Source organism: Streptomyces aureocirculatus (genome assembly GCF_000720475.1).
Classification (GTDB): Bacteria; Actinomycetota; Actinomycetes; order Streptomycetales; family Streptomycetaceae; genus Streptomyces; species Streptomyces aureocirculatus.
The window spans coordinates 229,331-281,143 of the sequence record NZ_JOAP01000003.1; the positions used below are offsets into that span (position 1 = coordinate 229,331).

The window sequence follows — 51,813 nt, forward strand, 5'->3', positions numbered from 1 at the left end:
GATCAGGCACTGGTGCGAGGCGATGGGGGACGCGCACGCCGCGTACGCCGGAGCGGACGCCGTCGCGCCGCCGACCATGCTCCAGGTGTGGACGATGGGCGGTCTCTCCGGGCACACCGACCGCTCGGAGGCGTACGACGAACTGTTCGCGCTCCTCGACGACGCCGGTTACGCCTCCGTGGTGGCGACCGACTGCGAACAGGAGTATCTGCGGCCGCTGCACCCCGGCGACGCGATCACCTTCGACGCGGTGATCGAGTCGGTCTCGGAGCGCAAGACGACCAAGCTCGGCACGGGGTACTTCGTGACCACGCGGATGGACGTCCGCGCGAACGGCGAGCCCGCGGGGACCCATCGCTTCCGGATCCTCAAGTACGCGCCCGCGCGCAGGCCGCCGAAGAGGGCGGAGCCCCCGGCCGCCGGGAGTCGGCGACCACGTCCCGTGATCAACAGGGACAACGCGGGATTCTGGGACGGAGTGGCCCGGCACGAGCTGCTCATCCAGCGCTGCGCCGCCTGCGCCCGACTGCGCTTCCCCTGGCTGCCCGGCTGCAACGGCTGTGGCGCGCCGGAGTGGGACACGGTCGCGGCAAGCGGTGCCGGCACGGTCTATTCGTACGTCGTGATGCACCACCCCCCGTTCCCTGCCTTCGACCCGCCGTACGCGGTGGTGCTCGTCGAACTCGCGGAGGGGGTGCGGATCATCAGCGAGGTGGTGGGGGCGGCACCCGACGAGGTGCGCATCGGGATGCCGGTGCGCCTGGAGTTCCGGCGGGTCGACGGCGAGGAGTGGGAGCTGCCGGTGTTCCGGCCGGTCGATCCGGACGCGGGCGGGGCCGGGGCGGCGGACGGGCCCGTACCGCCGAAGAGGCCCGTACCGCCGCGGGAGCCCGTACCGCCGAAGAGGCCCGTACCGCCGCGGGAGCCCGTACCGCCGAAGGAGGGCGAATGACCAGGTCAGGTACCACCCTCCCGCCGCGGGAGATACCGATCACCCGCACGTTGATCGTCGCCGGGGCCATCGCCTCGCGGGACTACCAGGACGTGCACCACGACGCGGAGCTGGCGCGTGAGAAGGGCTCCCCCGACATCTTCATGAACATCCTCACGACGAACGGCCTGGTGGGCCGCTACATCACGGACTGCCTCGGCCCGGAAGCCGTACTGCGCAAGGTGGCCATCCGCCTTGGCGCGCCCAACTACCCGGGCGACACGATGGTGTTGACGGGGAGGGTCGAGCAGGAGTCGGTCGGGCGGGAAGCACGGGGCGGCGGCGCGGAAGCCACCCTCACCGTCCGCGTCGTGGGCGCCAACAGCATCGGCAAGCACGTGACGGGCACGGTCACGGTGACGGTCCCCGTGCCCTTGGGGGGTGCGGCATGAGCGTACGGAACAAGGACGGCCTCGGCGGCAGGGCGGCGATCGCCGGGATCGGCGCCACGGAGTTCTCCAAGGACTCCGGGCGCAGCGAGCTGAAGCTGGCCGTGGAGGCGGTGCGGTCCGCGCTCGACGACGCGGGACTGCGGCCGTCCGACGTCGACGGCCTTGTCACGTTCACGATGGACACCAGTCCGGAGATCACGGTGGCGCAGGCCGCGGGCATGGGGGAGCTGTCGTTCTTCTCCCGGGTGCACTACGGCGGCGGCGCGGCCTGCGCGACCGTGCAGCAGGCGGCGCTCGCGGTGGCGAGCGGGGTGGCCGAAGTGGTCGTCTGCTATCGGGCGTTCAACGAGCGCTCCGGGCGTCGCTTCGGCTCCGGGGTGCAGCACCGGGAACCGTCGGCGGAGGGCGCGGCGCTCGGCTGGTCGCTGCCGTTCGGCCTGCTCACGCCCGCGTCATGGGTGGCGATGGCGGCGCAGCGCTATCTGCACGCGTACGACCTGACTCCGGAGGTGTTCGGCCGTGTGGCGGTGGTCGGCCGGAAGTACGCGGCGACGAACCCGGCGGCGTACTTCTACGGCAGGCCCATCACGGCCGCGGACCACGCGGCGTCGCGGTGGATCGTCGAGCCGCTGCGCCTCCTCGACTGCTGCCAGGAGACGGACGGCGGGCAGGCCCTCGTCGTGACGAGCGTCGAGCGCGCCCGTGACCTGCCGCATCCACCGGCGGTGATCGCCGCCGCGGCGCAGGGCGCGGGCCGGGCACAGGAGCAGATGACCAGCTTCTACCGCGACGACCTGACCGGCCTGCCCGAGACGGGCGTGGTGGCGCGGCAGTTGTGGCGCGCGGCCGGTCTTTCGCCGCGGGAGGTGGACGTGGGGATCCTGTACGACCACTTCACTCCGTTCGTCCTGATGCAACTGGAGGAGTTCGGGTTCTGCGGTCCTGGTGAGGCGGCGGAGTTCGTGGCGGCGGAGCGGTTGCCGCTGAACACCCACGGCGGGCAGCTCGGGGAGGCGTATCTGCACGGGATGAACGGTGTGGCCGAGGCTGTCCGGCAGGTGCGGGGCACGGCGGTGAACCAGATACGTGATGCCGCGCGCGTCCTGGTGACGGCAGGCACCGGTGTCCCCACATCGGGGCTGATTCTCGCGGCGGACGGCTGAACCGGCGCGTGTCCCGCGCTCGGCGGCGGGCCCGCCCCGTTCACTCGCCGTATGCGCCACCGAAAGATGCTCTTGGGAACAGTCCTCGCCCTGGCCGCGGGGACGCTGGCCATGGACACGACCACACCAGCCGACGCCGACGCCGACGCGGTCGTCGTCGGGGCGGCCGCTGCCGGATCAACCGGTGCCGGTGCCGGTGCCGACGCCGGGCTGCGGCCGGGTGCCGCCGCAGGGAGGACCCTCGGCGCCCCCGACACCTTCTACGGCCGGGCCTTCGACACCTGCCAGGCACCGGCCGTCGACACCATGAGGCGCTGGCTTGCGTCCGACTACGGCGCGGTGGGGGTGTACTTCGGGGGCCGCGGCCGGGCCTGCGCCAAGCAGAAGCACCTGAGCCGGGAGTGGCTGAGCTCGGTGGACGACATGGGCTGGCGGGTCCTTCCGCTGTACGTCGGCTCCCAGTCCCCGTGCGTCGTGGCGAAGAACAAGCAGCACGTCCGCATCGGCAGCAAACCCTGGGAACAGGGCACCCGCGAGGGCACGGACGCGGTCAACAGGGCCAAGGAGATGGGCATCGAACCGGAGAGCCCGCTCTACCTGGACATGGAGGCGTACCGGCACAAGCAGCGGGACTGCGCCAAGGCCACGCTCTCCTTCGTCCGCGCCTGGAACCGCGAAGTACGCAGCCACAACTACGTACCGGGCTTCTACAGCAGCGCCAATTCCGGCGTAACGCACATGGACGAGGCGCGGCGCGACGGCGTACGGGACCTGCCGTCGGTGATGTGGTTCGCGCGCTGGCACACAGCCCCCGACCTGAACGGCGAGCCCGCGCTCGGCCGCGACGCCTGGCAGCCCCGCAGCCGGATCCACCAGTACGCGGGCAATGTCACGGAGCGCCACGGCGGGCGCACCATCACCATCGACCGCAACCTCGTGGACGCACCGGTGGCCACCCTGGGCTAGATTTCGACGGGCGCCGTGTGCGCCGGAACCGCGCCCCCCGCGCGGGCGTTCGCGTACACCTCAGGGTTGAACCCGCAGGGGTCCGCTCCACCTCCTCCACCTTCAGGAGGTGGGGCAGGCTCCCCTCGTACAACCTGAGGCGGACAAGGCTTCGGGACCTGCGGCCGATCCGCTGATGTAGGGGTCGCTTCTAGCGTGGAGCCATGACCGCATCCATGGTGACCGTGTGCACCAGTGCATCGAAGGCCGCGACGCGGACCACGAGTCCTTCCGCCTACCCGTCGTTCGCCTCTTACGTCCGGGCGCGTCAGCCGGTGCTGCTTCGCACCGCCCGCTCGCTGACGGCGAACCCGAGCGATGCCGAGGACCTGCTGCAGACGGCACTGACGAAGACGTATGTGGCCTGGGACCGGATCGAGGACCACCGGGCGCTCGACGGCTATGTCCGCCGGGCGTTGCTGAACACGCGCACCTCGCAGTGGCGCAAGCGCAAGGTCGACGAGTTCGCCTGCGACGAGCTGCCCGAGCCCGAGACCGTGCCGGCCGGTGACCCGGCCGAGCAGCAGGCGCTGCACGACGCGATGTGGCGCGCGATCATGAAGCTGCCGGCGCGGCAGCGGGCGATGGTCGTCCTGCGGTATTACGAGGACCTGAGCGAGGCCCAGACGGCCGAGGTGCTCGGGGTCTCCATCGGCACGGTGAAGAGCGCGGTGTCCCGTGCGCTCGGCAAGCTCCGCGAGGACCCGGAGCTCACTCCGGTCCGCTGAGAGCGGTACGCGAGGCCGGTTCGCTGCGGCCGGTGTGCCGACGCGTCCGGCCGCACGCGGTGATTTTTCCCTTCATGTGCTCCCGCGGTAGTGACATACCGCGCGGTATGCGGCAAGAATCTGGGGCTACTGCCAGGCAGAGCGCCGGGAACGCCCGGTTGCCCGTGCCACGCCTCCGGGAGGACGCCGTGCTGAGCACCATGCAGGACGTACCGCTGACTGTGACCCGCATCCTCAACCATGGAACGGTCATACACGGGGATTCGCAGGTCATCACCTGGACCGGCGACGGCGCCCCGCAGCGCCGCAGCTTCCGCGACATCGGTGCCCGCGCCGCTCAGCTCGCCCACGCCCTGCGCGAGGACCTCGGCGTGGAGGACGACGAGCGCGTGGCGACGTTCATGTGGAACAACGCCGAGCACGTCGAGGCCTACTTCGCCGTCCCCTGCATGGGGGCCGTCCTGCACACGCTCAACCTGCGGCTCCCCGCCGAACAGCTCACCTGGATCGTCGGTCACGCCGCGGACCGCGTGATCATCGTCAACGGCTCGCTGCTCGGCCTCCTCGCACCGCTGCTCGACCGGATGACGACCGTCGAGCACGTGATCGTCTCCGGGCCCGGCGACCGCACCCTCCTCGAAGGCGGCCGGGCCCGCGTCCACGAATACGAGGAACTCGTCGCGGGCAAGCCCACCGCCTACGACTGGCCCGAGCTCGACGAACGCCGCGCCGCCGCCATGTGCTACACCTCCGGCACCACCGGCGACCCCAAGGGCGTCGTCTACTCCCACCGCTCCATCTATCTGCACTCCATGCAGGTCAACATGGCCCAGTCCATGGGCCTGACGGACGCCGACCTCAGCCTCGTCGTCGTGCCGCAGTTCCACGTCAACGCCTGGGGCCTGCCGCACGCCACCTTCATGACCGGCGTCGGCATGCTGATGCCGGACCGCTTCCTGCAACCCGCGCCGCTGGCCGAGATGATCGAGTCCGAGCGGCCCACGCACGCCGCCGCCGTGCCCACCATCTGGCAGGGCCTGCTCGCCGAGCTCACCGCCAAGCCCCGCGACGTCAGCAGCCTCACCCAGGTCACCATCGGCGGCTCGGCCTGTCCGCCCTCCCTGATGGAGGCCTTCGACACGCTCGGCATGCGCGTCTGCCACGCCTGGGGCATGACCGAGACCTCTCCGCTCGGCACCGTGGCCCGTCCGCCCGCCCATGCCCTCGGCACCGCGGAGGAGTTCGGCTACCGGCTCACCCAGGGCCGCTTCCCCGCCGGGGTCGAGGCCCGGCTCACCGGCCCCGACGGCTCCCACCTGCCCTGGGACGGCACGTCCGCGGGCGAGCTCGAAGTACGCGGCAACTGGATCGCCGGTGCCTACTACGGCGGCGCGGGCGGCGAGGTCATCAAGCCCGAGGACAGGTTCAGCCCCGACGGCTGGCTGAAGACCGGTGACGTCGGCGTCATCAGCCCCGACGGCTTCCTCACCCTCACCGACCGCGCCAAGGACGTCATCAAGTCCGGCGGCGAGTGGATCTCGTCCGTGGAGTTGGAGAACGCGCTGATGTCCCACCCGGACGTCGCCGAGGCCGCGGTCGTCGCCGTCCCGGACGAGAAGTGGGGCGAGCGCCCTCTCGCCACCGTCGTCCTCAAGGAGGACGCCACCACCGACTTCGCCGGCCTCCAGGCGTTCCTGGCCACCCGCGTCGCCAAGTGGCAGGTCCCCGAGCGCTGGGCGCTCGTTCCGGCGGTCCCCAAGACCAGCGTCGGCAAGTTCGACAAGAAGGTACTGCGCAGGCAGTACGCGGCGGGCGAGCTGGACGTGACCCGGCTCTGAAGCGGGGGCGGCGCCGCGTACCCCCGGGGGCGGCGCCGCGTACCCGTACGGGGTCGGCGTCGTGTTCCGACGCAGGTTCGGCGCCGGTGCTCCGTGGGCGTGCCCCGCGTGGCACCGGTGGTCGCGCGGGGCCCCGGTGTGTCGTCCCGTCGGCTCCTACTTGCGTATGCGCAGCGATGTCGCCCCCCAGCCCACCGCCAGGCAGCCCGCGGCCACCGCGCACACCCCGGACCAGTCCCAGTGGGCGAACGCCGTGCCCGCGAGGGCGGAGGCGAGGGCGCCGCCCGCGAAACCGGCCACCACATAGGCGGTGTTGGCGACCGCCGGGGTGGAGGTGGTGGTCAGGGCCAGGGTCTGATTGGCGACATGGCTCGCGACCAGCGCCGCGTGCACGAGGACCGCCGCCGCGCACAGCGCCCAGAGGCGCTCGCCGCCCAGCCAGAACAGCGGCACCGAAACCGCCGCGAGGCTGTAGGCCGACGCCACCACCTTGGCCGCGCCGAAACGGTCCACGAATCCGCCCGCGATCGGCGCCACCACGCTGGCCGCGAGTCCGAAGAGGCCGAAGAGCCCGGCCGCGCCGGTCGTCATGCCGTACCCGTCGCCCTCGTTCGTGAGGAGGAGCGCGAGGGAGGTCCACAGCGCGCTCCACGCGCCGTACATTCCGCCCTGGCGTATGCAGGCGCGGCGCAGCTCGGGTGAGCTCCGCACCACGGCGGGGAGTTGGGCGAGGCCGCCGAACAGCGGGCCCGTGCGGCGGCGGGTCTCCTTGGGCAGGGCGGCCGCGGAGGCCAGGCCGAGCACCGCCGTGAGCGCGGCCGCGCCGAGGAAGACCCAGCGCCAGCCGAAGGCCTGCCCGGCGAGCCCGCCGAGGACCCGGGCCGCCACGACGCCGGTGAAGAGCCCGGCTATGACGGCCGCGACATGGCTGGCCCGCCGGTCGGCCGGGGCGCGCTCGGCCACCAGCGGCACCAGCAACTGCGGGACGACCGTCGCCGTGGAGGCGATCAGGACGGCGGCGGCGAGCACGGTGGTGCCGGACGCCATCGCGCCGAGGACCAGCGCGGCGGTCGTCGCCAGGGACAGGGCGGCGACCAGGCGCCGGCGGTTGACCCGGTCGCCGAGCGGGGCGAAGAACAGCAGCCCCGCCGCATACCCGAACTGGGCCACCGACGCGATCCATGCCACGCCCGACGGGGTCGAGCCGAAGTCCTTGGCTATGAGGGGGAGCAGCGGCGCGGCGACGTAGATGTTCGCCGCGGTGACCGCCGTGCAGACGGCGATGAGGACGAGAAAAGCGCGGGGCGGCAGCCCGGCCGCCGGGGTCGTACCCGAGGTCGTGTGCGGTGCCGTGGCCGGACGAGGCTCCGCGAGCTCCGCCGTCAGGGCGCCCGGCGGGGACGGCGTGGCTGAAGTCATGGGCGACGGGCTCCTCTGTGCGTGGGGGCGGCCGTAGTGTGGACACGCTCATAACCAACTGGTTGGTTGCAAGTCTGCGCCCGTGTTCCGAAAACTGTCAAGCAACCAAACGGTTGGTTAGCGGTGAAGTTCGCTTACGCTGGTCCCATGGGAGTGAGAGACCCCGAGGCCACGCGGGCCCGGATCTTCGACGCGGCGGTCACGGAGTTCGCGCGGTACGGCATCGCCGGAGCCCGCGTCGACCGCATCGCGAGCGAGGCGAAGGCCAACAAACAACTCATCTACGCCTATTACGGCAACAAGGCGGAGCTCTTCGCGCAGGTCCTCGAGAAGCAAATGCTCGATCTGGCCGTCAGCGTGCCGCCGGACCCCGACGACATGGACGGCTGGATGGACCGGCTCATGGACTATCACGCCACCCACCCCGAGGTGTTGCGCCTGCTCTTCTGGGAGGGCATCGAGTACGGCGGCACCGAGGAGCTGCCGCACGAGTACGAGCGCCAGGCGCACTACGACAGCAAGGTCGCCACCTTCGAGGAAGGCCAGGCGCGCGGGGTCATCACGGACGCCATCCCGGCACGCGACCTGCTGTTCATGCTGGTCGCGCTGGCCGGCTGGGCCTCCGCGGTGCCGCAGATGCGGCGCGTCCTCGTGGGCGCTGAGGACGAGGACAAGGCGCGCCTGCGGGCCTCGATCCGCGCGGCGGCGCGCCGCGTCACGGAGCCGTCCGACTGACTTCGAGGCCTCCCGCTCTGGCCCCCGGGTTCCTGCTCGGGCCTGCGGGTTCCTGCTCGGGCCCCCGGGTTCCTGCTCGGGCCCCCGGGTTCCTGCCCGGGTCCGTGGCCTCCTGGCCCGAGCCCGTGGCCTCCCGGCCTCTGGGCTCAGTTCGTACCGATCTTCGCGAGCAGATCCACGATCCGGCTCTGCACCTCGCCGCTCGTGGACCGCTCGGCCAGGAACAGCACGGTCTCGCCCGCGGCCAGCTTCGGCAGGTCGGTCTCGTCGACGGCGGCCGTGTAGACGACCAGCGGGGTGCGGTTCAACTGGCCGTTCGCGCGCAGCCAGTCGATGATCCCGGCACGCCGGCGGCGTACCTGGAGCAGATCCATGACCACCAGGTTCGGCCGCATCTGCGCGGCGAGCGTGACCGCGTCCGCGTCGCTCTCGGCCCGCGCCACCTGCATCCCGCGCCGCTCAAGCGTCGCGGTCAGGGCCAGCGCGATCTCCTCGTGCTCCTCGATGAGCAGCACGCGCGGCGGATGCTGTTCGCTGTCGCGCGGCGCGAGCGCCTTCAGGAGTACGGCGGGGTCGGCGCCGTACGCCGCCTCGCGCGAGGCCTGCCCGAGCCCCGCCGTGACCAGGACGGGCACCTCGGCGGCGACCGCGGCCTGGCGCAGCGACTGCAGCGCGGTACGCGTGATCGGCCCGGTCAGCGGGTCCACGAACAGGGCGGCAGGGAACGCGGCGATCTGCGCGTCGACCTCCTCGCGCGAGTGCACGATGACAGGACGGTAGCCACGGTCGCTGAGCGCCTGCTGGGTGGTGACGTCGGGTGCGGGCCACACCAGGAGACGGCGCGGGTTGTCCAGCGGCTCGGGCGGCAACTCGTCGTCCATGGGCTGCGGCTGCGGCCGGTTGGACACCTCCACGGCGCCTCCGGGACCGTCCAGAAGCTCAGGGCCCTCGTCGGCGTCCTGGTCCGGGGCGCCGATCGCGTAGGCACGACCGGTGCCTTCGGTGGTCGGCGAGAGCCGGGGCTGCGGCTGCACCCTGGCCTGCTGGGCCGAGGCCTGCGGGGCAGCGGCCTGCTGGGCCTGGGGCTGGGCCTGAGGCTGGGCTTGGGCTTGCTGGCGGGCCGCGTCCTGGCGCTCGTCGGTCGCAGGCTCAGGCGGTGTGGACAGCCGACGCCGACGTCCCGAGCCTCCCGCGGAGGGCTGTGCCGGAGTCTGCGCCGGGTCCGGCTGCGCGGGCTGTGGCTGCGGCAACGGCTGTGCGTGCGGGGCCTGCTGGGGCTGTGGGGGCTGTGGGGCCCCCTGAGTGTGGGGCTGGGGCTGCGGGGCCGGTGCTGCCTGGCGAGTGCGTCCCGGCCGGTCGGGAGGAGCCTGACGCCCGAACGGCACACCCTGGCCGAGCGTGCGCACGCTGATGGCGCGCCCCTGCGTCGAGTTCGGGTCGACGGGAGCGGTCTCGGCGGGCAGCGGCTGGGCGGCACGCGCGCGTGGGTCACGTTCCGGCGGCAGCGCGGCGCCGGGCGGGGGTGTGGGGGTGCCCCCGGCGGGCGTATCGCTCGGCGGGGTGCCATGTACCGGCATGCCCTGAACCGGCATGCCCTGTGCGGGTGTCGACGGTACGGACTCGGCGGGCGGGGTCTGCCGGGCGCGGCGGCGGCCGGTGGGGTTCTGCTGCTGCGGAACCGGGGCGGGGCCGGGCGTGGCCGGACCGCTGGTGGCGCCCTGCGCGGGGGTGCCCGGCGCGGGGGTGCCCTGGGCCGTGCCCTGGGCCGTGCCCTGGGCCGGGGTGCCCGGTGCGGCCACCGGACCGCGCGGCACGCCCTGTGCGTGGGGAGCCGCCGGACCGTACGGCATCGGGGCCTGCGCCGGGTGCGGCTCCAGGGGTGTGTGGTCCTCGGCCGGGTCGTGGAGGGCGGCGGAGTGCTGCCCGGGGGTGTCCTGGCGGGCAGGGTTCACGGCGCCGGTGGGGCTTACGGAACCGGTGGGGTTCATGGCGCCGGTGGGGTTCACGGCACCCGTGGGACTCACGGCACCCGCGGCGCCCGTCTCGGGCATGACTCCCGGAGCCGCCCCGGGCGCGACACCCGGAGCCCGCGCGGGCGCGCCCACCGGCACGCCCCCCTGCGCTCCCGAGGCCGCACCGCGCCGCGCACCGGCGACACGGGCGCCCCGCGCTCCCGCTGCCGGGGCACCGTGTGCTGCCGCGGCCATGTCGTCCTGGACCTGCGCGGACCCCTCGGGCGCCCCACCCTGCGCGGGCACCGCGGGCACACCGCCCGGCATGGGCACACCACTCGGCATGGGCACAGCGCTCTGCGCGGGCGCGCCACCCTGCACGGGCACACCACCCCGAGTACGCGCCTGAAGTCCTGCCTGCACACCGGCCGGTACGTTAACCGAGGCACCGACCTGCGCGGCAGCGCCGTGACCGGCACCCACCTGCCCGGCACCCACCTGCCCGGCACCCTGCGCCACGCCCACCTGCCCGGCCACGCCCACCTGCTCCGCCACGCCGGCCGCACCGCTGCCCGCCTCGCGGTCGGCCTCGGCAGGCGGCAGCGCGAACACGCGCCCGCTGGTGGTCTCTTCCGCGGCGGCACGCTCGCGGGCGGCGGCCAGCGCACGCCGGGCCCGTCGGCCACCGGGGCGCGGCGCGTCCCCGCCGTCTGCCCCGGCAGGACCACCGGCTTCCGGACCACTGGCTTCCGGACCCCAGGCGGGCTGTCCCGTACCCGAAGGCAACGCCAACGCCTGCTGCTCACCACCGCGCCGGGCTCGCCGCCCTGACGCCACGGCGATCTCCGCCGACCCGTGGCCGCCGTGCGCCGGGCCACCCTGTGACGGCACTCCCTGGGGCGGCACGGTCTCGCCGAGGGCAGCCGCTCCGGCAGCGTGCTCGGCGGCGGTCTTCACGGCGCCCTCGGCCGGACTCGGCCGCCCGCGCCGTCGACCCGTACCGCCGGAAGCGCCCGAAGCGCCCCCCGACGTGTCACCGGCACCTGCCCCGACGCCCCCGGCAGCCCCGGAATCGGCACCACCGGCGCCCGCCACCGCCTCAGGACCGGCACTCGCAGGACCCTCGGCCACGGCCCGCCGCCTGCGCCGCCCGGTCCCACCGGAGCCGTCGCCGCCCGCACCCGCATCGGTGTCGCCGGAAACGGCACCGTCCAGGAAGGAGTCCACAGAGGACCGCCGGGCCCGTCGGCGCCCGCCTCCGGTGCTGCCGGAGTCCCCGGAGCCGCCCGCCCCCTGCGCGGGCACCAAGGCGCCCGAACCAGCAGTCTCCGTAGAACCGGAGGAACCGGAGGAACCGGAGGAACCGGAGGAACCGGAGGAACCAACGGAGGCACTGGAGGCACCGGCGGCACCGGAGGATGGCCCACCGGCGGACACATCCCCCATGGGCACCTCAAGAACGAACGCACTGCCGTTCGTGCCCGGCACCTCGTGCGTCTGGAGCACGCCTCCGTGTGCCTCGACGACGCCCCGGACGACGGGCTCGTGCACCGGGTCACCCCCGGAGTACGGCCCGCGCACCTCGATGCGGACGACCTCGCCGCGCTGTGCGGCGGCCACGACCACGGTCGAGTCGACGTACGCCCCCGCTCCCGCGCGCGTGTTGCCGGTGGCGTCGATTCCGGCGACGTCGGCGATCAGATGGGCGAGGGCCGTGGCGAGGCGGCGCGCGTCCACCACGACCTCGATCGGCGGCGCGTGCACGGCGAACTGGGCCCTGCCGGGGCCGATCAGCTCGACGGCACCGTCGACTCCGGCGGCGACGACGGCGTCGAGCAGCACGGGCGTGCGCGCCAACTGCTCGGTACCGGCTTCGAGCCGCTGGTAGCCCAGGACGTTGTCGACGAGCGTCGTCATGCGGGCGTAGCCGGCGGACAGATGGTGCAGTACCTGGTTGGCCTCGGGCCAGAGCTGTCCCGCGTCGTCGGAGGCGAGGGCGGACAGTTCGCGGCGGAGCTCGTCGAGCGGGCCGCGCAGCGACCGGTCGAGGACGGCGACGAGCTGGCTGTGGCGCGCGGCGAGCGCCTCGTACCGCGTCTGCTCCCGCTCGGCGAGCTCCTCGTAGCGGTCCTTCTCGCGCTCGGCGAGCGCGGCGTACCGCTCCTGCTCGGCCGCGAGCTCCTCCTCGCGCAGCTCGGCGGCGGCCCGCAGCTCATCGGCGCGCCGCTCGGCGGCGTCCCTGAGCTCCGCTTCGCGCTGCTCGGCGGCGGTCCGCAGCTCCTCGGCGTGCCGGGCGACGGCGGCCTCGTACTTCTCGGCGAGGGCGTCGTACGGCCGCCGGTCGGTGAAGGTCATCACGGCGCCGACGAGCTGGTCACCGTCGCGCACGGGGGCCGTGGTCAGGTCGACGGAGACCTTCTCGCCGCTCTTGGACCACAGGACCTGTCCGCGTACGCGGTGCTTGCGGCCGGAGCGCAGGGTGTCGGCGAGCGGGGAGTCCTCGTACGGGAACGGCTCGCCGTCGGCGCGGGAGTGCAGGACGAGCGGGTGCAGCTCCTGGCCGCCGAGGTCGCTGGCGCGGAAGCCGAGTATCTGGGCGGCGGCCGGGTTGACGAGGACGACGCGGCCGTCGGTGTCGGTGCCGACGACGCCCTCGGCGGCGGCCCGCAGGATCATCTCCGTCTGCCGCTGCGACCGGGCGAGTTCGGCCTCGGTGTTGAGCGTTCCCGACAGATCACGGACGACGATCATCAGCATCTCGTCGCCGCTGTAGCCGCCGTACCCGCCGTGGCTGCCGAACCGCTCGTCGTACGCCTGCCGGCTGTCCTCAAGGTTGGAGCTGGTGACCTCTACGGGGAACTCGCTGCCGTCCGTGCGCCGGGCGATCATCCGCTTCGGCTTGGTACGTCCCTGTTCGTCCAGCGTCACCGGGCGGCGCATGGAGCCGGGGATGAGTCGGGAGTCGAACTCCGGCAGCAGATCTAGCAGTCCGCGCCCCACGAGCGCGGTGCCGGGTGCCTCGAAGGCCTCGAGCGCGATGGCGTTCGCGTTCACGACGGTCCCGTTGGCGTTGACGAGCACCAGCGCGTCCGGGAGCGCGTCGAGTATGGCTGCGAGGCGAGCAGCGCCTCGGGATGGCCTGCTGCTCACGACGACGCTTCCTCCCTGATCACTGCACCTTGCCGACCGACCGGGCCATCTTGCCTCGCGGCCCGTGACGTGTCACGGGAGGGAGTCTACGGGGAGTGGTTGCGGGCGCGACGCCGGATGAGAGGGAGGTCGCACGCAGAAGCTGTGAGCCTTCAGTAGTGCCTGGTCACAGAAGGGTCAAGCGTGCCCTTCTTAAGAAGGGCACGCCGGACCCATCGCCTCCGGTTCCGGCCGGGGTGCCGTCCGCCACTGGCTCACGGGTCGCACGGCCCTGCTTCAGGCGCCGTCCGCCCTTGCCTAAGGCGCCGTCCGCGCCTGCCTCACGCGCTGTCCGCGCCCCGCCTCACGCACCGTCCGAAGGCAGCACCGGCACGAGGCTGTTCCACCGCGAGATCTCACACCCGTCGGTGCGGGAGAAGGCGGCGTCGATGTGCCGCCCCTGCCACTCGCCGCGGACGCGGGCGGTCTGCGGGCCGCCGTACTGCTGGGTGCACATGGTGCCGCGCGGGACCGCCTTGAACGGGTCCAGGCCCTCGGCCGCGAGCTGATCGAGCCGTTCGCACGCGGCACCGGGTGAAGCGTGCGAACCCCCGTCGGGGGCGCACCGCAGGGTGTACGTGCCGTCGCCGGCGCCCCCGGTCCCGCTCACGGTGATGGTCAGCCGATGCCTGCCGTGCTCACCGGGCCCGATGTCCTGGACGCCGGCTGCTTTCCCGACCTTCTCGACCTTCTCGACCTTCTCGACCTTCCCGGCTTTCTCGGCTTTCTGGACCTTCTCGACTTTCTCGACGGTGGCCGCTCCGGCCGGGCCCGCGGCGCCCGGTGGGCAGGCCTGCGCGGTGGTGGGGCCCGCGGTGAGGACGGCGAGGGTCGTGGCGGCGGTGAGGAAGAGGCGGCGTGGCGTGAGGTGCTGCACGGGGGCTCCCCTGGGGACGCGGTGGCGGCGAGGCGCGGCACGGCCAGGCCGTCGGCGCCGGAGCCGTGTCGGTCCCCGGCGCCCACCGCCTATAACGCCGTGAGCCCCGTCGCGTTGCGCCCCCGGTTTTGACTTTGCCCTGCGGGCCGCACGGCTAGTACCGTGGAGCCGCGATTGGTGACGCGCCCCCTGGCTGTGTCATCATCTGCACGCACCTCCGCGCTCGCGTGGAAGTGCAGGTTGGGAGGCGTCGCCTAGTCCGGTCTATGGCGCCGCACTGCTAATGCGGTTTGGGTCTTAAAGCCCATCGAGGGTTCAAATCCCTCCGCCTCCGCACCACGATCCGAAGCCCCGGTCACCCGACCGGGGCTTCGGCCGTATCCGCCACCCTTCACCCCGCACGCCTCCCCCGCACCGGCACAGCTTCGGTGGGACGCCCGTGGGTTCGAGGGGCGCCGGAGAGCCCCCTGATGGGTATTTGCCCAGGTCAGGCGGGATGCGGGAAACGGATTTCGCCTCACGGCGCAGGTCATGTAATGTTGTTCTCGCAACGCCGACCGGGGCGAAAAGGCCCGGGAGGAAGAGCAACACAACAGAAAAACCAAGCACTCGTAGCTTAACGGATAGAGCATCTGACTACGGATCAGAAGGTTGCAGGTTCGAATCCTGCCGAGTGCACACAGACAAGAGGCCCCGGATCACTCCGGGGCCTCTTGCGTTTCCGGGGCGTACAGCACCGAAGCACGGCAACGCCCGTGCCCGCCGCCGACCCACGCAGTCGGCGGCGTCTCGGCTCAGGGGACCTCGGGCGCACCCCACGTGCCGACCGTCACCTCGTCGCCCACGGACAGCTTGCCGGCGTGCAGTACGGCGTACTTCGTGCCGAGTGCGACCCCGCCCCGGGGTGCGCGGCGGTAGGTGGCGAGGGTGCGCAGCGGCTCCGGGCCCGCCCTGCGGCCGGCGTCCTGGTCGACCAAGGTGACGGCGCAGCGGATCGCTGCCTTTGTGTAGCCGAGTTCGGTGGTGCCGATCGTGAGGTGGTGGGCGCGGTCCTCGGTGTGCGGCTCGTCCCAGCCCGCCACGACGATGTTGGGGCGGAAGCGGTCCATCGGCAGTGGCTCACCGCCCCGCTTGACGATCTTCTCGTTCAGGAGGTCCACGGTCGCCAGGGAGATGAGGTGCAGCGCGCTGCTGTCGGCATAGCCGGAGGTGCCGGGCGTCGAGCCGTCGGTCACGCGGTCGTGTTCCGGCGGTACGCGGACCAGTCTGCTGGGGGTGCCGCCCAGCACGTCCGACAGCCACTCCGCCGCCGCGTCGCCCTGGTCGATGCCCTGGTACGGGGCTCCGAAGAGGTCCACGTCCCGGCGGGCGCCGGTCGTGTCCACGTCGATGTCCACGGAGCCGTGGGCGTCGGCGCGCAGCGTGAGCCGGTCGCCGTCCGCGGTGATCGTGGGGCGGATCAGCGCGAGGCGTGGGTCCCGCCGCTGCGTCCGGTACCCGCCGTCCTCGGTGACGACCATGAAGCTGCGGTCGTGCGCGAGGCCCGCGGCCGTCAGGACGGCCTCATCCGCCGCCGTTCCCGCGCAGCCCTTGACGGGGTAGTACGACAACTCGGCGACGACGGCCATGATGTGGTCCCCTTCTGCGGTCCCGGCGGGCGTGCCCTGTCACCCGTGACGGTAACCAATCACGGCAGGGAGCCTCGCGTGCTGTTCCACGGCACGATTGTCAGTGGCGTGCGGCATGCTCGTTTCCATGACGTGGTGGTGCACGGGGGTGCGGTGGCGGGTCGGTGCGGGGCCCGTCCTCGGGTGGTACGCGCCGGGGCGCGGCGAGCGGGAGAGCGCGCTGTCGGCCGGGGGCGAGATCGCCTTCCGGGTCCGGGGCGGGCGGCGCTGTCTCGGGGTGCGGCGGGGCGGCCGGTGGACGGTGTGCCCGACGGGCGCCGCGGTGGCCGGGCGGGCCACGCGGGCGCAGTGCGAGGAGTGCGCGCGCGTCGACCGGGCGCACTCGGTCGCGGCGGACACCTTCGCCGACGACCCGCGTCCGTACCACGTGTACGTGGCCTGGTTCGGCCCCGGACTGGTGAAGGTGGGCATCACGGGCGTCGCGCGGGGCGGCGCGCGCCTCCTGGAGCAGGGCGCCGTGGCCTACACCTGGCTCGGCCGGGGGCCGTTGATGGCGGCGCGCAGGACGGAGGAACTGCTGCGGACCGCCCTCGGCGTACCGGACCGGATTCCGTACGAGCGGAAGCGGGTGCTGCGGGCGCGACTCCCCGGAGCGGAGGAGCGGGCGGGCGAGCTGGCGGGGGTCCACCGGCAGGCGGTGGCGCTCGGCGGCTGGCCGGAATCGCTGGAGCGGCTGGCGTGCGAAGTCGTGGACCACGGCGAGGTGTTCGGGCTCGCCGCGCTCGGCCGTTCCGGCGGACCCGGTGGTCCGGGTGCCCCAGTTGATCAGGCGGCCCCGGGTGCTCCGGGGGGTCCCCACGGTTTCGCCGCCGACCTGGGGCAGGCCGTGGAGCAGTTGACCGACGGCGGAGTGGTGGCGGGGACTCTCCTCGCCGCGGCAGGACCCGATCTGCACCTGTCCGTGGATGCGGGCGGGCGGACGCGGGGGTCCGGCACGCGGGAGTCCGGGATGTGGGGGCCCGGCACGCGGGAGCTGGTGATCGACAGTCGGCTGATGAGCGGGTGGCCGCTGGTGGGCCTCGGCGACGCCGCCGCCGTGGACACGAGCGTCGCGGGAGCCGTGACGGTCCCTGTACGGGAGATACCTGTGGTGCAGGGCGGGCTGTTCTGATTCCGAGGGCTTCGTCGACCGGAAGGCAAAGTCCCGCCGCCCGTAGGGCGATATCGGGCACCGGAGGGTGGACAGGGGATCGGCGCGCACCCGACCGTGTGTGTCATGAGTGATCAACCTGATGATGATGCTGCTGCCGTAGACGGGAGTGACAGCCCCGGACCCGGCCCCGGGGGCCCTTTCCCACCTCCCTACTACACCGTCGTGTTCAGCTCCCTGCGCTCTCCGGGGGACAACGACTACGGCGCGACCGCCGAGCGTATGGAGGAGCGGGTGCGGGCCGTGCCCGGGTTCCTCGGGATGGACTCGGCGCGGGGCACGGGTGCGGGGCCGCAAGGAGTGGTACGAGGACTACGTCGTGCACGTCGCCAAGGTCGAGCGGAGTTACGGAATTGAGTGAGGAAGCGACCGCCCCGGCGGACGAGGCGGACCAGGTCACCGCCTTCTGGCGGCGTCTCGGCCTGCCAGGACTCGTCGACGTACACACCCACTTCATGCCCGAGCGCGTCCTCGCGAAGGTGTGGAACTACTTCGACTCGGTCGGCCCGCTCACGGGCGTGCAATGGCCGATCACCTACCGGCACGACGAGGAGCGGCGGCTCGCCGTGCTGCGGGGGTTCGGGGTGCGGGCGTTCACATCGATGCTGTACCCGCACAAGGCGGGCATGGCGGAGTGGCTCAACAACTGGGCGGCGGAGTTCGCTGCGCGGACGCCGGACTGTCTGCACACGGCGACGCTGTTCCCCGAGCCGGACGCCGCGCGCTATGTGCCGGAGGCGGTCGCGGCCGGGGCGCGGGTGTTCAAGTCGCATGTGCAGGTCGGCGCGTACGACCCGAACGACGCGCTCCTGGACCCGGTCTGGGGCCTCCTCGCCGAGGCCGGGATCCCGGTGGTGATGCACTGCGGCTCAGGTCCCGCGCCCGGCAAGCACACCGGGCCCGAACCGGTGGGCCGGCTGCTCGGGCGCCATCCGCGACTGCCGCTCGTCGTGGCGCACATGGGGATGCCGGAGTACGCGGACTTCCTCGACCTGGCCGAACGGTACGAGGGGGTGCGGCTCGACACGACCATGGCGTTCACGGACTTCGGCGAGCAGGCGGCACCGTTCCCGCGTGCCGATCTCGGCCGCCTCACCGAACTCGGGCTCGGCGGCAAGATCTTGCTCGGTACGGACTTCCCCAACATCCCCTACGGGTACGTCCATCAGCTCGAGGCCCTGGAGCGGCTCGACCTCGGCGACCACTGGCTCCGAGCGGTGTGCCACGGGAACGGGGCGCGGCTCTTCGGCCTGGAGTGAGAGTCCGACGACGCCCCGAAGGGATCCCGGCGGCGCCCCCGGCACCCCGCAGGGTTTTCTCAGGGAATTCACAGGCGGGCACAAGCCGTCTCTCACCGCCGCCGCCGACCCTTGGGGCATGACCACGACATCGCCCCGGGGGCGTACCGAACTGCTCAGGCCGGACGGGAGCCCCGTCCGCGTGCTCGTCGTGGACGACGAGGTGTCGCTCACCGAACTGTTGTCCATGGCGCTGCGCTACGAGGGCTGGGACATCCGCAGCGCCGGTGACGGCGCGGGGGCGGTGCGGGCCGCGCGCGGTTTCCGGCCCGACGTCGTCGTGCTCGACATGATGCTGCCGGACATGGACGGCCTGGCCGTGCTCGGGCGGCTGCGCAGGGAGCTGCCCGACGTGCCCGTGCTGTTCCTCACGGCCAAGGACGCCGTCGAGGACCGCATCGCCGGACTCACCGCGGGCGGCGACGACTACGTCACCAAGCCGTTCAGCCTCGAAGAGGTCGTCGCGCGGCTGCGCGGCCTGATCCGGCGGTCCTGGGCGTCGGGCCGCCGCAGCGAGTCGGTGCTCGCCGTCGGCGATCTCACGCTCGACGAGGACAGCCACGAGGTGACGCGCGGCGGTGAGTCCATCCATCTGACCGCCACCGAGTTCGAGCTGCTCCGCTACCTCATGCGCAATCCGCGGCGCGTGCTCAGCAAGGCGCAGATCCTCGACCGGGTGTGGAACTACGACTTCGGGGGCCAGGCCAACGTCGTGGAGCTCTACATCTCCTATCTGCGCCGCAAGATAGACGCAGGCCGGGAACCGATGATCCACACGCGGCGGGGCGCCGGGTACCTCATCAAGCCCGCCGTCCTGGTGGCGTGACCCGGCTGCGCGGCCCCCGAACGCCCCGCGCTCTCCGCACGCCCCGCACCCTCCGCACGCCCCGTACCCTCCGCACCCGCCTGGTCGTCTCCGCCGTCGCCCTGATCGCCGTGGTCTGCGCGGTGATCGCGACCGTCACGACGATCGCCCTGCGCTCGCACCTGTACGAGCAGTTGGACGGCGCACTCGGGCAGGTCGCGATGCGTGCGGCCGGGCCCCCGGCGGGCTCCGCCGGACTGCCGGACCACCGCGAGGGCAAGATCATCACGCCGGGCATCCCCGGCCTCGGTACCGAAACAGGTCCCTGCACAGACCCCGAAGCAGACCCCGACGCAGACCCCAACTCAAGCCCCGACACAGCCCCCAGCCCCGGCAAGGCCCCCGGCAAAACCGGCGGCCCCCTGCGCTTCGTCACCTTCGGCCCCCAGGAAATCGGCACCGTCGGTGCCGTCGTCGACGCGGACGGCACGGTCGGCGCCGGTTCCGTGAGCGCCGAGCGGGACGCGGCCGACGTGTCCCTCGGCGCCGTCGCCGTGGGGCTCGACGAGGCCCAGCTCGCCGCCCTCGCCACCGTCTCCCGGGACGGCGAACCGCACACCGTCGACGTGCCGGGGCTCGGCGAGTACCGCGTCGAGTACGCCACCGGCGGCAACGGCGACTACCTCGTGGGACTGCCCACCGCCAAGGTCGGCACCACCCTGCGCACGCTCGTCGTCACCGAGGTCAGTGTCACCGCGGCGGGCCTGGTCGCCGCCTCGTTCGCGGGCGCCGCCATGGTCGGGGTGGCCCTGCGCCCGCTGCGCCGCGTCGCCGCCACGGCCGCCCGGGTCTCCGAGATCCCCCTGCACAGCGGAGAAGTGGCCCTGCACGAGCGGGTCCCCGACGCCGAGGCCGACGCGCGCACCGAGGTCGGCCAGGTCGGCGCCGCGCTCAACCGCATGCTGGACCACGTCCACGCGGCGCTGCGCGCACGCCAGCACAGCGAGACGCGGGCGCGCCGCTTCGTCGCCGACGCCAGCCACGAGCTGCGCACCCCGCTCGCGTCCATCCGCGGGTACGCCGAGCTGACGCGCCGCGGCCACGAGGAGACCGGGCCCGACACCCGGCACGCCCTCGGCCGCATCGAGTCCGAGGCCGCCAGGATGACCGGCCTGGTCGAGGACATGCTGCTGCTCGCCCGCCTCGACGCGGGCCGCGAGAGCGGCACGGTGCCCCCGCCCACCTGCGGGAGCGGCACAGCGCCCCCGCCGACCTGCGGGAGCGGTACGGCACCCCCGCCGACCTGCGAGGGCGGTACGGCACCCCCGCCGACCTGCGAGGGCGGTACGGAACACCCGACGACCTGCGAGGGCGGTACGGAACACTCGCCGACCTGCGAGGGCGGTACGGAACACCCGACGCCCCGCGGGAGCGGCACGGCACGCCCGCTGACCCGGGAGAGCGGCACGGCACGCCCCCTGGACCGCGAGCCCCTCGACCTCTCCCCGCTCGTCGTCGACGTCCTGAGCGACGCCCGCGCCGCGGGCCCCGACCACGTCTGGCGCCTGGAACTGCCCGACGACCCGGCGCAGGTCCTCGCCGACCGGGCCCGCGTCCACCAGGTCCTCGCCAACCTCCTCGCCAACGCCCGCACCCACACCCCACCCGGCACCACGGTGACCGCACGGGTGCGCCACCACGGCACCTGGGTCGGCCTGGACGTCGTGGACGACGGGCCCGGCATCGCCCCCGACCTGCGCCCGCACGTCTTCGAACGGTTCGCGCGCGGCGACTCCTCCCGCTCGCGCGCCCATGGCTCGACGGGCCTCGGCCTCGCCATCGTGCACGCGGTCGTGACCGCGCACGACGGCACCGTGACGGTCACCAGCGAGCCCGGCAACACGGTGTTCGCGGTACGGCTGCCCGCTCACGAGGAGCCGCCGATCCTCTCGCCGTACGAGGTGGCGGCGCACCCGGCAGCCCCGTAGGGGGTACGCCCCTACGGGACGGACGGGATGAACGGGACGAACGAGACCCCAGCCGCCGCACCCGCCCCCGTACGGGTTCCATGACTCACAGTCGCGCCACAGCCCCACCACACAGCCCTGACAGCGCGGCCGACGAGCGTCGGCCGTATGCCAACCGACGCTTCCCCGGGGCCGTCGGGAGCCCCGCCGACCCGGGCCACCCCGCCGACCCGGGCCACCCCGCCGACCCGGGCCACCCTGCCGACCCGGGCCCACCTGCCGGTCCAAGACGCGCACGCCCAGAGCGGCGGCCCCCGCGACGTACCGAAACCCCCCGTCCTGGACATCGTCATCCCGGTCCACAACGAGGAGAAGGACCTGCCGCGGTCCGTGCGCGGACTGCACGACCACCTCACGCGGACCTTCCCCTACCGCTTCCGCATCACCATCGCCGACAACGCCTCCACCGACACCACACCCCGCCTCGGGGCCCGGCTCGCCGCCCACGTTCCCGACGTGACGTACGTACGCCTGGAGGAGAAGGGCCGCGGGCGCGCGCTGCGTGCCGTATGGGCCGCGTCCGACGCGCCCGTGCTCGCGTACATGGACGTGGACCTGTCCACGGACCTCAACGCGCTGCTCCCCCTCGTCGCACCGCTGATCTCCGGCCACTCCGACCTCGCGATCGGCTCCCGGCTCGCCCGCGCCTCGCGCGTGGTGCGCGGGCCCAAGCGGGAGTTCGTGTCGCGGACGTACAACCTCATCCTGCGCGGCTCGCTGCACGCCCGCTTCTCCGACGCGCAGTGCGGGTTCAAGGCGCTCAGGGCGGACGTGGCACGGGAGCTGCTGCCGCTGGTCGAGGACACCGGCTGGTTCTTCGACACCGAGATGCTCGTCCTCGCCGAACGGGCGGGCCTGCGCATCCACGAGGTGCCCGTCGACTGGGTCGACGACCCGGACTCGACGGTCCACATCCTCCGTACGGCGGCCGATGACCTCAGGGGCGTCTGGCGCGTCGGCCGCGCGCTCGCCGTGGGCGCGCTCCCTCTGGACCGGCTCGCGCGCCCCTTCGGTGACGACCCGCGCGACCGCGAGCTGCCGGGGGTGCCGGGCGGCCTCGCCCGCCAGCTCGTCGGCTTCTGCGCGGTGGGCGTGCTCTCCACGCTGTTCTATCTGCTCCTGTACTCCGGGTTCCGTACGGTCACGGGGTCGCAGGCGGCCAACGCGGGAGCCCTCCTCGTCTCCGCCGTCGCCAACACGGCGGCCAACCGCCGTCTCACCTTCGCCGTACGCGGCCGCGACCACGCCGTGCGCCACCAGGCGCAGGGGCTCCTTGTCTTCGCCATCGGGCTCGCCCTGACCAGCGGTTCCCTCGCGGCCCTCGACGCGGCGGCGCGGCACCCCGCGCACTCCGCGGAGCTCACCGTCCTCGTCGTCGCGAACCTCGCGGCGACGGTCCTCCGCTTCCTGCTCCTGCGCTCCTGGGTCTTCCCGGACCCCACCCGCACCACCGCACGCACGCAGCCCACCGCACGCACGCAGCCCACCGAACCCCCGCAGCCCACCGAACCTCCGCAGCCCACCGGCCCCCACCACCCGAGGACCCCCCGATGACCACAGTCCCACCACCCGCCACAGTCGCCACGCCCGCGGGAGCCCGACGCGGCCGGAGAGCGGCCGGGCTTCTCGTCCGACTGTGGCGGGGCCGCGCCGACGACGCCCGCTGGGTGCGGCCCGCCTTCCTCGGGCTGCTCCTGGCCACGGCCGTGCTGTACGTCCACGACCTCGCCGCCTCCGGCTACGCCAACTCCTTCTACTCCGCGGCCGCGCAGGCCGGCAGCCAGAGCTGGAAGGCGCTGTTCTTCGGCTCGCTGGACGCGGGCAACTCCATCACCGTCGACAAGCCCCCGGCCGCGCTGTGGCCGATGGCCCTGTCCGTGCGCCTCTTCGGCCTGAACTCGTGGGCGATCCTGCTGCCGCAGGCACTGTTCGGCGTCGCGACGGTCGCCGTGCTCCACGCCGCCGTACGCCGCCGCTTCAGCGCGGTCGCCGGACTGCTCGCGGGCGCCGTGCTCGCGCTCACTCCGGTCGCCGCGCTGATGTTCCGCTTCAACAACCCCGACGCGCTGCTCACGCTCCTGATGACCGTCACCGTGTACTGCGTGCTGCGCGCCCTGGAGCACGCCCGCACCAAGTGGCTGGTGTGGGCGGGCGTCGCGGTCGGCATCGCGTTCCTCACCAAGACGCTGCAGGCGTTCCTGATCCTGCCGCCGCTCGCGGTCCTGTACGCGGTGTGCGCGCCGACACGGCTGCGCCGACGCCTTGGCCAACTCGCCCTCGCCACCGGGGCGATGGTCGTCGCGGGCGGCTGGTGGGTCGCCGCCGTCGAACTGTGGCCCGAGTCCTCGCGCCCCTACATCGGCGGCTCACAGGACAACTCCTTCCTGGAGCTGACCTTCGGCTACAACGGCCTCGGCCGCATCAACGGCGAGGAGACGGGCAGCGTCGGCGGGCGCCGCGTCGTCGAGGGCGGCGGCTACGCCGGAGGCCCCGGCGGCGGCCCGGACGTCGTGCGTGGCGGTTGGGGCGAGAGCGGCCTCGACCGGATGTTCAACCCCCAGGTCGGCGGGCAGATCTCCTGGCTGCTCCCGGCGGCCCTGCTGCTCCTGGTCGCCGGGCTGATCGTGACGTGGCGTGCGCGGCGCACGGACACCGCGCGGGCGGCGTTCGTGGCGTGGGGCGGCGCGCTCCTGATGACCGCCGCGGTCTTCAGCTTCATGGCCGGGATCTTCCACGAGTACTACACGGTCGCCCTCGCCCCCTGCATCGCGGCGCTTGTCGGCATGGGCGCGACGGTCCTGTGGGAGGAGCGCGCCAAGCGGTGGGCGGCCGTGGCCCTCGGCGGCACCGCCGCGGTGACGGCCTGGTGGGGGTACGAACTCCTCGCCCGGACCCCGGACCACCTGCCCTGGCTGCGCACGGCCGTCCTGGTGGCGGGGCTCGCGGGAGCGGCGGGACTGCTGCTCACGGCGCGCCTCGGGCGGCGGCTCGCCCTCACCGCCGTGGGGCTCGGCCTCGCGGCGTCCCTCGCCGGACCGGTCGCGTACACCCTGTCCACGGTGGACAACCCGCACACCGGCTCGATCGTGACGGCCGGGCCCGCGGTGGCCGGGCGGACGGGCGGCGGGATGGTGATCATCGGCCCTGGCCCCGGCCAGGGTCCTGGCTGGGCGAAGGCCCAGGACGGCGCCCGCCCACCCGGCGGCAACCAGCAGGGCCAGAACAAGCCCCCCGGCAACCAGCAGGGCCAGCCGCCTGGCAACCACCAGAATCCGCAGGGCCAGCCGCCCGGCAGCCGGCAGAACCGCCGCGGCATGGGCGGCCTCCTCGACGGCGCCCGGGTCAGCCCGGCCGCCAAGCGCCTCCTGGAGCGCGACGCGGGGGGCCACACCTGGGCAGCCGCAGCCGTGGGCGCCCAGAACGCCGCCAGTTACCAACTGGCCACCGGCGATCCGGTGATGGCGATCGGCGGCTTCAACGGCAGCGACCCGTCACCCACCCTCGCCCGGTTCAAGAGCCTGGTGGCCGACGGCAGGATTGCCTACTTCATCGCGGGCAACGCCTCCGGCAACGGCTCGGGCGGCGGCGTGGGCACAGGCCTCGGCCCGGCCGGCGAGGGCGACGCGGCCCGGATCACCTCATGGGTGACGGAGAACTTCACCAAGGTCACGGCGGGCGACAGCACCTTCTACGACCTGACGGAACCCAAGCAGAAGGGCTGACGGGACCACGCGCCGCAGAACTAGCTGTACAGCGTATGGCACTTCCTCTACGGTGTACGTCGCACACATCGACGTACACCGTAGAAGAGAAGGAGTCCCGATGACGGCGACGACCGCCGACAGCCCCGGGGCGGCCGCCGAACCGGGCGGCCGCCACCCGCAGCGCTGGCTGATCCTGGGCGTCATCTGCCTCGCCCAGCTCACCGTGCTGCTCGACAACACCGTCCTGAGCGTCGCGATCCCCTCGCTCACCCATGAGCTCGACGCGTCGTCGTCCGACATCCAGTGGATGATCAACGCGTACTCGCTCGTCCAGTCGGGCCTGCTGCTCACCGCGGGCAGCGCCGCCGACCGCTACGGCCGCAAGAAGCTGCTGACCGCGGGCCTCGTCCTGTTCGGCATCGGCTCGCTGGTGGCCGGTCTGTCCCAGACCTCCGCGCAGTTGATCGCGGCGCGCGCCGGTATGGGCATAGGCGGTGCGCTTCTGATGACGACGACTCTCGCGGTCGTGGTGCAGCTCTTCGACGACGCCGAGCGGGTCAAGGCGATCGGCCTCTGGGCGACCGTCAACTCCCTCGGCTTCGCCGCGGGCCCGCTGCTCGGCGGCTTCATGCTCGACCACTTCTGGTGGGGCTCGATCTTCCTGATCAACATCCCGGTGGCGCTGATCGGCGTGGTCGCGGTGGTGCGGATGGTGCCCGAGTCCAAGAATCCGCAGGGCGACCGCCCCGACCTGCTCGGCGCGCTGCTCTCGACCATCGGCATGGCCTCGGTGGTGTACGCGATCATCTCAGGGCCCGAGCACAACTGGACGTCGGCGCGGGTCCTGGTCGCGGCGGGGGTCGGCATCGGCGTCCTCGCGCTGTTCGCGCTGTGGGAGCTGCGTGCCCCGTACCCCATGCTCGACATGCACTTCTTCCGGAACAAGCGCTTCATCGGAGCGGTGACGGGCGCGATCCTGGTGGCTTTCGGCCTCGGCGGCTCGCTCTATCTGCTCACCCAGCACCTCCAGTTCGTCCTCGGGTACGAACCCCTAGAGGCGGGCCTGCGCACGGCGCCCCTCGCGGCGACCGTCGTGGTGCTCAACCTGGTGGGCATCGGCGCGAAGGTGCACGCCAAGCTGGGCACGCCGGTGACGATCCTGACCGGCATGACGATGCTGGCGGGCGGTCTGGCCGTGGTCGCCTCGTTCGGCGGCCACGACTACGCGGGCATGCTCGTCGGACTGATCCTGATGGGCGCGGGCATCTCGTTCGCCATGCCCGCGATGGCCAACGCCATCATGAGCGCGATCCCGCCGGAGAAGGCGGGTGTGGGCGCGGGCATCAACGGCACCCTCGCCGAGTTCGGCAACGGCCTCGGCGTCGCGGTGCTCGGCGCGGTCCTGAACTCCCGCTTCTCGGCCCTGGCCACGGTGTCCGCGGCGTCGTTCCCCGCCGCCATGGCGGCGGCGGAGTCGGCGGGCGAGCGGGAGCGCATCGCGGACGCGTTCTCCTCCGGCCTTGAGACCAGCCAGTTGGTCGGCGCGGTGGCGCTGTTCCTCGGCGGCGCGCTGGCCGCGGCATTGCTGTGGCGGGCGGAGCGGGCAGACTCCCCGCGGCGCCCGGCGCAACCGGAGGACACGGCGGAGAAGACGACCGCGTAGCCGCGTCGGCATAGCATCGGGGACGGGCGGACCGGGACTTTCCGACCGCCCGTCTCCCCGGAGAATCAGCACCCACCCACACGAGCAGGACCAGGAAGGTGCGCCATGGCGAAGGCAGCCGACCGCGCGAAGCGAGCGGCGCGCACGAGCGTCTGGCTGGAGGGCAAGGCCCGCCGCGGCACCTCCCGCAGGGGCGAGAAACCGGCAGGGCTCGACCGCGACCGCATCACGGCGGCCACGGTCCGGCTCCTGGACGCGGAGGGGCTCGCCAAGTTCTCCATGCGCAGGCTCGCCGCGGAGCTCGACGTCACGGCGATGTCCGTGTACTGGTACGTGGACACCAAGGACGACCTCCTGGAGCTGGCGCTCGACGCGGTGTGCGTGGAGGTGCCGCTGCCCGACACCTCGTCCGAACCCGAGAAGTGGCGCGAGCAACTGCGCGAACTGGCCGACGGCTACCGGGAACTCCTGGTCCGCCACCCCTGGGTGTCGCCGCTCGTCGGCGAGTTCCTGAACATCGGCCCCAACTGGCTGAGGTTCTCCCTCGCCATCCAGCAGGCCGTCGGCAACACCGGCCTCCCGCCCGACCGGCGGAACGGGGCCATCGCCGCGGTGTTCCAGTTCGTGTACGGGTTCGGGACCATCGAGGGGCACTTCCTCGCCCGGTGCGCGGCGGCCGGGATGACCCAGGACGAGTACTTCCGGGACGCGGTCGGCACCGTCAACGAGGAGCTGGCCACGAACGAGGCGGTGCGGTCGGCCCAGGAACTCATGGCGGCCCGCAGCGAGGGCACCGTCGCTCAGATGTGGGAGCGGGACTTCATGATCGCCCTGGATCTGATGATCGCGGGCATCGAGGCACTCCTGGACCCGGACCGCCCGCTGACCCCGCCTGCCCCCGCCGGTTCCTGACCCCGCCTGCCCCGCCGGTTCCTGACCCCGCCTGCCCCGCCGGTTCCTGACCCCGCCCGGGGCGGGCTCCCGACCCGCCTGCCGCCGGGTCCTGGGACCCGGCGCCGGGCCCTACACCTGCGGCAGGCTCTCGCCCTGCACCGCCTGGATGTCCAGCTCCACCCGCAGCGTCGTGCCGATGGCCGAGATGCCCGCCTGGAGCACCTGGTTGTAGTTCATGGCGAAGTCCTCGCGGCGCAGCTCGGCGGTGGCGCGGAACGCCGCCCGGGTGCCGCCCCACGGGTCGGCGCCGGTGCCGAGGTAGGCCAGGTCCAGGTCCACGGGGCGCACGACCCCGTGCATGCCGAGCTCGCCGTGGACCGTCCACCGGTCGGCGCCCGCGGGTTCGAGGCCTGTCGACCGGTAGGTGATCTCCGGGTACGTCTCCACGTCCAGGAAGTCCGCGGACTTCAAGTGCCCGTCCCGCAGGGCGTTGCCGGTGTCGATGGACGCCGCCCTGATCACCGCGTCGACCCGCGACTTCTCCAGGTCACCGGGGTTCTGCGCGATCTCGATGCGCCCCGAGAACTCGGCGAACCGCCCCCGCACACTGGAGATCCCCAGGTGCTGGGCGACGGCGCCCACGGATGAGTGGACGGGGTCGATGGTCCACGGCCCGGGCGGCGGCAGCTCGGTGCCGCCGGCGCGGGCGAGCACCACGGTGCCGATCTCGGCCCGCCCGCTCGCCGTGACGAGGGCCGTGGCGGCGGCGGGCGCGTACCCGACCGCGGTGACGATGACGGTGTACGGGCCAGGCGCGAGCTCCGTGGTGTCCCGCACCGCGCCTTCCCCGTCGACCCCGGCCCGCAGCACCTGCGAACCCGTCATGTCCGTGACCGTCACGACGGCATGCGGCACGGCCCATCCGTCCCGGGTCCGAATCCGCCCACTGAGTCCCACGTTTCCCACTCCTCGTACAGGTCCAAGAACAGGTCCAAGAACCAAGGCCCGAGAACCAAGGTCCAAAAGAAATCGGCCCCCGGCGGTGGCGACCGGCCGTCCCCTGCCGTCGCGTCGCCACCGTTCCGGGGGCCCTCCACACCGCCCCGGGGCCGCGTCCGCTCAAAGCGCGGCCCCGGGGCGGGGTCGGTCACTCGCCGGGGTGGGCGAGTTCGATGTCGTGGCCTTCGACGACGCCGCTGTCACCGGCCACGGACAGGCTTGTGGCCACCGGCGGGTATCCGGTCGCGATGACCGTGTACTCGCCGCCGTCCAGGTCGGTGAAGGCGTACTCGCCGTCCGCACCGGTCGTCGCGGAGGCCACCACGTTGCCGGCCGCGTCCACGAGCGTGACCCGCGCGCCGTTCAGCGGACCGCCCGCGGCGCGCACGGTGCCGAGCACCCGGGAACCGGAGCGCAGCTCCACCTCGACGCGGGTGACACCCACGGTGGAGACCTCGACGGGCAGCGCCACCGGCCGGTGTCCCGCCGCGTTCACGGCGACGGTCACGGGCCCGGGCACAAGCTCGCTGAAGGCGAAGTCGCCCTGCTCACCGGAGGCGCCGGTGGCGAGCACGTCGCCCCGCACATCGGTCACGACCACCATGGCGCCCGCGACGGGCAGCTTGGCGTCCGCGGTGCGCACCAGTCCCGTGAGCCCGCTCGTACCGCTCAGGAGCAGGTCGTACGCGAGCGGCTCGGTACCGACCACGACCGTGGCGGCCTGCGGCTGGAAGCCGTCGGCGGAGGCGATGAGGACGTACGAGCCGGCGCCGGGGGCGTCCAGGGAGTACGAGCCGTCGCCCTGCGCGACGGAGCGGCCGAGCTGCTGCCCGCCGAGCGAGATCAGCGTGACCGCGGCGCGCGGCACGGGCGCGCTCTCGGCGCCGCGCACGAAGCCGCGTACCGGCACTCCGCCGGTGGTCTGCGCGGGCGCGTCACCGGACCCGGCGACGGACGCGACGGCGGCGAGCCGCTGCGTGCCTTCGGGGCCGGCCTGCGGGGTGGGCTCGGTGCGCGACGCCACGGAGGCGAGCACGGGCTCGTCGGCGGCCGCGGTTCCGTCGGCGTCGGCCCGCACGGCCGCGGCGGTCTCGGGGGAGACCGGGGCGGCGGAGGAGTCCGCGCCCTGCGCGAGGGCGCCCGCCGTACGCAGCGGCACCTCCTTGATGAACAGGGTCACGAGGAACGCGGCGAACGCGATGGGCGCGGCGATCAGGAACACGTCCGCGATGCCGTGGCCGTAGGCGCTCTCCATCACGGTCCGCAGCGGCGCGGGCAGCGCGTCCAGGTCCGGGATGCCGCCACCGCCGGTACCGCCGTGGCCGAACGCGGCGCCCTTCGGGCCGAGGTCGGCGAGGCCGTCCTTGACGTAGTCGCTGATGCGCGTGGCCATCACGGCGCCGAGCGCGGAGACGCCCATGGCGCCACCGAGGGACCGGAAGAAGGTGACGACGGAGCTCGCGGAGCCGATGTCCTCGGGCGCGACCTGGTTCTGCGTGCAGAGGACGAGGTTCTGCATCATCATGCCGATGCCGAGACCCATGAGGACCATGTAGCAGGCGATGTGCCAGTACGGGGTGTCGTACCGCATGGTGCCGAGCAGACCGAGGCCCGCGGTGAGCAGCACGCCGCCGCTGACGAGCCAGGCCTTCCACTTGCCCGTCTTGGTGATCAACTGGCCCGAGAGGGTGGACGAGACGAACAGGCCCGCGATCATCGGGATCGTCATGACGCCCGACATCGTCGGCGACTTGTCGCGCGCCAACTGGAAGTACTGGCTGAAGAACACGGTGCCCGCGAACATCGCGACGCCGACGAACAGCGAGGCGACCGAGGCGAGCGCGATGGTGCGGTTGCGGAACAGGCGCAGCGGGATGATCGGCTCGCTGGCCTTGGACTCGACGAGCAGGAACAGCAGGCCGAGGACGATCGAGCCGGCCACCATCGCGTACGAGGGCGTCGACAGCCAGTCGTACTTCTTGCCGGAACCGGAGCCCGCGAAGGTCACCCACACCAGGAGCAGCGAGACGGCGGCGGTGATGAAGAAGGCACCGGCCCAGTCGACCTTGACCTCCCGCTTCACGACGGGAAGCTTCAGGGTCTTCTGGAGCACGATCAGGGCGATGACCGCGAAGGGCACGCCGACGTAGAAGCACCAGCGCCAGCCGAGCCAGGAGGTGTCGGTGATGACGCCGCCGAGCAGCGGACCGCCGACGGTGGCGACGGCGAAGGTCGCACCGAGGTAGCCGGAGTAACGCCCGCGCTCGCGCGGGGAGATCATCGCGGCCATGACGATCTGGGCGAGGGCCGACAGACCGCCGACGCCGATGCCCTGCACGACACGGCAGGCGATCAGCATCCCGGCGTTCTGCGACAGACCGGCCGCGGCCGATCCGAGCACGAAGATGACCAGGGCTATCTGGACGAGCGTCTTCTTGCTGAACAGGTCGGAGAGCTTGCCCCACAGCGGGGTGCTCGCCGTCATCGAGAGCAGTGCGGCGGTGACGACCCAGGTGTAGGCGGACTGGCCGCCACCGAGGTCACCGATGATCTCGGGCAGGGCGTTGGAGACGATCGTCGACGACAGGATCGCGACGAACATGCCGAGCAGGAGGCCGGAGAGGGCCTCCATGATCTGCCGGTGCGTCATCGGGGCACCGTCGGCGCCACGGCCGTGTCCGCCGTGCGCTCCGTGCTTGGCATGGCTGCCCCGCACACCGGATGGTGTGGATGTTGCCATGGGGTTCCTTTTCCTGGTTCTTACGCGGGTGTACGGGTTGTTTCCTCGGTCGCGTGCGCGGGCCCGGGAAGCCGGGCCGAAGCCGCTCGGCAGTCCCCGAAGCTGGTGCGCAGGCGCCCGAGCAGCGCGCTGAGCCGGCCGACGTCCTCGTCGGACCAGTCGTGCAGGTAGTGGGCGAGGGTCCGCATGGAGAGCTCGGACAGCTCCGCGAACTTGGCCTCGCCCGCCGGGGTGAGCCGCAGGATGCGCGAGCGCTTGTCCGCCGGGTCCGGGGCCCGGTCGATCCAGCCCCGCTCGGCGACGTGCGCGACATGCCTGCTGGTCACCGACATGTCGACGGCGAGCAGCTCCGTGAGTCTGCTCATCCGCATCTCGCCGTGGCGCTGCAGCAGGGTGAGCACGGCGGCGGAGCCGCCCGGGCAGTCGGCGGGAAGTCCGCGACCCAGGCCGCGCTTCACCGCGCCGATCGCGCTGAGCTGGCGGGCCAGCTCCTCGTACTCACGCTGTGCGGCCACGGCACCCACCCTCACTACTATTCGTTGCTTAGGGCAACCATAGAAGCAGTTGGTTGCCACAGGCAAACTAAAATCGGGCGAAAGGTTTAAAGGCCTGGCAAAGGTCTACGCCGTCGGATGTAAAGTCGCCGGTCAGCGGGGGTTGGGCCGGGCGCGGGGAGTTCGCTAGGGTCCTGATTCATGGCACACAACCCCCATGCTCCTCAGGGTCCCGAGGGCCAGCACGACCCGGCGGGCTCCACCCAGATGTTCCGCGCCTTCGTCGACGAGCCGCCGCAGGGCGGCCGCGCTCAGCAGCGGCAGGCGGCGGCCCCGGCGGGCCCGCGCGTCGGGCTCATTCTCGGCGTGATCGTCGGCGTCGTGATCGTCGCGGCGGTGGCCTGGCTCGCGCTGAAGTAGCCACCCCGTAGCCGCTTCGCCGCTTCGGACTCGCTGCTTCCGCTGCGCTGCTTCGTGTTTCCGTTCCGCTGCTTCTGTTCCGTTCCGCTGCTTCTGTTCCGCGTCGTCCGCTTCTGTTCCGCGTCGGCTACTTCCACCGCACGTCGGCTACTTCCACCGCACGTCGACGTCCCGCGTCTCGATGTGCATACCTAGCGGAACACGCCACCAGTCGACACAAATCGGCCAAGTCTTCTGCACGGTTCTCCCGGCCCCGAGGGGCGCCGGGAGCTTCCGTGTGGACTCGATCGTTCCCCAGTCCACGCCGAGGCCGCCGATGATGTGCGTGCTGAGGGTAACGCTGCCCGAACGCACCGGTGCGCCACCGGTGTTGCGGAAGCTGAGGGTCACGTCCTCGCACCAGCGCTTGTCGGCGGCCTGGCGCCGGGGTGCGCCGACCTTCAGGGCCGCGGGGGCCGGTGGGGCGGGGGTGCTCGGCGGGCGGGTGGCCCCGGGGGCGGTCGGGTCGCTCCCGCTGCTGTTGCCGGGACGTCCGGGCCGGTGATCGCCTTCGCCGTTCCCGTTCCCGTTCCCGGTCGCGTTGTCGTTCCCGTCGAGGCCGCTGCTGCCCGGTGCCGGGCTCCGGCTGCCGGGGGTCGTGGGGCTGCGGTTGCCCGGGGTGTCCTGGGCGCGCGAACTCGGCCCCCGGTCAGGGGACTTGACGTCCCGGTCCGGGTCCGCGCCGGGCTCTCCCGGGCCCTGGCCCGGAGCCGCACCCGGAGGCCTCCCTGAGGGTGCCCCCGAGGGCCTGCCGTCCAGCGGTACGAACTCCACGCCCCCGCCGGGTGGTACCGCCCCGTCAGGGCCCGCCTCCGGGCCGTCCGCGGCCGCGCCGGTGGCCACATGACCCTCGCGTCCGTCGCCGCCGCACGCGGCGAGCAGCCCGCCCACGCACAGCACGACCGCCGAGGCCCCGGCCAGGGCACCCCGGCGGCCACGTCCGCCACTCCACGCACCAGGAAGCATCGCGCCAGTGTGGCTGACGCTCCGTCAATTAGGAACCCTGTCAACAGGACCGGGGGGCGGCAGTTCGGCCATGGGCGGCCAGGGCGGCCGGGGAGCGGCTCAGTCCGCGATGAGCCCTTCCCGCAGTTGTGCCAGCGTGCGCGTGAGCAGCCGGGACACATGCATCTGTGAGATGCCGACCTCTTCGCCGATCTGCGACTGCGTCATGTTGGCGAAGAACCGCAGCATGATGATGCGGCGCTCGCGCGGCGGCAGCTTGGCGAGCAGCGGCTTGAGGGACTCGCGGTACTCGACGCCCTCAAGGGCGGTGTCCTCGTACCCGAGGCGGTCCGCGAGGGAGCCCTCGCCGCCGTCGTCCTCGGGTGCGGGCGAGTCGAGCGACGACGCGGTGTACGCGTTGCCGACGGCGAGGCCGTCGACCACGTCCTCCTCGGACACGCCGAGCACGGCGGCCAGTTCGGGCACCGTGGGCGAGCGGTCCAGGCGCTGGGCGAGGTCGTCGCTGGCCTTCGTCAGGGCGAGCCGCAGCTCCTGCAGCCTGCGCGGCACGCGCACGGACCAACTGGTGTCCCGGAAGAAGCGCTTGATCTCACCGACGACGGTCGGCATCGCGAACGTCGGGAACTCCACGCCGCGTTCGCAGTCGAACCGGTCGATCGCCTTGATCAGGCCGATGGTGCCGACCTGGACGATGTCCTCCATCGGCTCGTTGCGGCTGCGGAAGCGGGCCGCCGCGTAGCGCACGAGGGGGAGGTTGAGCTCGATCAGGGTGTCTCTGACGTACGCGCGCTCGGGACTGTCCTGAGCGAGCGTCGCGAGCCGCAGGAACAGGGAGCGGGACAGGGTGCGGGTGTCGATGACTTCCGGGGCCGCGGTGGCCTCGGAACCGTGAAGCGCGTCGGGCGCTGATCCGCTCTCGCTGTCTTCGAGCGTGAGCGTGAGCACCTTCGAGCTGCCCTGGTCTGCGGACATGCCACCCCCTTGAGGTCGCGGACGGTCGTGGCTCGCGTTCCGCCGAGGAACGCAGCCTCCACCTGAATACCGGCGGCGAGGCCCCGGCAAACGCTGTTCCAGCAGAATGTCACATGTCGGCAACACGCTGTAGTGACTTGTCGACAAGTGAGGGTGACATCCGTGCAGGAAAGAGGGGGTCTGGGACTTTTTCTTCCGAGGCTCCGTCGGTAACGGCCAAAAGGCTGTTCCACCCGATACGGTTACGCCTCGATCCGATTTGCGGATCGAAGCCGCGCGAAGCTTCTGGCCAGCAGTCGTGACACATGCATCTGGGAAACGCCCAATTCCGCGCTGATCTGGGACTGCGTCAGATTGCTGTAGTAGCGCAGCAGCAGGATCCGCTGCTCGCGCTCGGGCAGTTGGACGAGCAGATGGCGTACGAGGTCGCGGTGCTCGACGCCGTCGAGGGCGGGGTCCTCGTACCCGAGCCGGTCGACGAGGCCCGGCAGCCCGTCGCCCTCCTGCGCGGCCTCCAGGGACGTCGCGTGGTACGAACGTCCGGCCTCGATGCAGGAGAGCACCTCCTCCTCGGTGATCCGCAGCCGCTCGGCGATCTCCGCGGTCGACGGGGAGCGCCCGAACGAGGTGGTCAGGTCCTCGGTCGCGCCGGTGACCTGCACCCACAGCTCGTGCAGCCGCCGCGGTACGTGGACGGTGCGCACGTTGTCGCGGAAGTACCGCTTGATCTCGCCGACGACGGTGGGCATGGCGAAGGTGGGGAACTGCACGCCGCGGTCCGGGTCGAAGCGGTCGATGGCGTTGATGAGCCCGATGGTGCCGACCTGGACGACGTCCTCCATCGGCTCGTTGCGGCTGCGGAAGCGGGCGGCCGCGTACCGCACGAGCGGCAGGTTCGCCTCGATGAGCGCGCCACGCACCCTGCCGTGCTCGGCGCTGCCCGGCTGCAACTGCTTGAGCTGGCCGAACAGGACCTGGGTGAGGGCACGGGTGTCGGCGCCCCGGGTGCTCGGCGCCTTGGTGCGCGGTGCCGTGTCGGCCGGTGCGGTGTGCGGTGCGTCGTCGGCCGGCGCGGCCTGGGCGGGGGGTGTCTCGGACGCCTGGGCGGGCGGGGCCTCGCATCCCGGGGCGGGCGGCGCCTCGGCGGCCTGGGCGGGTGGTGCTTCGGGCGCAGAACTGGCCGGCACGGTCAACGCCACCCCTTCTCCCGCGAGTCCGGCAGAGCTCAGTCGATCCCAGTCAAGCCCGGTCGCACTCGATCAACTCATCCGTCAAAAGCGGTCATAGCATCACAAGACATGTGCACTGTGTGCAAGCACCCCGAAACTCCGTGTTGACCGGGAAGTTGAGGCGCACGACATGCCACAGCCCCGCGCCGGTGCGGTGCGGGGTTGTCGTGGGACGGTGGAAAACGCGAGGTGGCGGAGGTGGACTCCGGCGTCGGGCGCGACTCGGGCGACGGGGCGCGGACGGCCTCAGAACTCGTAGTCGGCGATCACCCACGTGGCGAACTCGCGCCACAGCGCGACGCCCGCCTGGTGGGCCGGGTGCTCCAGGTAGCGCGTCAGCGCATCGGCGTCGTCGACGGCCGAGTTGATGGCGTAGTCGTACGCGATGGGGCGCGGGGAGATGTTCCAGGCGCACTCCCAGAACCGCAGCTCGGGGACGAGCCCGTCGAGCTCCTCGAACGCCTTGACGGCGGCGGCCACCCGCGGGTCGTCGCGCTCGACGCCGTCGTTCAACTTGAAGAGGACCAGATGGCGGATCACGGGCGCTCCCAGTGGTCGGTCAGTCGTCCTTGCCGCCGTTGGCCACCCAGGTCATGAAGTCGCCGATGGCCTTGGCGCCGTCCGAAATGCCCTCGAACCCTACCTGGACGTAGTCGGCGGCCTGCTCCGGGTCGGTGATGATCACGTAGAGGACGAACACCACGAGCAGGAAAAGAACGATCTTCTTCGGGTCCTTCACGCTGTGGCCTTCCCGTGCCCGCTCATCCCCGCACCCGTGTGCCTTCTGCCGTGTGCCTGTTGCTCCGTCTGTGCCGGGCGAGTCTAACGTGGCGCGAACTCACCAGGTTTTTAAGGACCGATGACCCGGCGGCCCGGGGGCCTCGCTGCCCTCTTCCCCCGCCCGTCCAATGCCTGCGTCCCATGCCTTCGCAGATATATGAAGGGCCCCGTCCATTGGACGGGGCCCTTCATATAAAAGCGGTAGCGGAGGGATTTGAACCCTCGGTGACTTGCGCCACACTCGCTTTCGAGGCGAGCTCCTTCGGCCGCTCGGACACGCTACCGAGAGAGATCCTAGCCCAAGGTGGGCCGTGGTCCGAAATCCGTTTCGGCTATCCCTGCCCCGGCGGGGTCCAGCCCTGCCCCCGGGGAGTGCCGCGGTCCCGGAAGAAGCCCGTGAGGAGTGCTCCGCAGTCCTCTGCGAGTACGCCCTCGACGACTTCGGGGCGGTGGTTGAGGCGCCGGTCGCGCAGCAGGTCCCACTGCGAGCCCGCCGCGCCCGCCTTGGCGTCGCGGGCGCCGTAGACCACCCGGTCCACCCGGGACTGCTGCAGCGCCCCCGCGCACATCACACAGGGCTCCAGGGTGACGACGAGCGTGCAACCGGGCAGCCGCCAACTGCCGAGCTTCGCCGCGGCCCGGCGCAGCGCCACGATCTCCGCGTGCGCGGTGGGGTCGTGGGCGGCCTCGCGCTCGTTGTGCCCGGTGGCGAGCACCGTCTCGCCGTCCGCGGACAGCACGACAGCGCCGACGGGCACGTCACCGCCCCGGACGGCCCGTTCGGCCTCGTCCAGGGCGGCCCGCATCGGCGCCCGCCAGCGGTCTCGTACCGGGTCTGGGAGTTGTGTCACACGGTGAACCTAACGGACGGTTTCGAGGACCTCCGCGGCTCCGAGGATGTCGGCGATCTCGTTGAGCGCGTCACCGCTCACCAGGCCGAGCAGGTCCTTCTCCGGCACGCCCAGGTCGCTGAGGATCTCCGTGTCGCCGAGAGCGCCGGAGGGCACGGCCTCGCCCGCGGTGTCCGTCCCGTCCGGCTCGGGGACGTCGGCCTCGGACTCGCCGTCCTCGGTGCCGTCGAGGTCCAGGGCGTCCAGGTCGTCGGCCACGTCGTCCGGGTCGCGGCCCAGCATCTCGTCGGTGAGCAGGATCTCGCCGTACGCGCTGCGCGATGCGGCCGCCCCGTTCGAGACGAAGATGCGCGGGTCCTCCTCGCCGTCGATGCGCACGACGCCGAACCAGGCGCCCTCCTGCTCGATGAAGACGAGCACTGTGTCGTCGTAGTTCTCGCTGAGCTCGGCGGCGGCCTCGCGGGCGAGGTCGGTCAGATCCGACAGGGTCTCCACATTGTCGAGCTCCGTGTCGCTCGCTTCCCACCCGTCTTCGGTGCGCGCGAGCAGTGCGGCGAAGTACACCGTGACTCTCCCACTGTTCATAGGCGCCGGTTGGGGATCCCCCCGGCGGACGTAGGGGGCGGGAGTGCTGTTCCAAGCCCCGCCCACTCGGAATCGTGGCAGAAACAACGGCTTCAGGAGAGGTCTTCCGGCCGCTGTGTTCGCGTCGCGTCTCGAATCGCGGGCCGCGGTCGGTGCCGCGGGCCCCCGCGGCTACCAGCGGAACGTACGCATACGCATCGCCTGTCGCAGTCTGGCCGCCCGGGCGCGGCGCGGTGTCACCCGGGCCCGCAGTTCGCGGGCCTCGTTCAGCTCGTGCAGGAACTGGGCGCGCCGCCTGCGGCGCTCGGCGTCGGTCTCTCGTGCTTCCCGCGTTTCCCGTGCTTCCCGGTCGGGCATCGGCCACACCACCCCAGTTCGTATTTCCACCTTCCCTCCGGGGCTGCGATTGATGCCAGTGGGGTGGTGGCAGTGCGGTGGGGCTGGGCTCGGGGGTGGGGTCGGGAGCTGGGGCTCCGGCTGTGGGCCGGGGCTGGGCCGGGAGCTTGGGCTGGGGCTGGGGGGCGCTTCGCCCGGTTACTGTTGAACAATGCGGATCCACGTCGTCGACCACCCGCTGGTGGCGCACAAACTCACCACACTGCGCGACAAGCGCACCGACTCCCCGACCTTCCGGCGCCTCGCCGACGAGCTGGTCACCCTGCTCGCGTACGAGGCCACCCGGGACGTGCGCACCGAGCAGGTCGACATCGACACGCCGGTGAAGACGACGACCGGCGTCAAGCTGTCCCACCCGCGGCCGCTTGTCGTGCCGATCCTGCGCGCGGGGCTCGGCATGCTCGACGGCATGGTCCGGCTCCTGCCGACCGCCGAGGTCGGCTTCCTCGGCATGATCCGCAACGAGGAGACGCTACAGGCGTCCACGTACGCGACCCGCATGCCCGAGGACCTCTCCGGCCGTCAGGTGTACGTCCTCGACCCCATGCTCGCCACCGGCGGCACGCTGGTCGCGGCGATCCAGGAGCTCATCAAGCGCGGCGCGGACGATGTGACCGCCGTGGTGCTGCTCGCCGCCCCGGAGGGCGTCGAGATCATGGAGCGGGAGCTCGCGGGGACGCCGGTCACCGTCGTGACCGCCGCGGTGGACGAGCGTCTGAACGAGAGCGGGTACATCGTGCCTGGGCTCGGTGACGCGGGGGATCGGATGTACGGGACCGCCGAATAGGCGCGCAGCAGGCTGCGTACGCCGAATCGGGTGTGTGCTTGTGCTCTGCTTGAGCTCAGCAGTTCTTGCCGTCCGCCGACGGCTTCGAGGGCGTCGATGAGGGCTTGGCGAGTGCCGCCAGGGCCTTGTCGGCGTCCTCCTTCTTCGCCAGGTCCTTGAACCGGCTCCCCAGGATCAGGTCGACCTCGCCGCCCTTGCGGGTGTCCGTCTGCCGCTGCGCCCCCGTGAGCTGCGTCGCGAGCACGGGCAGCGCGGTGTCCGTCGCCGACTTCGCGCCGAGCACTATCCCGGGGCCCTCGACCTTCTTGTCGTACGCCTTCGTCGCGTTGCCCACCTTGCCGATGGCGAAGCCGCGCTTCCTCAGCTCGTCCGCCGTGTCCTTGGCCAGGCCGCCTCGCGGGGTGGCGTTGAAGACGTTGACCTTGATCTGGGCCGGTTTGGGGAGTGGGTTCTGGTTCTGCTGGTTCTGGTTCTGCTTCTGGTTCTGCTTCTGGTTCTGGTTCTGGTTCTGGTTCTGCTGTTGTTGGTTCTGCTGCTGCCGGGGTGTGTCCGTCACGCAGTCCTTCGTTCCGCTCGCGGCGGACGCCTCGTCCTTGCCGCTGAACACGTCGATGAGCTGCAGACTGCCCCAGCCGAGCAGGCCGACAACGGCTAGTGCCGCGATCGCCGCGAGCACGATCCGGCGACGGCCGCTCGGGCGGCGCATTCGCGGGTACTTGTCCCCCGTGATGCGGTACTTGCCGCCCATGCCGGGGGGAGTGAGCATGCTCATGGGCGCAGCGTAGTGCTGTGCGGTGGGGATTCCTACTAAATGATCATTGCTCGGACGTCAGGGCAACCCGAAAGGGTCAATGTCGGGCGATGCCGGTCCGCGGATGGTCCGGAGATGGCCCGCGGATGGTCCGGAGGCGGTCCGGAGGCGGTTCTGTGGCGGGCCCCTGGGAGGTCAGCCCAGTTCGAGTACGCGGGCGTGCAGCACCTGGCGCTGCTGGAGCGCGGCGCGGACCGCTCGGTGCAGTCCGTCTTCCAGGTAGAGGTCGCCCTGCCACTTCACGACGTGCGCGAAGAGGTCGCCGTAGAACGTGGAATCCTCGGCGAGCAGGGTCTCCAGGTCCAGTTGGCCCTTGGTCGTCACGAGCTGATCGAGGCGGACCGGGCGCGGCGCGACGTCCGCCCACTGCCGGGTGCTTTCCCGGCCGTGGTCGGGGTACGGCCGGCCGTTTCCGATGCGCTTGAAGATCACACGGAAAGCCTACCGGTCAAGGCTCACCGGGCGCAGCCTCGACGGGCGAGTGCGACGCCGGGAAATGATGCCGGAAAGTGGGACAAACCGGGAAGACTCAAGCCCTGCCGTCTACGCCCGTGGACGGAAACCGCCCGAACGGGTTGGGTTCCGGGGGGTGTGTGTCCGCTGGGGGCGGGGGTTGCCCGTTTTCGCCTTTCCGTTTGTGGGGGTGGCGGGGTCGTGGCGGTATGGCCGTGCTCGCGTAGTGGACACTCCCTGGCTTCCCCGCACCGTAAGTGTGTCGCTTGGCACGCTGCGCTCGGTCATACCGCCACGACCCCTCCGGTCGCGACAGCGTCTGCGGCCCGGTGCCTCTTGCGGCTTCCGCCGCCCGTCCGTCCCCCTCTGTGGGCAACTGGTCCGCCAGGGGCGGAACGGGTGGGCACAGCCCAACTGCCGGGCGCCCGTTCTGTGGGGGGAGGGGCACAGCCCAGGCCCGGGGGCGATGGGCGGTGCCGGAAAACTCGGGTGCGGGGCGGTATCCGCTTCGCCTAGCCTCGGGGGCATGTCTACGCCCCGCATCTCCTAGCCAGGTCACACGCCTTCACGTCACCCGTGTGTCCTGCTTTGAGTGCGGAGCGTTCTGTTGTGATTGCTGTACGTGATATTGATCTTCGCGTGGGCGGCCGGACCCTGCTGTCCGGCGTCTCCTTCCACGTCGCCCCCGGCGACCGCGTCGGCCTGGTCGGGCGCAACGGCGCCGGCAAAACCACCCTCCTGAAGACCCTCGCCGGGCAGGGGCCCGAGCCGGACGCCGGCCGCGTCACCCGTACCGGATCCCTCGGCTGGCTCGCCCAGGACCCGGCCCCCGCCGACCCGGCCGTCACCGTCACCGACCGGATCCTGTCCGCCCGCGGCCTCGACCGGGCGGTACGCGCCCTGCGGGCCGCCGAGGCCGCCCTGGCCCGCGGCGGCGGCGAACCAGCGGCCATGGCCGCCTACACCCGTGCCGACGACGACTTCCAGGCCCGCGGCGGGTACGCCGCCGAGGCCGAGGCCGCCCGTGTCGCCGCCGGTGTGGGGCTGCCCGAGCGCGTGCTCGGGCAGGCCGTGGGCGAGCTGTCCGGCGGGCAGCGGCGCCGCGTCGAACTCGCCCGCATTCTCTTCTCCCGCCACGACACCCTGCTCCTCGACGAACCCACCAACCACCTCGACCGGGATTCCGTCGAGTGGCTGCGCGGATTCCTGCGCGGATATCCCGGCGGCGTCGTCCTCGTCAGCCACGACATCGCGTTGCTCGGCGACGTCGTCAACCGCGTCTTCCACCTCGACCCCGCGCGCGCCGCCCTCGACGTACACAACACCACCTGGCACACCTACCTCAGCCAGCGCGCCGCCGACGACCGGCGCCGCGCCCGTGAGCGTGCCAACGCCGAACGCAAGGCCGCCGCCCTCAAGACCCAGGCCGACAAGATGCGCGCCCACGTCGCCACCGCCACCGCCGCCAAGAACATGGTCCGCCGCGCCGACCGGCTCCTGTCCGGCACCGAGCCCGTACGCCGCGGCGAGAAGACCGCCCGCATCCGGCTGCCCGACCCCGCCCCCTGCGGCCGGATGCCCCTGGGCGCGGTGCGCCTGGAGAAGTCCTACGGCGCCGTGCGCGTGCTCGGCGGCGTCGATCTCGCCGTCGACCGGGGCAGCCGGCTCGTGGTCCTCGGGTTCAACGGGGCCGGGAAGACCACCCTGCTGCGCCTGCTCGCCGGGCGCGAGACCCCGGACTCCGGCCGCGTCGTGCACGGGCACGGGCTGCGGCTCGGATACTTCGGGCAGGAACACGACACCCTCGACCTGGCGGTGTCCGTACGCGACAACCTCGCCGCCGCCGCGCCGCACCTCACCCCGGGCGAGGTGCGGCAGGTGCTCGGGGCGTTCCTGTTCCGCGGCGACGACGCCGACAAGCCCGCCCGCGTGCTCTCGGGCGGCGAGAAGACCCGGCTCGCCCTCGCCGGGCTCGTGCACTCCGGCGCCAACGTGCTGCTCCTGGACGAGCCCACCAACAACCTCGACCCCGCATCCCGCGACGAGGTACTCGCCGCCGTGGGGACGTACCCGGGAGCCGTGGTGATGGTCACCCACGACGAAGGTGCCATCGACGCCCTGCGCCCCGACCGTGTCCTCGTCCTGCCCGACGGCACTGAGGACTGGTGGAGTTCGGAGTACCGGGAGTTCGTCTCCCTGGAGTGAGGCCTTCGTCGTTCACGGTGCCTTGCTCCTGTGTGCGTCTGCCCCGGCGGCGACGGCTGCTCCGCCTACTCGCTCGTCCGAGCCGTCGTGGCCGCCTCGCGCAGCGCCTCCAGGAACGCCTGGAGTACGGGGTTTCGCGGCGCCGTCGCCCGTACCGCCGCCCAGATCGAGCGGACCGGCACGGGGTCGCGTACCGCGCGGACGGCAAGCCCGGGGTGGGGCAGGACCGAGGCCGTCGCCGCCTGCGGCATCAGGCCCGTCGCCGGGACCAGCGCCACCCCGACGCCCGCCGCCACGAAACCCTGCGCCGTCGCGTAGTCCCCGCTGTCCATCACGAAATCCGGGGTGAACCCGGCCGCTCCGCACGCGTCGAGGACCGCGTCCAGGCACGGGGCCCGGCAACTCGCTTCCCACCCAAGGCAGCGGGTCGCCGGGTCGGTGAGGCGCAACTCCGCCTGTACGCCCGGGTGCTCGCGGCGCAGGCGGGCCAGCGCGGGTGCGGCGAGGCGGGCGCCCGCGGTGGCGACGTACCGTACCGAGATCTCCTCGGGGAGGGGATCGGTGCCCGGGTGGTGGGCGGCATGGCGGTGGTCCTGGTGGGGGTCGCCCTGACGCGGACCGGCCCTCACCGGCCGAGCAGGCCCCGTACCGCCGACCGGTCCACGCCCGTGAGCGCACGCAGCAGCAGCGGCGTGAGCAGGACGACCAGCACCCCGAGCGCGCTGACGCCCGCGACCTGCCAGGGCGACTCGATGTAGTACGCGTAGTGCTCGCCGCCCGACTCGAAGTCGAAGACGCGGTAGCCGGGCCAGTCCAGGTAGTGCGAGAACACCCAGGAGTACGTGGGGAACAGCGCCAGGGCCCAGCCGACCACCCAGACCGTCACCGACAGCACGAAGCTCGCCACCCGCCACGGGAACATGACGACCTGGAACAGCAGCGCCTTCCAGCCCGCCGCGTCCCGCAGTTGTGCCCGTATCCGCGCCCAGGCGCCGTCGGCGTCCGCCGTGCGTACGGGTGCGGGCTCCGCCACGTCCAGGCCGAGCAGGCTCCGCGCGCGCCGCCGTTCGCCCGCGCCGAGGCCGCGCGCACCGGCCGACATGGCTGCGAACACGGGCATCCCGAGCAGGGTGACCGCGAGGCCCGCGCCGAGCGAGAACAGCGTGACGGCGAAGACGAATCCGGCGACGGCCACCGGCAGCGACGTCAGGACGTATCCGAACGTACGGAAGGTGGGGGCGGCGAACGGGGCGTGCCAGAAGCCGGGCCGTGGCGTGCGGGCGGCGGTGCCTTCGTACGCCAGGTCCGTCCTCACCGGGGCGGTGGCGGTGGCGGTGGCACGGGGGAGCGTGTCGATCGTCATGGCGGGCCTCGTCTTCATCTCTTCGCCGAGTGGGGGACGCACTGCGCGGAGCGCTGCTCCCGATGCCCTCAACTCTGCTGCGTACGCGGCTCACAGGCCATGGGGGGAGGTGGTGTCCTGGGGTGTACCCAGGCCCCCTTTGTGTGCTCTGCTGCGACGCCGCACCGCCCCGGGGGAGGGCCCGGCCAGCCGGTCAGGAACGCTCTCGCCGCAGCGGCCCCGCGGCCGCGTCCCGGCCCGGCCGCGTACGGCGACCGGTCAGGATTCGAGAAGCGCGACACGCCGGGGCGCGCCTAGCGTGACGGACATGGGGATGCGCTGGAGCGGGCGGCTCCGCCCCACAAAGGGCCCACTAAGGGCCCACAAAGGGCCCCACACAGGGAGACGACGACACGATGAGCAGCACGAAGAGAGCGGACGGCGACCGGTCACCCGCGTCGCACGCCGCCGACAGCCACGAGTACATCCGGGTGCACGGCGCGCGCGAGAACAACCTCAAGGACGTCAGCATCGAGATCCCCAAGCGCCGCCTCACGGTGTTCACCGGCGTCTCCGGGTCGGGCAAGAGCTCGCTGGTGTTCAACACCATCGCCGCCGAGTCGCAGCGGCTCATCAACGAGACCTACAGCACCTTCGTCCAGGGCTTCATGCCGACAGCGGCGCGGCCCGAGGTCGACGTGCTCGACGGCCTGACGACCGCGATCAGCGTCGACCAGCAGCGCATGGGCGGCGACCCCCGCTCCACGGTCGGCACCGCCACCGACGCCAACGCCATGCTGCGCATCCTCTTCAGCCGCCTCGGCGAGCCGCACATCGGCCCGCCGAGCGCGTACTCCTTCAACACCGCGTCCGTCCGGGCGAGCGGCGGCATCACCGTCGACCGCGGCTCCGACAGGACGAAGACCGTGAAGGCGACCTTCAACCGCGTCGGCGGCATGTGTACGCGCTGCGAGGGCCGCGGCGCCGTCTCGGACATCGACCTCACCCAGTTGTACGACGACTCCAAGTCCATCGCGGAGGGCGCGTTCACCATCCCCGGCTGGAAGTCGGACAACGTGTGGACGGTCGGGATCTACGCCGAGTCCGGCTTCCTCGACCCGAACAAGCCGATCCGCAGGTTCACCAAGAAGGAGATGCGGGACTTCCTCTACAGGGAGCCCACGAAGGTCAAGGTCAACGGCGTCAATCTCACCTACGAGGGGCTGATCCCGAAGATCCAGAAGTCGTTCCTCGCCAAGGACAAGGAGGCGATGCAGCCGCACATCCGGGCGTTCGTGGAGCGCGCGGTCACCTTCGCCACCTGCCCGGAGTGCGACGGCTCCCGGCTCAGCGAGGGCGCCAGGTCCTCGAAGATCAAGAAGGTCTCGATCGCCGACGCCTGCGCGATGGAGATCAGGGACCTGGCCAAGTGGGTCCGCGGCCTCGACGAGCCCTCGGTGGCGCCGCTGCTCACCGCGCTCCAGCAGACCCTCGACTCGTTCGTCGAGATCGGCCTCGGCTATCTCGCGCTCGACCGTCCCGCGGGCTCGCTCTCCGGCGGTGAGGCACAGCGCGTCAAGATGATCCGCCACCTCGGCTCCTCGCTCACCGACGTCACGTACGTCTTCGACGAGCCCACCATCGGCCTGCACCCGCACGACATCCAGCGCATGAACGACCTGCTCCTGCGCCTGCGCGACAAGGGCAACACGGTGCTCGTCGTGGAGCACAAGCCGGAGGCCATCGCGATCGCCGACCACGTCGTGGACCTCGGGCCCGGCGCCGGTACGGCGGGCGGCACCGTCTGCTTCGAGGGCACCGTCGAGGGGCTGCGGGCCAGCGACACCGTCACCGGCCGCCACCTCGACGACCGGGCCGCCCTCAAGGAGGAGGTGCGGGCGCCCGCCGGGGCCCTGGAGATCCGCGGGGCCACGGCGAACAACCTGCGGGACGTCTCCGTGGCCGTCCCGCTCGGCGTCCTCTGCGTCGTCACCGGCGTCGCGGGCTCCGGCAAGAGTTCCCTGATCCACGGCTCGATCCCGGCCGACGCGGGCGTGGTGGCCGTCGACCAGACCCCCATCAAGGGGTCCCGGCGCAGCAACCCGGCGACGTACACGGGACTGCTCGAACCGATCCGCAAGGCGTTCGCCAAGGCCAACGGCGTCAAACCGGCGCTGTTCAGCGCCAACTCCGAGGGCGCCTGCCCCACCTGCAACGGCGCCGGCGTCATCTACACCGACCTCGGCATGATGGCCGGGGTCGCCAGCCCCTGCGAGGACTGCGAGGGGAAGCGGTTCCAGCCCTCGGTCCTGGGGTACCGCTTCGGCGGGCGCGACATCAGCGAGGTGCTCGCGATGTCCGTGACCGAGGCCGAGGAGTTCTTCGCCGGGGGCGAGGCGCGGACCCCCGCCGCGCACAAGATCCTCTCCCGGCTCACGGACGTCGGCCTCGGCTATCTCACCCTCGGCCAGCCGCTCACCACACTGTCCGGCGGCGAACGGCAGCGGCTCAAGCTCGCCACCCACATGGGGGACAAGGGCGGCGACAACACCGTCCTCGTACTCGACGAGCCGACCACCGGCCTGCACCTCGCCGACGTGGAACAACTCCTCGCCCTGCTCGACCGGCTCGTCGACTCCGGCAGGTCCGTCATCGTCATCGAGCACCACCAGGCGGTGATGGCCCACGCCGACTGGATCATCGACCTCGGCCCCGGCGCGGGCCACGACGGCGGCAAGGTCGTCTTCGAAGGCACCCCGCAGGAACTGGTGGCGTCGCGGTCGACGCTGACCGGGGAGCATCTGGCGGCGTACGTGGGTCGCTGACCGCACCGAACGGGGCGGCGCCGCCATGGCCGGCCACAGGCCGGGTGCGCGTCCGGCTGCTACTGCCCGCACGCGCACCCGGCCGCCGCCGCCGTCGCTGCTGCGCGTCGCTTCCAGGTCGCCGACACGCGGGGCGAGCTGAACGGGAAGCAGGGACGGGCGGGAAGAACTTCTACTCGGCGCCGCTCCGCTGCGGAACCTCGCAGTTCCGCTCCGGTGGGCTGCCCGTCGGCCACGCCACGCCCTGGAACCTCAGCTTCTTGACCGACGGGTCGAGACGGACCACGGAGACCGCCTTGTTGTACGGGTTGCCGGCTCCCGTGAGACAGATCCAGCCGCTGGCGCCCCGCACCCGGAAGGCCAGGTTGAGTGATCTGAGGTCTTCCCTGATCCGCTCGCGCGTCGGCACCTCCGCGCCACCGACCTGGACGGATTTCGTCAGCTCCTTGGCCGCGGTCAGGATGACATCGTGGGTGAGGATCGTCCGTCCGTCGTCGAGACTCACCTCTCCGATGTCCGCCGCGTCGGCGGAGTCCCGCAGCTTCGCCAACGCCTCCTGCGGCTCGGCCAGATAGCGCGGTCGGTCCCTGTCGGCGGTCCGCTCGCGTCCGTCCCGCACCGCGCGTTCCCGCCACCGGTCGACCTCGGTGTCCCAGGCGTCGGGGTGGGCCGGTGCCGCGTACAGCACGGACACCGAGGGCCGTCCGCCGCCCGCGTCGCCGCGCAGGAGCCGACGCTCGCCCTGGTCGAGGCGGCCGCCGAGGGTCGTGGCGTCGGAGCCCGTGATCACGGTGTAGCCCTTCCCGTCGGCCTTGCCGGCGCAGTACGTGCCCGCGAGCTTCTTGATGAAGATCTCCAAGTGGTGCGCGCGGCCCGCGAAGTAGACGTACCGGGCACGGGACTGGCAGAGATTGAGGGCGAAGTCCTCGAACTTGTTCGGGGTGATGCCCGGTTCTTCGAGGCCCGGAGACACATAGGTCATGTCCTGGACACCGGTCTCGTTCTTCTTGCCCTCCCTGGCCTCGGCGAAGGCAGCCCGCAGCGAGCTGTTGTAGTTGTCCTTCTTGCGGGTGTCGGCGACGAGTGCCGTCTGGGCGCCCGCCAGCTCCGGGTCGAACTGGAGCAGTGCGCTCGCCTGTTCCCGGGCGGTCGAGACGACCCTGGCCAGGCCGGGGAAGGGGTCCTTGTCCCGGTCGGCTGTCTCGGGGTTGGCGAAGTCGGTCGAAGTGACCAGGCTGGCGACGACCGGGACTTGCCGGACCCTGGTCAGGTCGGTCATGGCATCGAGGCTCGTGTCCAGGCTGAGGTTGAAGCCCGCGACGACTCGGAGCCTGGGCTCCTTGAGCAGGTCGTCGACGGTCTTCTGCCATTGCCCGTAATTGCGGCCGGGGTTGGCCAGAACGAGCCGGATGGGTGGTTTGGCGGCGGTGTCGGAGCCGGGTGCGTTCGTCTCCCGCTGGGCCAGATACGCCCCTTGGACCTCGCTCAGGATCTGCCGCTGCACCGCCGGGCTTTCCGACTCCATGGGGATCATCAGGGCGACCGTCGCGTACTTCAGCTTCGCGATGCGGTTGTTCTCCGCCTCGATGGCAGCGGAGACCTCGCTCATCCCGTCGACGTGCGGCATGTAGACGCCGGTGCCGTCCGAGACCCCGACGCAGTCCCGCCCCGCCATCCGCAAGCCCTCCCCGCAGCTCTCGGGCCCGCCGGGCGAGAAGAAGAGCAGGACTCCGTACACCGCCGTGGCCATGGCGGCGAGGGAGAGAGCCGTGACGGTGACCGGGCCCACACGCCCGAAACCGCGGCGAGGGCCGGGGGGTGTGGGGTGTGCGGGGTCCGCGGAGTCCGCGTCATCTCCGAGGTCAACGGGGAGGAGACGGCCGGGAAGCGGCACGTCCTCGCCGCGGCATCGCCGCTCGGCGGCCTCGTCCCGCGCCCGGAACAGCCTTGGGACGGCGGCCGCGAGTTCGCTCGCAGGGGCGGCGCAGTTCGCCCCCTTCGAGGGCGGGGCGGCACCCGGGGCCGACGTCGTGATGACGACAGGGTGCACGCGCAACCTGCGGGACTTGTCGTCGTCGTACGCCGTGAGCAGGGCGTCTCTGATGGTGCGGCGGGCAGGGACGCAGTCCACATCCGGCAGCAGAATGACGGGTCTGCGTACCCGGTTGAGGCGGCGGAAAAAGCCGTAGTGCGCGTCGATGTCCGCCAGAAGTGCCTGGACCAGGAGCAACTCCCGCTCCGCGCGTGGCTTGTCGCGCCACGCGCGCAGCTCCTGCAGAAGCGCCCGGTTGGTGGGTAACGGCAGGGAGTCGAGCGCCTTGTTCCGGTACCACCTCAGGGTCCTGAGATGAGGGAACCGGAAGGCGTCGATGACCCGCACGCAGAGCCCGATGAAACCACCTAGCTGTGCGTTGACCAGCAGGTCGTCGCCCAGTGCGAGGTCGGCAACGCGTTTGCGCAGCTCAAGGAGGGCGTAGCGCTTCGCGTCGCGGATGGCGTCCTTGATCAGACGCTCCAGCGTGTCGTTCTGCACGGCGCGGGTGCCGCTCCCGCTCTTCGGAGGCTGGTCCGGCCGCCATGCGTAGAAGGCCCCGTACGCCGCCGCGAAGCGGGGGAAGACGAGGGGAAGACGATAGGCGGGGCGGCCGTCGTAGCCGCAGCCCTGGGCTATGTCGAGGAGGTGATCGGCCACCTGGCGTTCGGAGGAGGCCGGCGTGGGGACCGCCTGGGGTTCGGGGGAGGCGGGGGCGGGGGTCGCCTGGGGGTCCTGGTCAGGGGGCGGATGCGGATCCACGGGGAGCGTGCCCGGCTCGTTGGGGGGCTCGTTGGGGAGCGTGCCCGGCTCGTTGATCGGCAGGACACCTCGGTACTTCCGGTGAAAGTCCCGGGGCCACTGCCGTACTCCGGAGCCCTCGCCCTCGAGCTGCAGCACCAGGGGACCCGTCTTGCGCCTGAACCGTAGCCTCCGGCCGAGGCGGAGCCGATCCCTGATCACCAGTTGTGCGAGAGCCTCGTCCAGTTGCCGTTCCACTACTGCCCCATCCGCACCGCGCCTTGAGTGGTCGGGACTCTACGGGGTACGGCGACGCGTTCGCCAACAGCAGATCGACGTTTGCGGGAGAAATGTCGAATCCGACACCCTTCTCGAACTCGGTGTGGTACGCCGGTAGTTGGGAACCAGACGGGCGTCTTTCAACGATGCAAACGCAACCGGCGGATTTGCATATGATCGGCTCGGGCGCACGGCCCCCGGGCAACGCCTGGACGGACGGCCGGGCGCCTGCACAGACGGCCGCGGGGCCGTCGCGCCCCCGCGCACGAAACGTCGAAGGGCCCCACCGCAAGCGGTGGGGCCCTTCGACGTTAGTGCCCGGTGAGGCACTGGCGGAGGATACGAGATTCGAACTCGTGAGGGGTTGCCCCCAACACGCTTTCCAAGCGTGCGCCCTAGGCCTCTAGGCGAATCCTCCGCGGCAAACAATACAAGACGTTGAGGAGTGCTCGCGAACTCGTTCCCACCCCCTGGCATCGGCTAGGGTGGGGGCCAGCCCCTCACGCGGCGCTATCTGACTGAACTCCCCCAGGGCCGGAAGGCAGCAAGGGTAGGTCGGCTCTGGCGGGTGCGTGGGGGGCGCTTGCGTTCCCCGGGGCGGTCCTGGTTGTCAGTGGGCGCCTATAACCTCGTATACGTGTCGTCTCTCGCGCTCTACCGCCGTTACCGCCCGGAGTCGTTCGCCGAGGTCATCGGGCAGGAACATGTGACCGACCCGCTGCAGCAGGCGCTGCGGAACAACCGGGTCAATCACGCGTACCTGTTCAGTGGCCCGCGCGGCTGCGGCAAGACGACGAGCGCGCGCATCCTCGCCCGCTGTCTGAACTGTGAGCAAGGTCCCACCCCGACCCCCTGCGGCGAGTGCCAGTCCTGCCGCGACCTCGCGCGGAACGGGCCGGGTTCGATCGACGTGATCGAGATCGACGCCGCTTCGCACGGTGGCGTGGACGACGCCCGCGACCTGCGCGAGAAGGCCTTCTTCGGCCCCGCAAGCAGCCGGTACAAGATCTACATCATCGACGAGGCCCACATGGTCACGCCGGCGGGGTTCAACGCCCTGCTGAAGGTCGTCGAGGAGCCGCCGGAGCATCTGAAGTTCATCTTCGCGACGACGGAGCCCGAGAAGGTCATCGGGACCATCCGCTCGCGTACGCACCACTACCCGTTCCGGCTCGTGCCCCCCGGCACGCTGCGTGACTACCTCGCCGAGGTGTGCGGCCGCGAGGGCATGGCCATCCAGGGCGGCGTCCTTCCGCTCGTCGTGCGCGCCGGTGCCGGTTCCGTGCGTGACTCCATGTCCGTCATGGACCAACTCCTCGCAGGCGCGCGCGAGGACGGTGTGACGTACGCCATGGCCACGGGCCTGCTCGGGTACACCGACGGCTCGCTCCTCGACGCCGTCATCGAAGCCTTCGCCTCCGGTGACGGCGGCGCCGCCTTCGAAGTCGTCGACCGCGTCGTCGAGGGCGGCAACGACCCACGGCGCTTCGTCGCCGACCTCCTCGAGCGGCTGCGGGACCTGATGATTCTCGCCGCGGTGCCCGACGCCGCCGAGAAGGGGCTCATCGACGCCCCCACCGACGTGGTGGAGCGGATGCAGGCCCAGGCCGGAGTATTCGGCGGTGCCGAGCTCAGCCGCGCCGCCGACATCGTCAACGAAGGCCTCACCGAGATGCGCGGGGCCACCGCGCCGCGGTTGCAGCTCGAGCTGATCTGCGCGCGCGTGCTGCTCCCCGCGGCGTACGACGACGCCCGCTCCGTGATGGCCCGCCTCGACCGGCTCGAGCGCGGCGGCCACTTCATGGCCGGCGGCCCCGCCGCCGCCCCCCCGATGGGGTACGTCCCCGGGCCCGAGGCCCACGCGGGCGTGCAGCAGCCCGGGGTTCCCGTACCGCCGCCGGGCCCCGGGGCGGACATCCCGCCGGGCGGCGGCGCCGCGGCTGCCCGGGCCGCGGTGCGGGGAGGCGCGGGTGGCGTGGGGGGTGCGGCGGGCGCAGGGGGTGCGGGTGGTGCAGGGGGCCATGGTGCTCCCGGTGCTCCCGGTGCTCCCGGTGCTCCCGGTGCTCCCGGCGCCCCTGGAGGCCCTGGCGCCTCTGGAGGCCCTGGCGCCTCTGGAGGCCCTGGCGCCCCCGGAGGCCCGGCTGACCCGGGCGCCTACGACGCCACCGGCGCCACCCACGCCACCCATGCGGCCCCCTCCGCGGCCCCCGCCCCCGACCAGGCACCCACAACCCCGGCCGCCGCACCCTCCCCCCAGCCGCCGACCCCGACCGCACCGCCGCCCACCGCGGCACCGGCACCGGCGGGCACCCCCGCGCCCGAGGGCGGCCCCGCCCCCGAGGGCAACCC

The 51,813-nt window shown here is 72.2% G+C and carries 40 protein-coding genes, 4 tRNA genes and 1 other RNA gene (1 of these 45 running past the window's edge); 23 read left to right on the top strand and 22 right to left on the bottom strand.

The features are described from left to right. The 6 genes from IG78_RS0104155 to IG78_RS0104180 form a co-directional block, all read left to right on the top strand. Window positions 1-952, top strand: partial view of a Zn-ribbon domain-containing OB-fold protein gene (locus IG78_RS0104155; RefSeq protein WP_078964795.1) — the 3' portion only. Its footprint begins 95 nt before the window's first position; only the last 952 of its 1,047 coding nucleotides appear in the window; the start codon falls outside the window, past its left edge; it ends in the stop codon at window positions 950-952. Continuing rightward, a complete protein-coding gene (locus IG78_RS0104160) occupies window positions 949-1,383 on the top strand; it encodes a MaoC family dehydratase (RefSeq protein WP_030559805.1) in 435 nt (144 codons plus the stop codon). The genes IG78_RS0104155 and IG78_RS0104160 overlap by 4 nt, the downstream gene beginning before the upstream one ends. After that, window positions 1,380-2,546, top strand: a complete 1,167-nt coding sequence (locus IG78_RS0104165; RefSeq protein WP_030559807.1) for a lipid-transfer protein — start codon at window positions 1,380-1,382, stop codon at window positions 2,544-2,546. Before IG78_RS0104160 ends, IG78_RS0104165 begins: the two co-directional genes overlap by 4 nt. A 51-nt stretch (window positions 2,547-2,597) precedes the next feature. After that, window positions 2,598-3,512, top strand: coding sequence for a DUF1906 domain-containing protein (locus tag IG78_RS0104170; RefSeq protein WP_030559808.1), 915 nt, complete (start codon window positions 2,598-2,600; stop codon window positions 3,510-3,512). 203 nt (window positions 3,513-3,715) lie between these two features. After that, complete coding sequence (locus IG78_RS0104175; RefSeq protein ID WP_016639082.1) at window positions 3,716-4,279, top strand: SigE family RNA polymerase sigma factor; 564 nt, start codon at window positions 3,716-3,718, stop codon at window positions 4,277-4,279. Between the two features lie 188 nt (window positions 4,280-4,467). Continuing rightward, window positions 4,468-6,117 carry a long-chain fatty acid--CoA ligase gene (locus tag IG78_RS0104180; protein ID WP_030559811.1) on the top strand — a complete coding sequence of 550 codons (1,650 nt, stop codon included), beginning with the start codon at window positions 4,468-4,470 and terminating at the stop codon, window positions 6,115-6,117. A gap of 156 nt (window positions 6,118-6,273) precedes the next feature. Here the strand turns inward: IG78_RS0104180 and IG78_RS0104185 are convergent, their stop codons facing one another. Next, window positions 6,274-7,536 (bottom strand): MFS transporter, encoded by a 1,263-nt coding sequence (locus IG78_RS0104185; protein ID WP_037685047.1) that lies wholly within the window; start codon window positions 7,534-7,536, stop codon window positions 6,274-6,276. A 147-nt stretch (window positions 7,537-7,683) separates the two neighbouring features. Here IG78_RS0104185 and IG78_RS0104190 point away from each other — a divergent pair, with 147 nt between their 5' ends. Continuing rightward, entirely contained in the window at window positions 7,684-8,271 is a 588-nt protein-coding gene (locus IG78_RS0104190) for a TetR/AcrR family transcriptional regulator (protein ID WP_030559813.1), read from the top strand. A gap of 146 nt (window positions 8,272-8,417) precedes the next feature. Here the strand turns inward: IG78_RS0104190 and IG78_RS0104195 are convergent, their stop codons facing one another. Both IG78_RS0104195 and IG78_RS51015 read right to left on the bottom strand, forming a co-directional pair. Further along, window positions 8,418-13,373, bottom strand: a complete 4,956-nt coding sequence (locus IG78_RS0104195) for a PAS domain-containing protein (protein ID WP_078964796.1) — start codon at window positions 13,371-13,373, stop codon at window positions 8,418-8,420. Window positions 13,374-13,716: 343 nt separating this feature from the next. After that, window positions 13,717-14,289, bottom strand: a complete 573-nt coding sequence (locus IG78_RS51015; RefSeq protein WP_030559815.1) for an SSI family serine proteinase inhibitor — start codon at window positions 14,287-14,289, stop codon at window positions 13,717-13,719. Between the two features lie 243 nt (window positions 14,290-14,532). Between IG78_RS51015 and IG78_RS0104205 the strand changes: the two genes are divergently transcribed. Further along, a tRNA-Ser gene (locus IG78_RS0104205) sits at window positions 14,533-14,623 on the top strand. A 271-nt stretch (window positions 14,624-14,894) separates the two neighbouring features. Further along, a tRNA-Arg gene (locus IG78_RS0104210) sits at window positions 14,895-14,967 on the top strand. 116 nt (window positions 14,968-15,083) lie between these two features. On the opposite strand, the gene IG78_RS0104215 is transcribed toward IG78_RS0104210, so the two are convergent. Continuing rightward, complete coding sequence (locus tag IG78_RS0104215) at window positions 15,084-15,917, bottom strand: MOSC domain-containing protein (protein WP_030559816.1); 834 nt, start codon at window positions 15,915-15,917, stop codon at window positions 15,084-15,086. 127 nt (window positions 15,918-16,044) lie between these two features. Between IG78_RS0104215 and IG78_RS0104220 the strand changes: the two genes are divergently transcribed. From IG78_RS0104220 to IG78_RS0104255, 8 genes are all read left to right on the top strand, one after another. After that, complete coding sequence (locus IG78_RS0104220; RefSeq protein WP_051852359.1) at window positions 16,045-17,088, top strand: DUF2797 domain-containing protein; 1,044 nt, start codon at window positions 16,045-16,047, stop codon at window positions 17,086-17,088. Window positions 17,089-17,480: 392 nt separating this feature from the next. Next, window positions 17,481-18,386 (top strand): amidohydrolase family protein, encoded by a 906-nt coding sequence (locus IG78_RS0104225; protein WP_030559819.1) that lies wholly within the window; start codon window positions 17,481-17,483, stop codon window positions 18,384-18,386. A 118-nt stretch (window positions 18,387-18,504) separates the two neighbouring features. Further along, entirely contained in the window at window positions 18,505-19,251 is a 747-nt protein-coding gene (locus IG78_RS0104230; RefSeq protein WP_030559820.1) for a response regulator transcription factor, read from the top strand. A 5-nt stretch (window positions 19,252-19,256) separates the two neighbouring features. Further along, on the top strand, window positions 19,257-21,218 hold the full coding sequence (locus IG78_RS51025; RefSeq protein WP_225881977.1) for a sensor histidine kinase: 1,962 nt from the start codon (window positions 19,257-19,259) through the stop codon (window positions 21,216-21,218). 147 nt (window positions 21,219-21,365) lie between these two features. Continuing rightward, window positions 21,366-22,811 carry a bifunctional glycosyltransferase family 2/GtrA family protein gene (locus IG78_RS0104240; protein WP_078964798.1) on the top strand — a complete coding sequence of 482 codons (1,446 nt, stop codon included), beginning with the start codon at window positions 21,366-21,368 and terminating at the stop codon, window positions 22,809-22,811. After that, on the top strand, window positions 22,808-24,979 hold the full coding sequence (locus tag IG78_RS0104245; RefSeq protein ID WP_030559823.1) for a glycosyltransferase family 39 protein: 2,172 nt from the start codon (window positions 22,808-22,810) through the stop codon (window positions 24,977-24,979). The genes IG78_RS0104240 and IG78_RS0104245 overlap by 4 nt, the downstream gene beginning before the upstream one ends. 100 nt (window positions 24,980-25,079) lie before the next feature. Next, entirely contained in the window at window positions 25,080-26,624 is a 1,545-nt protein-coding gene (locus tag IG78_RS0104250; protein WP_051852343.1) for an MFS transporter, read from the top strand. 105 nt (window positions 26,625-26,729) lie between these two features. Continuing rightward, a complete protein-coding gene (locus IG78_RS0104255) occupies window positions 26,730-27,536 on the top strand; it encodes a TetR/AcrR family transcriptional regulator (RefSeq protein ID WP_030559825.1) in 807 nt (268 codons plus the stop codon). A gap of 111 nt (window positions 27,537-27,647) precedes the next feature. On the opposite strand, the gene IG78_RS0104260 is transcribed toward IG78_RS0104255, so the two are convergent. The 3 genes from IG78_RS0104260 to IG78_RS0104270 form a co-directional block, all read right to left on the bottom strand. Then, window positions 27,648-28,475: a YceI family protein gene (locus tag IG78_RS0104260; protein WP_030559826.1), complete on the bottom strand. Its 828-nt coding sequence runs from the start codon at window positions 28,473-28,475 to the stop codon at window positions 27,648-27,650. 190 nt (window positions 28,476-28,665) lie between these two features. Further along, window positions 28,666-31,167 carry an MFS transporter gene (locus IG78_RS0104265; RefSeq protein WP_037685100.1) on the bottom strand — a complete coding sequence of 834 codons (2,502 nt, stop codon included), beginning with the start codon at window positions 31,165-31,167 and terminating at the stop codon, window positions 28,666-28,668. A 110-nt stretch (window positions 31,168-31,277) separates the two neighbouring features. Beyond that, window positions 31,278-31,772, bottom strand: coding sequence for a MarR family winged helix-turn-helix transcriptional regulator (locus IG78_RS0104270; RefSeq protein WP_030559829.1), 495 nt, complete (start codon window positions 31,770-31,772; stop codon window positions 31,278-31,280). A 180-nt stretch (window positions 31,773-31,952) separates the two neighbouring features. Here IG78_RS0104270 and IG78_RS0104275 point away from each other — a divergent pair, with 180 nt between their 5' ends. After that, complete coding sequence (locus IG78_RS0104275) at window positions 31,953-32,171, top strand: hypothetical protein (protein WP_030559830.1); 219 nt, start codon at window positions 31,953-31,955, stop codon at window positions 32,169-32,171. A 147-nt stretch (window positions 32,172-32,318) separates the two neighbouring features. On the opposite strand, the gene IG78_RS0104280 is transcribed toward IG78_RS0104275, so the two are convergent. From IG78_RS0104280 to IG78_RS0104320, 9 genes are all read right to left on the bottom strand, one after another. Continuing rightward, window positions 32,319-33,176 (bottom strand): hypothetical protein, encoded by an 858-nt coding sequence (locus tag IG78_RS0104280; protein WP_030559831.1) that lies wholly within the window; start codon window positions 33,174-33,176, stop codon window positions 32,319-32,321. 99 nt (window positions 33,177-33,275) lie between these two features. Next, window positions 33,276-34,148, bottom strand: a complete 873-nt coding sequence (locus IG78_RS0104285) for an RNA polymerase sigma factor SigF (protein ID WP_030559832.1) — start codon at window positions 34,146-34,148, stop codon at window positions 33,276-33,278. Between the two features lie 242 nt (window positions 34,149-34,390). Then, window positions 34,391-35,347 (bottom strand): RNA polymerase sigma factor SigF, encoded by a 957-nt coding sequence (locus IG78_RS0104290; protein WP_030559833.1) that lies wholly within the window; start codon window positions 35,345-35,347, stop codon window positions 34,391-34,393. 276 nt (window positions 35,348-35,623) lie between these two features. After that, window positions 35,624-35,917: a Dabb family protein gene (locus IG78_RS0104295; RefSeq protein ID WP_030559835.1), complete on the bottom strand. Its 294-nt coding sequence runs from the start codon at window positions 35,915-35,917 to the stop codon at window positions 35,624-35,626. Between the two features lie 19 nt (window positions 35,918-35,936). Further along, on the bottom strand, window positions 35,937-36,116 hold the full coding sequence (locus IG78_RS0104300; protein ID WP_030559836.1) for a hypothetical protein: 180 nt from the start codon (window positions 36,114-36,116) through the stop codon (window positions 35,937-35,939). 240 nt (window positions 36,117-36,356) lie between these two features. Beyond that, window positions 36,357-36,441, bottom strand: a tRNA-Ser gene (locus IG78_RS0104305). A 48-nt stretch (window positions 36,442-36,489) separates the two neighbouring features. Next, window positions 36,490-36,963 (bottom strand): tRNA adenosine(34) deaminase TadA, encoded by a 474-nt coding sequence (gene tadA / locus IG78_RS0104310; protein ID WP_051852344.1) that lies wholly within the window; start codon window positions 36,961-36,963, stop codon window positions 36,490-36,492. Between the two features lie 54 nt (window positions 36,964-37,017). Continuing rightward, a complete protein-coding gene (locus tag IG78_RS0104315; RefSeq protein WP_225881968.1) occupies window positions 37,018-37,593 on the bottom strand; it encodes a tRNA adenosine deaminase-associated protein in 576 nt (191 codons plus the stop codon). 171 nt (window positions 37,594-37,764) lie between these two features. Further along, entirely contained in the window at window positions 37,765-37,950 is a 186-nt protein-coding gene (locus IG78_RS0104320) for a hypothetical protein (RefSeq protein WP_030559841.1), read from the bottom strand. A gap of 190 nt (window positions 37,951-38,140) precedes the next feature. Between IG78_RS0104320 and upp the strand changes: the two genes are divergently transcribed. Next, window positions 38,141-38,776, top strand: a complete 636-nt coding sequence (gene upp, locus IG78_RS0104325) for a uracil phosphoribosyltransferase (protein WP_030559842.1) — start codon at window positions 38,141-38,143, stop codon at window positions 38,774-38,776. A gap of 55 nt (window positions 38,777-38,831) precedes the next feature. On the opposite strand, the gene IG78_RS0104330 is transcribed toward upp, so the two are convergent. Then, the gene (locus tag IG78_RS0104330) at window positions 38,832-39,548 is read right to left on the bottom strand and encodes a LytR C-terminal domain-containing protein (RefSeq protein WP_063760698.1); all 717 of its coding nucleotides are present in this window, start codon (window positions 39,546-39,548) and stop codon (window positions 38,832-38,834) included. Window positions 39,549-39,722: 174 nt separating this feature from the next. Further along, window positions 39,723-40,019 (bottom strand): type II toxin-antitoxin system VapB family antitoxin, encoded by a 297-nt coding sequence (locus IG78_RS0104335; protein ID WP_003955420.1) that lies wholly within the window; start codon window positions 40,017-40,019, stop codon window positions 39,723-39,725. A gap of 630 nt (window positions 40,020-40,649) precedes the next feature. Between IG78_RS0104335 and IG78_RS0104340 the strand changes: the two genes are divergently transcribed. Beyond that, window positions 40,650-42,245 (top strand): ABC-F family ATP-binding cassette domain-containing protein, encoded by a 1,596-nt coding sequence (locus IG78_RS0104340; RefSeq protein ID WP_030559845.1) that lies wholly within the window; start codon window positions 40,650-40,652, stop codon window positions 42,243-42,245. A 65-nt stretch (window positions 42,246-42,310) separates the two neighbouring features. Here IG78_RS0104340 and IG78_RS41690 read toward each other — a convergent pair whose 3' ends face one another. Together IG78_RS41690 and IG78_RS0104350 are read right to left on the bottom strand one after the other, a co-directional pair. Further along, on the bottom strand, window positions 42,311-42,874 hold the full coding sequence (locus tag IG78_RS41690) for a LysR substrate-binding domain-containing protein (RefSeq protein WP_051852345.1): 564 nt from the start codon (window positions 42,872-42,874) through the stop codon (window positions 42,311-42,313). Further along, window positions 42,871-43,608, bottom strand: coding sequence for a sensor domain-containing protein (locus tag IG78_RS0104350; protein ID WP_051852346.1), 738 nt, complete (start codon window positions 43,606-43,608; stop codon window positions 42,871-42,873). Before IG78_RS0104350 ends, IG78_RS41690 begins: the two co-directional genes overlap by 4 nt. Before the next feature lie 395 nt (window positions 43,609-44,003). Between IG78_RS0104350 and IG78_RS0104355 the strand changes: the two genes are divergently transcribed. After that, window positions 44,004-46,412 carry an ATP-binding cassette domain-containing protein gene (locus IG78_RS0104355; RefSeq protein ID WP_030559847.1) on the top strand — a complete coding sequence of 803 codons (2,409 nt, stop codon included), beginning with the start codon at window positions 44,004-44,006 and terminating at the stop codon, window positions 46,410-46,412. A gap of 172 nt (window positions 46,413-46,584) precedes the next feature. Here the strand turns inward: IG78_RS0104355 and IG78_RS45270 are convergent, their stop codons facing one another. Then, complete coding sequence (locus IG78_RS45270; RefSeq protein WP_157855751.1) at window positions 46,585-49,344, bottom strand: hypothetical protein; 2,760 nt, start codon at window positions 49,342-49,344, stop codon at window positions 46,585-46,587. Between the two features lie 450 nt (window positions 49,345-49,794). Next, window positions 49,795-49,882 (bottom strand) — tRNA-Ser (locus IG78_RS0104365). A 73-nt stretch (window positions 49,883-49,955) separates the two neighbouring features. On the opposite strand from IG78_RS0104365, the gene ffs reads away from it, so the two are divergent. Continuing rightward, window positions 49,956-50,054, top strand: an RNA gene (gene ffs / locus IG78_RS44800) — signal recognition particle sRNA small type. A gap of 47 nt (window positions 50,055-50,101) precedes the next feature. Next, on the top strand, window positions 50,102-51,813 hold a 1,712-nt coding region (locus tag IG78_RS0104370; protein ID WP_030559850.1), incomplete at its 3' end, for a DNA polymerase III subunit gamma and tau.

Bases quoted from the DNA above. Each gene is read 5' to 3' on its own strand.
- tadA (WP_051852344.1), bottom strand. From the start codon at position 36,963: ATGCGGGCCGCCCTGGACGAGGCCGAACGGGCCGTCCGGGGCGGTGAC.
- IG78_RS0104215 (WP_030559816.1), bottom strand. From the start codon at position 15,917: ATGGCCGTCGTCGCCGAGTTGTCGTACTACCCCGTCAAGGGCTGCGCG.
- IG78_RS0104175 (WP_016639082.1), top strand. From the start codon at position 3,716: ATGACCGCATCCATGGTGACCGTGTGCACCAGTGCATCGAAGGCCGCG.
- IG78_RS0104240 (WP_078964798.1), top strand. From the start codon at position 21,366: ATGCCAACCGACGCTTCCCCGGGGCCGTCGGGAGCCCCGCCGACCCGG.
- IG78_RS0104275 (WP_030559830.1), top strand. From the start codon at position 31,953: ATGGCACACAACCCCCATGCTCCTCAGGGTCCCGAGGGCCAGCACGAC.
- IG78_RS0104265 (WP_037685100.1), bottom strand. From the start codon at position 31,167: ATGACGCACCGGCAGATCATGGAGGCCCTCTCCGGCCTCCTGCTCGGC.
- IG78_RS0104315 (WP_225881968.1), bottom strand. From the start codon at position 37,593: ATGAACAGTGGGAGAGTCACGGTGTACTTCGCCGCACTGCTCGCGCGC.
- IG78_RS0104245 (WP_030559823.1), top strand. From the start codon at position 22,808: ATGACCACAGTCCCACCACCCGCCACAGTCGCCACGCCCGCGGGAGCC.
- IG78_RS0104165 (WP_030559807.1), top strand. From the start codon at position 1,380: ATGAGCGTACGGAACAAGGACGGCCTCGGCGGCAGGGCGGCGATCGCC.
- IG78_RS0104220 (WP_051852359.1), top strand. From the start codon at position 16,045: ATGACGTGGTGGTGCACGGGGGTGCGGTGGCGGGTCGGTGCGGGGCCC.
- IG78_RS0104230 (WP_030559820.1), top strand. From the start codon at position 18,505: ATGACCACGACATCGCCCCGGGGGCGTACCGAACTGCTCAGGCCGGAC.
- IG78_RS0104190 (WP_030559813.1), top strand. From the start codon at position 7,684: ATGGGAGTGAGAGACCCCGAGGCCACGCGGGCCCGGATCTTCGACGCG.
- IG78_RS0104285 (WP_030559832.1), bottom strand. From the start codon at position 34,148: ATGTCCGCAGACCAGGGCAGCTCGAAGGTGCTCACGCTCACGCTCGAA.
- IG78_RS0104350 (WP_051852346.1), bottom strand. From the start codon at position 43,608: ATGACGATCGACACGCTCCCCCGTGCCACCGCCACCGCCACCGCCCCG.
- upp (WP_030559842.1), top strand. From the start codon at position 38,141: ATGCGGATCCACGTCGTCGACCACCCGCTGGTGGCGCACAAACTCACC.
- IG78_RS0104185 (WP_037685047.1), bottom strand. From the start codon at position 7,536: ATGACTTCAGCCACGCCGTCCCCGCCGGGCGCCCTGACGGCGGAGCTC.
- IG78_RS0104280 (WP_030559831.1), bottom strand. From the start codon at position 33,176: ATGCTTCCTGGTGCGTGGAGTGGCGGACGTGGCCGCCGGGGTGCCCTG.
- IG78_RS0104320 (WP_030559841.1), bottom strand. From the start codon at position 37,950: ATGCCCGACCGGGAAGCACGGGAAACGCGGGAAGCACGAGAGACCGAC.
- IG78_RS0104255 (WP_030559825.1), top strand. From the start codon at position 26,730: ATGGCGAAGGCAGCCGACCGCGCGAAGCGAGCGGCGCGCACGAGCGTC.
- IG78_RS0104355 (WP_030559847.1), top strand. From the start codon at position 44,004: ATGAGCAGCACGAAGAGAGCGGACGGCGACCGGTCACCCGCGTCGCAC.
- IG78_RS0104160 (WP_030559805.1), top strand. From the start codon at position 949: ATGACCAGGTCAGGTACCACCCTCCCGCCGCGGGAGATACCGATCACC.
- IG78_RS0104170 (WP_030559808.1), top strand. From the start codon at position 2,598: ATGCGCCACCGAAAGATGCTCTTGGGAACAGTCCTCGCCCTGGCCGCG.
- IG78_RS0104250 (WP_051852343.1), top strand. From the start codon at position 25,080: ATGACGGCGACGACCGCCGACAGCCCCGGGGCGGCCGCCGAACCGGGC.
- IG78_RS0104330 (WP_063760698.1), bottom strand. From the start codon at position 39,548: ATGAGCATGCTCACTCCCCCCGGCATGGGCGGCAAGTACCGCATCACG.